The organism is Chitinophagales bacterium (genome assembly GCA_020635995.1).
Lineage (GTDB): Bacteria > Bacteroidota > Bacteroidia > Chitinophagales > UBA8649 > JAFMKE01.
Genome location: JACJYS010000003.1, coordinates 1 through 57671 on the forward strand (window position 1 = coordinate 1; position 57671 = coordinate 57671).

The window sequence follows — 57671 nt, forward strand, 5'->3', positions numbered from 1 at the left end:
TTATTGAAAATTTGGTTAGTAAGTACAATTTAAACCAATTTCATATAGTGGGCAATTCTTTAGGCGGACATATTGGCTTGGTATATGCCATTAACAATATAAACAAAGTAGCTTCTATAACACTTACAGGTAGTTCCGGTCTTTTTGAAAACTCGCTGGGAGGTAGCTATCCAAATAGGAAAGATTATAATTTTGTAAAAAAGAAAACAGAAGAAACTTTTTATGATGCTAAAAATGCCAGTAAAGAATTAGTAGATGAAGTATTTGAAACGGTTAATAATAGAGAAAAAGCACTAAGAACTATTTCCTTGGCTCGGTCGGCAGTTAGGCATAATTTAAGAAGTGAATTATATAAAATAACCTGCCCTGTAAATTTAATTTGGGGCAAAGAAGATACAATAACGCCTCTGTTTGTGGCAGAAGAATTTAAAAAATTACTACCCAATGCTCAATTAAATATAATAAATCAATGCGGACACGCCCCTATGATGGAGCAACCCGAACAGTTTAATAATTATTTGGAGCAGTTTTTGAATACATTAAATAAAAAGGAGCAAAAGTGTTAGCTAAATTTGCCATAGAAGAAAGTATTCCTTATCTAAAACTAACCGATGAAATAGGTTTTGCTTTAGACTTAATGGAAGAATACAAACAAGAACATCTACCTGTAGTAAAAGGTAAAAAATTAATAGGTGTGGTATCTGAGCAGCAACTTTTAGATGCTACGGAAGAAAAAACACTTGCCGATTTTAAATTCCCATTTACAAAAATAGCGGTAAATGAAAATGCTCATCTTTTTGATGCCATGAAAGCAGGCTACGAATGCAATAGCAGTGTGCTTCCGGTAGTAGATGACAATGAAAATTATAAGGGATTAATTTCGCCTAAAAGTTTATTGATAAAGCTGTCAGAATTTAACTTTGCCAGCGAAATAGGCGGTATTTTTGTCATAGAACTTAATGCCAATGACTATTCTTTAGCAGAAATAGCTCGTTTGGTAGAGTCTAATAATGCATCTATATTATCAATAGCAACTGCAAAATTAGCCGACATAAACAAAATACAAGTTACGGTAAAAGTAAACACATTAGATCTTACCTATATTATAGCCACTTTAGAGAGATACGAATACAACATAACGTATATATTTCAGCACACGGAGCAATTAGACCACTTAAAAGAACGCTATAATGAGCTAATGAACTACATGGATATGTAATTTTGTAGTGAAATAGTTTTTCGGCATACTTATTGCTAAAAATGTAGTACAATATTTATTAACCATTAAAAACAAAATTTAAACTATGGGATTATTTCAATTTGTAAAAAACGCTGGTGCTAAATTATTCAAAAAAGAAGAAAAAGTTTCTGAAGAAGATAAAACAAAAGCACTTTTAAACCACATTAGAGGTTTTAATTTAAGAACCGAAGGCGTAACTGCCTCATTAAGTGGTGCTACGGTAACGCTTAGTGGCACTGTAGATACACTACAAGAAAAAAATAGAATTATAATGGCTGCCGGAAACATAGACGGTGTTGAAGCAGTACAAGATAATATTACTATAGAAGAAAAAGTAGAAGTAAAAGAAGACGAGCAACAATTTTATACCGTAAAATCTGGCGACTACTTGTCTAAAATAGCTAAGCAAGTTTATGGCGATGCTAACAAATACAATATTATTTTTGAAGCTAACAGACCTATGCTTTCTGATCCGGATAAAATTTACCCTGGTCAAAACTTAGTGATACCAAGATTAAGCTAAAATATAATAATAGCTAAATGTAAAAAGTCCTTTCAAAAAAATGAAAGGACTTTTTTTATCTTATATCCAAAAACCTGTTTAGTAGTTGCTTACCAAATACTCTATATAGTGTGGCAATTGTGTGCCTAAATAATAAGGTAAGTTTAATAACTTAAATGCTTTTTTTTGATTAGGTGTACTATGGTCTTCTATTGAAAAAACTCCACCATATATTCTAATAGCGTAATGGTGGTTGCTCCTTTCAACAAATTCATGTAGCGATTTAAGCGAACCGGTTGCTCCGGATTTAATTTCAATAGGAATAATTTTGTCTTTGTATTGAATAACCAAATCCACTTCGGCTTGCGATTGTGCTTTTTCTCTTACCCAAAAATTAGGTTTGGGATTGTTTATTGTGTTTAAAGATATAATTTCTTGGGCTATTATGTGAGGTATAATTGCTCCTTTGTATGCTTTGCTTAAATCATTTAAGGATAATAATTCTGTTTGTATTTTTAGGTCATAGTTTACCAGTCCGGTATCTAAAAATTGTAATCTTGGCGATTTTTTTATATCCGGCTTTATGGGTACTTCTATATCTGTGGTAGGATATATTAATTGAATAATATTAGCAGCATCTAAGTTTCTAAATGCTTCGCCAACTTCTCTAGATTTATAATTTGAATTTCCAAAATGTTGAAATTTTACTCTTTGATCAATATATAGAGAAGAAACATTCATTATGTGTTTTATTACATTTCGTTCTGTTTGGTTATTGGTATATTTTTCTATATCATTTTTGTAGCTGGCCCAAATACTTTCATAAATTTTTGGCAGATCAGAAATGCTTTCATTTTCAATATAGCTTTTTACAATTTCGGGCATGCCTCCAATTATGGCATAGGTGTTAAATAAGTTAAGTAACGTTTTGTGTGCAAATTCTTTTATGGGCAACTGATGAAGTGCTTCATAAGCCTGTTTTTGGTTAAGGGCTAATAAAAATTCCGAAAAATTTAGTGGATGCAAATAGAGATACTCAACTCTGCCAACAGGAAAACTTTTTATTGTTTTAATTGAAAACTCAAGCAAAGAGCCTGCTGCAATTATATGAATTTGAGGAATTTCTTCGTAAAAATAGCGAAGTTGTTGAATGGCTTTAGGCGATTCTTGTATTTCATCTATAAATAGTAGCGTATCTTCAGTATTATTATTGGTAATGTTATATTCAAAAAACAAAGCATCTTTTATTGTCTGTACACTATCATAATCATTAAAAAAACGGACATCACTTGCTTTTTCAAGGTTTAGTAAAATAGCATGCCTAAACGTTTTAGAAAAATGCTTAACAAGCGTAGTTTTACCTACTTGTCTTGCTCCTCTTAAAATAAGCGGTTTTCTGTTGTTAGAAGATTTCCATTCCTTTAATTTATTGCTGATATGTCTTTCAATTTTCAAAATAATATTTCTTTCTACTCAGCAAAGATATAAAAAATGTAACAAAATAAGGAGTGTTTTTTAAATTATTTGTAACAAAATAAGGGGTGTTTTTTAATTTTATTGTAACATAATAAACTATGTTTTCATATTTTTTTGTAACAAAATAAGCCCTAACAAAGAATTGTTTATTGTAATAATTCAAAAAATAGTTTAGCCTATTTTGTGTTAACAATTGGTATTACCTCCTTTAAAAAGAAAAGTCCTTGCAAAATTTGCAAGGACTTTAAACTTAATTATAATAAAAACAACTTACTCTTCCATATCAACTGACTCAGAGATATTCAACTCTTGAAATTCTCCTTCCTCAGTTACTATAAGTGAATTGAATTTTCTTAATCCTGTTCCCGCAGGTATTTTTTGACCTACAATAACATTCTCTTTTAAACCGTCTAAGTAATCAACTTTAGCTGCTATAGAAGCTGTACTTAATACTTTTGTTGTTTCTTGGAACGATGCCGCAGAAATCCAGCTATAAGTACTTAATGATGAACGTGTAATACCTTGTAATATAGGTGTAGCCGTTGCCGGAATTACATCTCTATATTCAATTGCCTTTTTATCATCTCTTTTTAAAGCTGAGTTTTCTTCTCTTACTTGTCTTAAGCTTACTATTTGTCCTTTCTTCATTTTTGTAGAATCTCCGGCATCTTCAATGAATTTTTTATCGTAAATTCTATCATTTTCAGCTAAAAATTCTATTTTTTCTACTTTCTCGCCTTCTAACAAATCAGTATCTCCTTGCTCTAAAATTTCCACTTTGCTCATCATTTGACGAACAATTACTTCAATATGCTTATCGTTAATCTTTATACCTTGCATACGGTAAACTTCTTGCACCTCATTAACAAGATATTCTTGAACGGCAGTAGGTCCTTTAATATTTAATATATCTAAAGGCGTAATTGCTCCGTCAGATAAAGGCATTCCGGCTTTCACAAAGTCATTTTCTTGAACTAAGATGTGCTTAGAAAGTTTAATTAAATATTTCTTTCTTACACCTTCTTTAGATTCAACTACTACTTCTTGATTACCTCTTTTTATACCTCCAAAAGAAACAACACCGTCTATTTCTGAAACTACAGCAGGATTTGAAGGATTTCTTGCTTCAAATAACTCGGTTACTCTTGGTAAACCACCCGTAATATCTTTCAAGTTTCCTTGTTTACGTGGTATTTTAGCTATAATCTGTCCTTTCTTAATTTCCTGTCCGTTTTGAACTGAAATGTGTGCTCCCACAGGCAAGTTATAAACCATAGGTTCTTCTTTGCCTTTGCCAACTATCTGCAATGCAGGTATTTTTTTCTTATTCTTAGATTGAATAATTACCATTTCGGTATAACCTGTTTGCTCATCCATTTCTTCTTTAGCAGTTACATTGTTTAAAATATCAACATACTCTACTTTTCCCGAAACGGTAGAAATAATTACATTGTTAAATGGATCCCATTGGCATACTAACTGCCCTTTTTCTACTTCTTGTCCATCTTTAACAGATAAAATAGCACCATAAGGAACATGGCTTGTACTTAAAATTTTGTTATTATCTTTTCTTAAGAAATTAATTTCAGAAGTACGACCTATAACTATTTCTTGCTTTTCGCCATCGTCATTTACATGCTCTATTGTTCTAACGCCATCAAAAGAAACAATGGCATTATATTTTGCATTTACTTGCGATTCTGTAGCTGACGTAGCAGCAATACCACCCACGTGGAAAGTACGAAGTGTTAACTGTGTACCCGGCTCTCCAATTGATTGAGCTGCAATAATTCCTACTGCATCTCCAGCTTCGGCAGTTCTATTGGTAGCTAAATTTCTACCATAGCATTTAACACAAACTCCTTTTTTAGATTCACAAGTTAATACAGAACGAATTTCTACGCTTTCTATACCTGCATTACTTACTGCTTGAGCTAAATCGGCAGTAAGTTGCTCACCCGATCTAACAATAATTTCGTCAGTTTCAGGATGATACACATCATGTAAGCTGTATCTACCCACTATTCTTTCGTGCAATGGCTCTACAACTTCATCATTATCTTTTAAATCAAAAGTTTCTATACCTCTTAATGTACCGCAGTCTTCTTCAGAAATAACTACATCTTGAGCTACGTCAACTAATCTTCTTGTTAAATAACCTGCATCGGCAGTTTTTAAAGCCGTATCCGCCAAACCTTTTCTGGCACCGTGAGTAGAAATAAAGTACTCTAATACTGAAAGTCCTTCTTTAAAGTTGGCTAAAATTGGGTTTTCAATTACATCTCCACCTTCTTCTGCTCCAGATTTTCTCGGTTTTGCCATTAATCCTCTTAAACCACCCAACTGCTTAATTTGCTGCTTAGAACCCCTTGCTCCACTATCTAACATCATATAAATAGAGTTAAAGCCTTGCTTATCTTCTGCTAATTGATCCATTAACGCTGAGGTTAATCTATTGTCAGCTCTTGTCCAACGGTCAATAACCTGATTGTAACGCTCACGGTCTGTAATTAAACCGTTTTCGTATTTTTCAGTTATCTCATCTACTTGCTTTTGAGCTTGCTCTAAGAAACCTTCTTTTTCGTAAGGAATAATTACGTCTCCAATATTAAATGACAAACCACCTTTGAAAGCCGATACGAATCCTATTTCTTTAATATTATCTAAGAACTCTACAGTTGTTGGTACGTCTGTTAAATCTATAATTTCTCCAATTACGTTTTTCAAAGCACGCTTAGTCAACAACATATTAATGAAACCTACTTTTTCCGGTACTTTTTCATTAAATAAAATACGACCTACTGTAGTTTCTATTAATTTATTTACAATTTTATCGTGTTCTCTAACATTAGCTTTTACTTTAACCCAAGCATGCAAATCTACTTTACCTTCGTTGTAAGCTATTATTGCTTCTTCGGCAGAATAGAAAGCTAAACCTTCTCCTTTAACTTTTTCAGTTTCTGTAGAACGTTTTACATTAGTTAAATAGTAAAGACCCAAAACCATGTCTTGCGAAGGCAAGGTAATAGGCGTTCCATTTTGAGGGTTCAAAATATTATGCGAAGAAAGCATTAACATTTGAGCTTCTAAAATAGATGCGTTACTTAAAGGTACGTGAACCGCCATTTGGTCACCGTCAAAATCCGCGTTGAATGCTGTACACACTAACGGGTGCAATCTAATAGCTTTACCTTCTATTAATTTAGGTAAAAATGCTTGAATAGACAAACGGTGAAGTGTAGGAGCTCTGTTTAATAATACAGGGTGTCCTTTTAGTATGTTTTCTAAGATATCCCAAATAACTGCATCTTTTTTATCTACCAATTTTTTAGCAGATTTTACAGTTTTCACAATACCTCTTTCTATTAGTTTTCTAATAACAAACGGCTTAAATAACTCTGCCGCCATATCTTTAGGAATACCACACTCATGTAATTTTAAGTTGGGTCCTACCACAATAACCGAACGACCGGAATAGTCAACACGCTTACCTAATAAGTTTTGACGGAAACGACCTTGTTTTCCTTTTAAAACATCACTTAAAGATTTTAAAGCTCTTCCACCTTCTGCTTTTACAGCATTAGATTTTCTTGAGTTATCAAATAATGAATCTACTGATTCTTGAAGCATTCTTTTTTCGTTACGTAAGATTACTTCAGGAGCTTTAATTTCTATTAATCTTTTTAAACGGTTGTTTCTTATTATTACTCTTCTGTATAAATCGTTTAAGTCTGAACTGGCAAAACGACCACCGTCTAAAGGCACTAATGGACGCAATTCTGGTGGAATAACCGGCAAATAGTCTATACACATCCATTCCGGACGGTTTTCCATATTTTCATTTCCTTGACGTATAGCTTCTACTACTTTTAGTCTTTTTAAAGCTTCTGCTTTACGCTGACGAGAAGTTTCATTAGCCGCTTGAGTTCTTAATTCGTAAGATAATTCTTCTAAATCAATTCTTTCAAGTAATGCTTTTACAGCATCGCCACCCATTAAAGCTATAAACTTGTTAGGGTCGTCATTTGTTAAATGAGCATTATCTTTATAATCTTCATGATTTATAATAGCTAAATACTCTTCTTCTGTAATTAAATCTAATTTTTCAAGTCTTAAGGTTTCTTCTTCCTCTTTTTCATTTATTATAGTAACTCCGTCAGCTGTTTTACCTGGCTGTATTACGCAGTATCTTTCATAATAAACTATTGATTCTAATGTTTTAGATGAAACACCTAATAAATAACCTATTTTATTAGGTAAAGATTTAAAGTACCAAATATGAACAACAGGAACCACTAATTTAATGTGTCCCATTCTTTCACGTCTTACTTTTTTCTCTGTTACTTCTACACCGCATCTATCACAAACTATACCTTTGTATCTAATACGTTTGTATTTTCCACAGTAACATTCGTAGTCTTTAGTTGGCCCAAAAATTCTTTCGCAAAACAAACCGTCCATTTCCGGCTTGTAAGTACGGTAGTTTATGGTTTCTGGCTTTTTAACTTCGCCAAAAGAACGTTCTAAAATTGAATCTGGAGATGATAAACAAATGGTTATTTGTTTAAAATCATTATTTGTAAGTCTATCTTTTCTTACAGTCATTTTTTAACCTCCGAAGTTATTAAGTTATTTAATTAATCAAATTTCAAATCTAATGCTAAACCTCTCAACTCATGTATCAATACATTGAAAGATTCAGGAATGTTTGGTTCTGGTATGTTTTCGCCTTTTACAATAGCTTCATAAGCTTTAGCTCTACCTACTATATCGTCAGATTTTACGGTTAGTAATTCTCTTAAAATATTAGATGCACCAAAAGCTTCTAATGCCCATACCTCCATTTCTCCAAAACGCTGACCACCAAACTGTGCTTTACCACCTAAAGGCTGCTGCGTAATTAATGAGTAAGGACCAGTAGAACGAGCGTGCATTTTATCTTCAATCATGTGGCTTAATTTAAGCATATAAATTACACCCACTGTTGTTTTTTGGTCAAAACGCTCGCCTGTTTCTCCATCGTATAGGTAAGTTTGTCCTAACTCCGGCAAGTTTGCTTTTTCTACTTCTGCTTGTATTTCGGCAACTGAAGCACCATCAAAAATTGGAGTAGCATATTTTAAACCTAATTTTTCTCCTGCCCAACCTAATACAGTTTCATATATCTGTCCTAAGTTCATACGAGAAGGTACACCTAATGGATTCAAAACTATATCTACTGGCGTTCCGTCTTCTAAGAAAGGCATATCTTCTTCCCGTACTATACGTGCTACTATCCCTTTATTACCATGACGTCCTGCCATTTTATCTCCTACTTTCAATTTACGCTTTTGAGCTACATACACTTTAGCTAATTTTAATACGCCTGTAGGCAATTCATCTCCTATAGTTAAATTAAATTTCTCTCTACGCAATCTACCGGCATCTTCATTAATCTTTATATCAAAATTGTGTAACAATTTCTTGATTAATTCATTAGTTTCATCACTATTTGTCCAACCACTTGGGTTTACCATTTTGAAGTCTATTTCATTAATATTCTTCATAGTAAACTTAGTGCTCTTAGATATTACATCTTCATTATAATGATTAATAACTCCTGCTGATGCTTTACCGCCTATTAATTTGTATAATTTTTCAACTAATACAGCTCTTAAATCGCTTTCTCTTTTTGCAAATTCAGCTTCTAATTTGTCTATTACTACTTTTTCTTTAGCTTTTGTAGTTTTATCTTTAGTAGCTTTGGCAAATAAGTTAGTGTGCATTACTGTACCTTTAGTGGCAGGAGTAGCTTTTAATGAAGCATCTTTTACATCGCCTGCTTTATCACCAAATATGGCACGTAATAATTTTTCCTCCGGAGTAGGATCTGTTTCTCCTTTTGGAGTAATTTTTCCTATTATTATATCTCCTTCTTTTATGGTAGCACCTGTTCTTATTATACCATTTTCATCTAAATCTTTAGTAGCTTCTTCACTAACGTTAGGAATATCTGAAGTTAATTCTTCTTCTCCTAATTTAGTATCTCTAACTTCTAATTCATATTCTGAAATATGAATGGAAGTAAATACGTCATCTTTAACTACTCTTTCAGATATAACGATAGCATCCTCAAAGTTGTAACCTTTCCATGGCATAAACGCCACTTTTAAGTTTCTTCCTAAAGCTAACTCGCCATTATCCGTAGCAAAACCTTCGCAAAGTATTTGTCCTTTTGTAACTCTATCACCTTTTCTTACTAAAGGTTTTAGGTTAATACAAGTACCTTGGTTTGTTCTAATGAATTTTTGTAGTTTGTACGATTTTTTATCGTCATCAAAACTAACTAAACGTTCATTTTCAGAACGGTCGTATCTAACTATAATTTCTGTAGCATCTACATATTCTACCACACCTTCGCCTTCTGCATTTACTAAGTTCATTGAGTCAGCAGCCACTTTGCCTTCTATCCCTGTTCCCACTATTGGAGATTCAGGACGCATTAAAGGCACAGCCTGACGTTGCATGTTTGACCCCATCAAGGCACGGTTAGCATCATCATGCTCTAAGAAAGGAATTAAAGATGCAGAAACTCCAACTATTTGGTTAGGAGCTACATCCATATATTCCACTTCGTCTGGTGTTAAAATAGGGAAATCACCTTGGTGTCTTGATTTGATTCTATCTGAAACAAATTTTCCGTTTTCAGTAATTTCGGCATTTGCCTGTGCTATTCTCTTATTGTCTTCTTCAGAAGCTGTTAAGTAAATATGGTCTTTTAAATCTACTTTACCACCGTGTACTTTATGATAAGGTGTTTCTATAAAACCCATATATGATATTTTGGCGTGTACTGCCAAAGTAGAAATCAAACCAATGTTTGGTCCTTCCGGTGTTTCAATAGTACATAAACGACCATAGTGAGAATAGTGTACGTCTCTAACCTCAAATCCTGCACGTTCTCTTGATAAACCTCCGGGACCTAATGCCGATATTCTTCTTTTATTAGTAATTTCGGCTAAAGGATTCGTTTGATCTAAAAATTGAGATAATTGGCTGGTACCAAAAAATGAGTTAATTACAGAAGATAATGTTCTTGCATTTATCAAATCTGTAGGTGTAAATACCTCATTATCACGCACGTTCATTCTTTCTCTAATAGTACGTGCCATTCTTGCTAAACCAACGCCAAACTGAGCATAAAGCTGCTCTCCTACTGTTCTTACACGTCTGTTTGCTAAGTGGTCTATATCATCAACCTCAGCTTTTTGGTTACTTAAATTAACCAAATATTTAACTATTGAAATAATATCGTCTTTAGTTAAAACTTTTATTTCAACAGGAATATCTAAGCTTAGTTTTCTGTTTATTTTATATCGCCCTACATCTCCTAAATCATATCTTCTGTCTGAGAAGAATAATTTATCAATAATACCTCTTGCAGTTTCATTATCTGGTGGATCTGTACCTCTTAACTGACGATAAATGTGAGCCAATGCTTCCGGCTCTGAGTTTGAAGTATCTTTTTGAAGTGTATTGTAAATAATAGCAAAATCGGCAGAAGTTTCCTCTTTTTGCAAGATTACGCTTTCTACTTCATTAGATAAAATTAATTCTAACTCATCTTCGTTAATTACAATATCTCTTTCAAGTACTATTTCATTTCTTTCAATAGAAACCACCTCTCCCGTATCTTCGTCCACAAAATCTTCTATCCAAGTTTTTAATACACGAGCGGCTAATTTTCTACCTAATATATCTTTATGATTTTTCTTTTTAGTTAAATCTACTTCATCAGCTAAATCAAAAATCTTAAGTATGTCTTTATCTGTATCGTAACCTATAGCTCTTAAAAGCATAGTTACAGGAAATTTCTTTTTTCTGTCAATATACGCATACATTACGTTATTGATGTCTGTAGCAAACTCCATCCAAGCACCTTTAAACGGAATTACTCTTGCAGAGTATATTCTTGTACCATTTGGATGATAGTTTTGAGCAAAAAATACGCCTGGAGAACGGTGTAACTGCGACACAATTACTCTTTCTGCACCATTTACTATAAAAGTACCTTTAGGTGTCATATAAGGGATATTCCCTAAGAAAACATCTTGTACTATGGTTTGGAAATCAATATGTTCTTCATCATTACAAGACAATCTTAATTTTGCCTTTAATGGAACACTGTATGTCAATCCTCTTTCTTGACACTCTTCAATTGAGTAGCGTGGTGGATCAACAAAATAATCTAAAAATTCAAGCTCAAATATATTTCTTGCATCAGAAATTGGAAAGTTTTCTTGAAAAACTTTAAACAATCCTTCGTTTGCTCTGTTTTCAGGTGTTGTTTCTAATTGTAAAAATTCTTGAAAAGAAGCTACCTGTATATCTAATAAATTTGGAGACTTTACATTCAAATTAACTGTTCCGAAATTTATTCTCTTAGGTAGTGTAGTTGATTTGCCAGCCATTAAATTTTTTGTTTATGTTTAAAATAGGTTAAGGCTTGTCCGAAAATCGGACAAGCCTATAATATGTGTAGAATTAAGAATTACTTAATTTCTACGTCTGCACCAACTTCCTCAAGTTTAGCTTTTACAGAATCAGCTTCTTCTTGAGAAACTTTTTCTTTAATAGCTTTAGGTGCACCATCTACTAATTCTTTAGCTTCTTTTAAGCCTAATCCTGTGATTTCTTTTACCACTTTTACTACGTTTAATTTTTGACCACCTGCAGCGTTCAAAATTACATCAAACTCAGTTTGAGCAGCAGCACCGGCATCTCCGCCAGCAGCAGGACCAGCAGCAACAGCTACAGCTGCAGCAGCAGGCTCAATTCCGTACTGATCTTTTAATACGTCAGCTAATTCTTTTACTTCTTTAACAGTTAAGTTTACTAACTGCTCTGCTAATTCGCTAATATTTGCCATTTTAATAGTTTTTTTTAAAATTTTTGTTTAATAATTTTTGTTACTCTTTTTCTGATAGTGTTTGTAAAATTCCATGAATTTTAGTTCCACCTGAACTTAAAGCTGAAATTAGGTTTACAGCCGGAGCTTGTAATAAACCAATAACATCGCCAATAAGTTCTTCTTTTGATTTAAGACTTGCTAATTCGTTTACGTATTGGTCGCCAATATAAAAACTGCCTTCTATGAAAGCACCTTTTAATACCGGTCTCTCACTATCTTCTCTAAATTTCTTAATAACCTTTGCAGATGCACTGGCTTCTTCAGAATACATTAAAGAAGTAGGTCCTTTTAATAAAGGAATTAACTGGTCAAAATCATTTTCGCTTGCTTCTAAAGCCTTTTTAAGCAATGTATTTTTTACAACCTTAATTTTTACACCTTTTTCAAAGCATAAGCCTCTAAGTGCATTAACTTTTGCAACGTTTAAAGTTGAAGAGTCTGCTAAATAGAAACTATTTAAGCCTGCAATTTGCTCGGTCAGACTTTGAAGCTCATTGTTTTTTTCTTCTCTTGTCATAATTAAATACCACTTATAGATTTAGAATCAATCGGAATACCCGGACTCATTGTACTTGCCATCGTTATGCTTTTGAAATAAGTTCCTTTTGCAGTTGATGGCTTCATTTTTGATAGAGTAACTATCAATTCTTTGGCGTTGTCTTTAATTTGTTCACCGCTAAAAGACACACGACCGATGGAAGCATGTATGATACCAAACTTGTCTATTTTAAATGCTATTTTACCGCCTTTTACTTCGGTTATAGCTTTAGTCAAGTCTGTCGTAACTGTACCTGATTTAGGGTTTGGCATTAAGTTTCTTGGACCTAACACTCTACCTAAACGAGCAATTTTAGGCATAACGCTTGGTGTAGCTATTACTACGTCCACATCTGTCCAGCCTTGCTCTATTTTTGTAATAAATTCATCTAAACCAACATAATCGGCTCCTGCTGCTTTTGCCTCATCTTCTAAATCTGGTGTGCAAAATACTAATACTGATTTTGACTTTCCAGTTCCATGAGGTAAAGATGCTGTTCCTCTTATTGCTTGGTCAGCTTTTTTAGGATCTACTCCTAATTTCACATGTAAATCTACAGAAGCATCAAATTTGGTAGTGTTCACTTCTTTTACCAATTGAGATGCATCATCTAAACTGTAGATTTTGCCTTTCTCTAACTTTTCAGCTAAAGCTTTTCTTTTCTTTGTTAACTTTGTCATATTTCAATTTTATGAGGTACTAATGCATTTTATATGCTCCCTCTGTTAAAAATCTTTTTAATTATGCCCACGGAGCTTTACCTGTTACAGTAAATCCCATACTACGAGCTGTTCCTGCTACCATTTTCATAGCAGATTCTATTGTAAATGCATTCAAATCGGGCATTTTTATTTCTGCTATTTCTTTCACTTGATCCCAAGTTACTTTTGCTACTTTATTTCTATTAGGTTCTGCTGAGCCTTTTTTAGCTTTAGCAGCTTCCATTAATAAAATTGGAGCCGGAGGCGTTTTAATGATAAATGAAAAAGATTTATCCTTGAAAACTGTGATTTCAACAGGTAAAACTTGTCCGGGTTTATCTTGAGTTCTTGCATTAAATGCTTTACAAAACTCCATAATATTAACACCTTTAGCACCTAAAGCAGGTCCTACCGGAGGAGCAGGATTTGCCTGTCCACCTTTCACTTGCAACTTAATAAAGCCTTCTATTTCTTTTGCCATTTTTTATGAAACTTTTTCTACTTGTAAGTAATTCACCTCTACCGGTGTTTTTCTTCCAAATATTTTAACAATAACTTTTAATTTTTTCTTTTCGTCATAAATTTCTTCTATAGTTCCTGTAAAATCATTGAAAGGTCCATCAATTATTTTTACAGTTTCATTTACTAAATAAGGCTCAGTTATGGTTTCGTCTGTTTCGTCCATAGCATCTACCTTACCTAATAATTTATATACCTCTGACTGACGAATTGGGTCAGGGTTTTTTCCTCCTAAGAAATTTATTACATTTGTAGTAGTAACAATGTGTTGAATTATTTCTCCACTAAATTTGCTAGCTACTGCTTCTATATAAATATATCCGGGAAACAAGTTTCTTTCTTTTATAACTTTTTTCCCTTTATTTATTTTATATACTTTTTCTGTAGGAACTAAAATTTGGGTAACAACAGTATCGTATCCCATTCTAGCTAAGTCTAAGTCAAGATATTCTTTTATCTTGCGTTCCTTACCACTTACTACTCTAAGCACATACCATTTTTTTCCCTCTTGCATTTTTTCCTTGTTTGTATTTGCACTCATTTTAATGTCCTAAGGCTTTGTAAATCAAATCCGTTACATTTTTTGATGCCAAATCCATTGCTAAAACAAGAAGTCCTATTATAGCCGATGCTACAAAAACTATAACACCACTATTTTGCAACTCGCCCCAACTTGGCCAAGTTACTTTGTGAACTAATTCTTGGTATGCACCTTCTATATATGATTTTAAACTTTCCATATTAGCTTTTAATCTTTGCACGGGCGGTAGGATTCGAACCCACGACCAATGGTTTTGGAGACCACTACTCTACCAGCTGAGCTACACCCGTATAAATAAGTTTGAGTGTGGGTTTGGGTGTGAGTGTGTGTGGCAAGTGTGATTTTTTTGAAAGAACATATCTTTCTATAAACCGAACCTTTTACACATCTCTACCTTACACTTATACTACACTTTACTTATTCATTATTTCATAATGACACAAAGCAGATCCCGAAAACGGGACCTGCACTTGCATCTTTTATCTTCTTTTTACAGAGTATTACTCTATAATTTCAGTAACTTGACCAGCACCTACTGTTCTACCACCTTCACGGATAGCAAAACGTAAACCTTTGTCCATAGCTACTGGGTAAATTAACTCTACAGTTAATGTTACGTTATCGCCTGGCATTACCATTTCAATGTTTTCCGGTAATGTTACTTCTCCAGTTACGTCTGTTGTTCTCATGTAGAACTGAGGACGATATTTGTTAAAGAATGGAGTATGACGTCCACCTTCTTCTTTACTCAACACGTAAACTTCACATTTGAATTTTGTGTGAGGAGTTATAGAGCCTGGTTTAACGATTACCATTCCTCTCTTAACATCGTTTTTCTCAATACCTCTTAATAATAAACCTACGTTTTCGCCTGCTTCACCTCTATCTAATATTTTACGGAACATTTCAACACCCGTAACAGTAGAAGTTAATTTTTCAGCACCTAAACCTACTATTTCTACAGGATCTCCAGAGTTTATAACACCTCTTTCAATTTTTCCTGTTGCAACAGTTCCTCTACCTGTAATAGAGAAAATATCTTCTACCGGTAATAAGAAAGGTTTGTCTGTATCTCTTTCTGGAGTTGGAATCCAAGTATCTACAGCTTCCATTAATTTTTCTACAGCAGCAACACCGTCAGCTTCACCGTTCAATGCTTTTAAAGCAGAACCTTGAATAACTGGAGTGTTATCTCCGTCAAATTCGTAGAAACTTAATAAATCTCTGATTTCCATTTCACCTAATTCTAAGAATTCAGGGTCATCTACTAAATCTACTTTGTTCATGAATACTACTATTCTTGGAACACCTACCTGACGAGCCAATAAGATGTGCTCTCTTGTTTGAGGCATTGGTCCGTCTGTAGCAGCAACCACTAATATAGCTCCGTCCATTTGAGCAGCACCCGTTACCATGTTTTTAATATAGTCAGCGTGACCAGGACAGTCAACGTGAGCATAGTGTCTGTTGTCTGTTTGATACTCTACGTGAGCAGTATTAATAGTGATACCTCTTTCTTTTTCTTCAGGTGCACCATCAATTGAATCATAATCTTTTTTCTCAGCATAACCTTTGTTAGATAATACAGAAGTTATAGCTGCAGTCAATGTAGTTTTACCGTGGTCAACGTGTCCTATTGTACCAACGTTAACGTGCGGCTTTGATCTTACGAAATTTTCTTTAGCCATTTTTTTTGTTTTTTATTTTTATTTATAATTAAGTTATCTAAATCTTACAAATATTCTAATAGTATAAGCCTTCATAAAAACAAGCACACATTTTTTAAGAGCCAATGATGGGAATTGAACCCATGGCCTCTTCCTTACCAAGGAAGTGCTCTACCCCTGAGCTACATTGGCTTAAATGAGTAAAGCTAAACTAACAAGCCATTTTAAGCTTGATAATTTAAGTAATTATGAGCGGGAGACGAGACTCGAACCCGCGACCCTCAGCTTGGAAGGCTGATGCTCTACCAACTGAGCTACTCCCGCTTAAATATGTGTGAGTGTGGGTGTGGGTGCTGGGTGTGAGAGGATGTTGATGCAAGTTTAAATTTGGGTGTAATTTTATAATTAAAATTACAACACCAATATTTTAACGCACACATCCTTTTCTGAATTTGGCTTATATAAGTAAGTGGTTTAAATTAAACCGTTTCATACTCATAACCAAACTCACACTCAAACACACACTCCTTTATGTGGGGAGAGCAGGATTCGAACCTACGAAGCTTTCGCAACAGATTTACAGTCTGCCCCATTTGGCCACTCTGGAATCTCCCCTCTATATTTAAAAAGAGCCGATGGAGGGATTCGAACCCCCGACCAGCTGATTACAAATCAGCTGCTCTGGCCAACTGAGCTACATCGGCTTTTTAAACTTGAAGGATTGATTGCTTTTTACTTAAAAACAACCAACTTTACACTACTTTTTCAATGAACATTCCGAAACGCTACTGCGAAACGGAGTGCAAAAATAGAGATTATTTTTCAATCTTAAAAACTTATTGAGAACTTTTTTCTATTTTTTAACTGAAAAAGTTTTGAGGTGGCAAATATATGGCTTTAGCCGTAGATATTTTGCTTTTCTTTGTACTTTTTTATCTGTCTTCTCAGCGATTCTGCTGCTAAATCAACAGCGGCTTCAAATGTCTTAGCTGTTTCGGAAGCAAATAATGTTACTCCCGGTACATTCAATTTTATTTCTGTGGTTTTATCTTTAACTTTTTGATGGTTTTCCATTTTAAAATACACATCTGCATCTATTATTTTATCGTAAAATGTTTCAAGTTTACTTAATTTTTTAGCTGTGAAATCTTCTAACTGTTCTGAAATTGAAAATCCTGACGGGTTAAATTGAATGTTCATATATATCTGTTTTTTGTTTTATGATTTTGGATGGGCTTGTTTATACACTTCTTTTAGTCTATCTATACTATTGTGTGTATAAACTTGTGTGGCGGCTAAGCTACTGTGCCCTAATAATTCTTTTATAGCATTTAAGTCTGCTCCTTTATTTAATAAATGTGTGGCAAATGTGTGGCGTAGCACATGAGGACTTTTTACCTCTGATGACCAACATTGTTGCAACAATTTATTAATTACGTCATAAACGCTTTTAGGAGTCATTTGTTTTCCTTTAGTATTTACTAATAGTGTTTCAAATTTATTTTTTTCAAAATGTAAATTCCTTTCATGAATATAGTGTTTTATTTTTTCTAAAACAAATTCGTGCACGGGTATTTTACGTTCTTTTTTGCCTTTGCCTAATACTTTAATATTTTTTAAAGAAAAATCTATATCATTGTCTTTCAGGTTTATAAGCTCCATTCGTCTTATTCCGGTAGCATATAGCAATTCTATAATTAAATTATTTCTTAGTGCAAAAACATCTTCTGCCTGAGGTAAATTATCAAGCAATGTAAGCATCTCTTTTTGCTCTACAAAATGTGGCGTTCTACTTGGCTTTTTTACTATTGGTAGGTTTTGAGCCGGACTATGTGTTATTATATTCTGTTTTACTAAAAACTTATAATAAGATTTAATGGAAGATATTTTTCTATTAACAGTGGCAGGTTCTAACGCCCTATTGAGTTGTGTCATCCACCTTCTTATGTCTTTATTATGTATATCTGTATCGGCTGTTTTTATTTCTTCTAAATAACTTTGAAACTGCAACAAGTCATTCTTATAAGAAACTAAGGTGTGTTCTGAATATCGCTTTTCAAATTTTAGGTGTGACAAAAACTTATCAATGTTCATTAAGTTAAAGTTACGATAGTTTTTGCATTTTTAAAAATAAAAAAGGGAATTGATTTAACAATTCCCTATCTTTTTAAGAAAATTTAGTTTATTTTAATCTAAACCGTGTTCTCTTCTAATTTTTGCACTATAAGCTGCTTTGATACGTTGTTCTCTTTTTACAACAGACGGCTTAGTAAATTGCTGACGCTTTCTTAGTTCTTTAACTATTCCAGCTTTGTCATACTTTTTTTTGTACTTTCTAAGTGCTTTGTCTATTGAATCGCTATCTCTTGCATCTATAATTAGCATAAAACAATACCTCTCTTGTTTTTTTGTTTAAAAATGAGGTGCAAATGTAAAGTATTTTTTCTAATTATACAAACTCTACTTAATTTTTAATTACAATAAATTTTTTATCGTTTACTATTAAATAATAAACTCCAGAATCTAAATTAGAAATATCCAATTTACGAGAATTAGTATCTTTTTCTATATAGCTTATGGTGGTAGAAATATCTCTACCTATGGCATCTATTATTTTTAACATTACAATTTCAGCTTTATTATTTTCTACTGTAATGTAATTTTCGGCTGGATTTGGATATATATTGGTTAAATTAAAATCACTTGAAGTAATATTAATTGATTCAATTTGAGAATAAGAGTATTTTCCGTCAAAGTCTGTTTGTTTCATTCTATAATAAGAAATACCTGCATACGGATGATAATCGTGCTCTATATACTCTATTTTTTCTCGCGAGTTTCCTGCTCCTTTCACGGTTAGCACTGTTTCCCACACTATAGCATCTTTTGAGTGCTCAATGGTAAAATAATCATTGTTAATTTCTGTGGCTGTTGCCCATTTGCACAAAACAGTATTGTCATTTTCTAAAACTGCATTAAAAGATAGGAGTTCTATTGGCAATAAAAAAGTACAGTTGGCTACTCCGGAATCTAAAGCATAGGTGCTGTATGTAGAGGTATAATTTATACTATTTGAATCAGAGCTGGATTTTTGAACAGTATCTGCTAAACCATTACTGCCATAAGGACCGGCTACTACACTATCGGTAGAAATAGTCATATTAGGTACACTTGCTTCTGCCGCATCGGGGCAACCGTCATTATCGCTATCTCTGTCTAAATAATTGGGTATCCCATCTTTATCAGTATCTACATAGCAAGCTCCAAATATTAAATAAAAATCATCAAAATCTATTAAAGTACCACTTGTTAATCCATAAAAATAAATACGAACGGTATATGTGGTATTTAATGCCAATTGATAATCAGTAATGTCTTCATTTTCTCTGCCTACGTTGCTACCTGCTAAGCCATCGTTTGTTGCTTCATTAAGTGTTGCCAAATCTGTTGAAGTAACAAAATTATCAGTAGAAATGCTATATGTAACTGAAAAACCTACTTGATTTATTCTATTTAAAAATCCTACATAATCAATAAATGCTCCATAGGCATTACTGTCTGTAGTAAAGCTAAACTGAATATATTCTCCTATAGTTTTGGCATCTGCCAGCGAAGTGGAGGCTATATTATCTACGTGCATTGATTTAGGAGCGGTTTGCGTTATAGTTAAACCACTGCTTGTGATTTGCGAAATATCTGTAGCAGGCGTATTTACTATACGAACCATATTGAAATTATTGTCTGCTACTAAAAATGTATTGTTAGAATATTGCAACATTGTAACTGGTCCTTGAGATGTAGGTTGTACGCTATCTGGTAAATTAAAATGAGTAGTACAACCTTCTTCTGTGTCAAGTACTCCATCGTTGTCATCATCAAGATCACAAATATCAGTAATGCCGTCTCCGTCCGTATCAGTGTATGTAGAATAAATGGCTGTACACTTACATTCTTTAGAAAGACTTAAACTATCTCTACTACTTCCTAAATTTTGACCACCATTGGCAATTAATGGCACACCTACAGAATCTACCCCACCAATTAGCGTATCATTTTCTATATTACTTGCAGAAAAATTTCCTCCACTCTCTAACGCGTCAGGGCAGCCGTCATTATCGCTATCTGTGTCTAAGTAATCAGGTATTCCGTCACCGTCTGTATCAAGAGTAAAACACTCTTGACCAACTAAGGCTGCTTGACGAAATTGTAATTGTGTGTTTGAACCTCCACCATTAGCATACATTTCTGTAATTTGTATTTCCATTGCCCCCACACTATCATAGGTGTTAGTAAAGTTTAGTACTCCATTAAAATTGGTAGGAATATTAGTGAAAGTTTCAGTTCCTAAAATATTACCAGCAGTATCTTTAAGAATTAAATCAAAAGAATGAATACCGTCTGGAATAGCTGGGCCATAATCATTTATAATGTATATACCATTTACATTAAACAAAGGGGTTACGGTTTCTACACCTAATACTACTGGAGGATTTATTGCATACGTAACTCCTGTTGCACCAGTAATATACCAACCTGTTTGTGTGGCTAAATTACCATTAAATACTTGATCTGGCCCAGTTGAAGCGGCTGCTGTAGGATAGGTGCTTTGATTATTATAAGCAGTTGCTATATCATAATATTGCGTACCTATTAAGGTATCAATTTCATTACAATAAAAACCTTCATCAACATCTAAAATACCATCATTATCATTATCAAGATCATACAAGTCCGCTACACCATCACCATCCAAATCCGCACAAGCATCTTTAGTATTATCAATAGCAAAACCATAATTTAATGTTCCATTATAAGAATTTGTGTCTGTAGATGATTGCAAATCATCTGCAAAACCATTACCTCCGTATGGCCCTGCCACTGTATCAACATTTCCTATAACAATATTAACTTCTTTAGCATCATAGCACCCGTCACCATCACTGTCTAAATCTAAATGATTGGGAATACTATCGCCATCCATATCTTCTGAGCATAATGCCTTAGGATATAAACTAGCTGTATATGGCTGTGCTAAATTAAAAATTGCCTCAAAATATCCATTACTATAACTTGTGCCAGACGCACCTAACAATCTATAGTATTTATACTTACCGGTGTTTTGTGTTACACTAAAAACATCTATATCCGGAGTAGGATTGGCTAAATATGTTGCTCCTGTATTTAAGTCTGTCCAGTTTATGTCATCATTACTTCCTTGCAATACAATATTAGCATTATTAAAGGCTCCATAAGTAGTAGCATAATCAAAACTTATATCTGCTAATTCTACTGCTGTCGGAAATTCTACATGATATACTTCTACACCCGTTACTGCCTGAGCATTAGCAAAACGAGTGTTACTTACTGCTGTTTCAACACCGTCTATACTCATCTCTATGGTATATGCTGTACTAAACATATTCAAATCTGTACTTACGTTTATCAGGGATATTCTATTTCCCGATGTAAACTCAGCTTCCGTATAAAAACAACTCGGACTTTCTATTGCATCTACTATTCCATCATTATCATCGTCTATATCAATAGAATTAATAATTCCATCTCCGTCTAAATCATCACTAAGTCCATATTGAGCATATAACGGAGATGAAATTATATTCAAACCAACTAAAAAATATATTTTTCTCATAGATTATTTTTTTACATCAATACTTTGTTAAATAATTAAAATATTATTAATGTATTGATTATTATAAACTTTTGAGAAACAAAATTATTTAGGATTTTACAGGGGAAATTTGACTTACATCAAAAAATCATACCTTTTTATGTGAGAGCTCTTTTCTTACTCTACTTAAACTTTCTTGAGCAATACCCAAATAAGAAGCTATCATACCTAAAGGAACTCGTAATGATAAATCTGGGTATATTTTTATAAATTGAAGATACTTATCTTCCGCATTAAGACTTAATAGAAATAAAATTCGGGTGGTTAAATGTTCAATATGGTTTTGTAAAAGCCTATAATGAAACTTATTGAATGTTGGATATTTCTTATGCAATTTTAAAACTAACTCTTCATCAAAAGAAATAACTTTAGCTTCTTCAATACTCTCAATATAGTATTTAGACGGGTTTCCTAAAAATACGGCTTCCCTTTCTGCTATCCACCAATTTTCCGGAGCAAACTGAATAACATGCTTTTTCCCTTCTGTATCAATTGAATATTTAACCAATAAACCTTTCCCTACCCAAAATATATCTTTTAGATAGCCACCTTCTTTAAGTAAAAAAGACCCTTTAGGTATAATTTGATATTTACATCCATCTATAAATTCCTCTACAAAATCATAATCAACCCCATCAATTTTGCCTAAATATTCTGAAAATTCCTTAAACATGATTTATTTTAAAATTAATATTTAATATATATTTACAAGATGCAAATGTATAGTATTAGTTTCTTATCGTTACTATCTTTTTTGTAACTTTAATCACATTGCAAATGATTGATTATCAATTAATAATCAATTATACTAATAAATAAAAGGGGGTATATAAAATAAAGAATTAAACTAAACAAAATATGAATAAAGCTACTTTTTAATAGTACAATCCATTAATACAGTTGAAAAAAGGTATTAGTAAAAAGTACAGGTTTTAATCTCTTAACACTTGTCTTGATATAACCAACTTTTGTATTTCGCTGGTACCTTCGCCTATAACCATAAGGCGTGCATCTCTTAAATATTTTTCGGCAGGATAACCTTTTGTGTAGCCATTGCCTCCCATTATTTGCATGGCACGGTTTCCGTTTCTTACCGCTAATTCAGAAGCATAATATTTAGCAAAAGCTCCTTCTTTTGTAATATTTTCTCCTCGGTTTTTCATATCCGCAGCTTGCATACATAGTAGCTCCGCTGCTTCATTTTCTGTAGCCATATCTGCCAGCATAAAAGAAATAGCTTGAAAACTTGCTATAGGTTTGCCAAACTGCTCACGCTCTTTTGCATACGCTACAGAAGCATCATAAGCTCCTTTAGCCACACCTAAAGACAATGCCGCAATAGATATTCTACCTCCGTCCAAAACTTTCATGGCTTGCTTAAAGCCCTGCCCTTCTGCTCCTATTAAATTTTCTGCGGGAACTCTTACATTATTAAAATGTAACTCGGCAGTTTCGCTGGCACGCACACCCACTTTGTCGGTTATTTTAACAGCACTTAAACCTTCCATTCCTTTTTCTATAATAAAAGCAGAAATTCCGTTTGAGTCTAATAATTCTCCTGTTCTTACCAAAATAACATAAACATCGGCACTTAAAGCGTGAGTTATCCATGTTTTCATACCATTAATAACCCACTCATTACCTTCTTTTTTAGCTACGCATTTCATACGCATGGCATCACTTCCTGTATTAGGTTCTGTTAATCCCCATGCTCCTATATGCTCGCCCGAAGCCAACTTAGGTAAATATTTTTTCTTTTGAGCTTCATTGCCATGCTGCAAAATATGCCCGGTGCACAAACTATTGTGTGCCGCTACACTTAAGCCAAAACCACCACACACTCTACCTAACTCGGTAAGTGCTGTAACGTACTCTAAATAACTCATACCGCTGCCTCCATATTCAGTAGGCACCAAAACGCCCAATAATCCAAGTTCGCCTGCTTTTTTAAGCTTGTCAATAGGAAAATGCTCTGTGGCGTCCCATTCATTTCTGTATGGCAACACTTCTTTTTTAGCAAAGTCGCGTGTCATATCCTGAATCATTTTTTGGTTTTCGGTAAGGTTAAAATTCATACTGTTATTTTTTGAGAGTGCAAAAATACAAAAATTTGGTTTTTATACCGCTTAGGAATTTATAATAGTTTTATATCGGCTTCGTCTTATTGTAATAAACATATTTACGCAATGTAAATTAAAATATGCTATAATGCCGTTTTATGATTCCAAATTTATTATCCACCAAAAGGCAATAAAAAAAAGGCAAGTTACTCATATCGCACCGCTACAACCGCCTACCCTTGCTTCGATCAAGACCTGGGGGATTCAGCAGGAGCTGGTCGTATAAGACTTGCCCGAGTGCAAATATACAAAATACACTTGCCAAGTATCAAAATATTAAGCAAGTTTTTTTAGTCTTTATTTTTTTACCGTAATTTGTGGCTTCATATCAAAAACCTAATACTTTAACAATATGTCAGATATAGAGTTTAATAAAAATGAAGATAACATGCGACTAATGGTTGCAGATCTTCGCCATAAAAAAGAACAAGCATACTTAGGCGGTGGCAAAAAAAGCATAGAAAAACATAAAGCCAAAGGAAAATTAACTGCCAGAGAACGCATAGATTTATTGTTAGACGAGAATGCTCCACAGCTTGAAATAGGTACTTTAGCAGGCGATGATATGTATAAAGAATATGGTGGTTGCCCATCGGGAGGTGTAGTGGTAAAAATAGGATATGTGCACAGCAAACAATGCATAGTTGTAGCCAATGATGCCACAGTTAAAGCAGGTGCATGGTTTCCTATTACCGGAAAGAAAAACCTTAGAGCACAAGAAATAGCTATGGAAAACAAGCTACCTATTATTTATTTAGTAGATAGTGCCGGAGTTTTTTTACCTGTACAAGATGAAATTTTCCCCGACAAAGAACATTTTGGTCGTATTTTTAGAAATAATGCTAAAATGAGTAGCATGGGCATAACTCAAATAGCGGCTGTAATGGGAAGCTGTGTGGCTGGCGGAGCGTATTTGCCTATTATGAGTGATGAATCACTTATAGTAGATAAAACCGGTTCTATATTTTTAGCAGGAAGTTATTTAGTAAAAGCAGCTATTGGAGAAGATATAGACAACGAAACTTTAGGCGGTGCTACTACTCATACCGAAATTTCTGGTGTGTGCGATTATAAAATGAAAGACGATAAAGAATGCCTTAAAACCATAAGAGATATTATGGGAAAAATAGGTGATTATGAAAAAGCAGGGTTTAACAGAGAAAAGCCTGCCGAACCTAAAAAAAATCCGAAAGAAATATACGGTTACATAGCTGAAGAAAACGCTAAACCTTACGATACCTTAGAAATCATAGAAAGATTGGTTGACAATTCGGAATTTACGGAATACAAAAAAGGTTATGGCAAAACCATAGTGTGTGGCTACGCCCGAATAGACGGATGGAGTGTAGGTATAGTAGCCAACCAAAGAAGCATTATTAAAACTAAGAAAGGAGAAATGCAGTTTGGCGGTGTTATATACAGCGATAGTGCCGATAAAGCAGCCCGGTTTATAATGAACTGCAACCAAAAGAAAATTCCATTAGTTTTTATGCACGATGTTAGTGGTTTTATGGTAGGTTCTCGTTCTGAGCATGGGGGCATTATTAAAGACGGAGCTAAAATGGTAAATGCTATGGCAAATAGTGTAGTGCCTAAGTTTAGCATTGTTGTGGGCAATTCTTATGGAGCGGGCAACTATGCTATGTGTGGCAAAGCTTATGACCCACGCTTAATAGTAGGCTGGCCAAGTGCCAAAATAGCAGTAATGGGCGGAGCTCAAGCTGCCAAAGTTTTACTGCAAATACAAGTAGCTTCTTTAAAGAAAAAAGGCGAAGAAATAACTAAGGAAAAAGAAGAAGAGCTATTTAATAAAATTAAAAACAAGTACGATAGGACTACCAATCCTTATTATGCTGCCGCCCGATTATGGATAGATGATATTATAGACCCTTTAGAAACAAGAAAAGTAATAAGCATGGGTATAGAAGCCGCTAATCATGCTCCTATTGAAAAAGAATACAGCACAGGAGTTTTGCAAGTTTAGGTTATTTTTTTTGATTGGTATAAGTTTTTATTCATCTTTCTGAGAGCAACGGAGTGAAGCGAAGAATTCCTAATCGGTATTAGGTTGCTTCGTTCGTGCCTCACTCGCGAGGACGTGCTTATCTCGGTTCGTATTTGCAAACGGAGTGAAGCCTATCTGTGGCAAGCAGGCAATCTTATTTGGTTGGTTGCTGATTTGTTTGTTTGAAATTGGAATTATCATAGTTTTATGTATGGGATTCCTACTTTCACAGGAATGTATTTTTTTTGGGAAGAAAAATATCCTTTTAAGATCGGAAAAGGCAAAAATCACTTCCCCCTCTTGTCTTTCCGACCAACGGGAGGAATCTACCTTTTTTTTGAACGTTTGCCTACTTATGTAAGGTATATATTTCACTTCGTTCAATATGACAAGTAAGTGGGGACGAAACATATCTACACAAATATACAAGATAAATACAGAAATAAAAATCTATAATTGTATTTATCTACTAAAAAATAAGAGATAAGTACAGAAATAAAAATCTATAATTGTATTTATCTATGAAAAAATGAGAGATAAATACAATTATAAGCTACTTAATTATTTTAACCAAACCGCCTCCATTGTAGGAATGGTAAGCACCATTATACATAGCTTCTGCTCCTACAGGTCCCATTTTATATACTCCCGGAGAAACGGCACGCACTACATAATAGTACTTTTGAGGTTTATTACTATAAGTTCTGACATCATCAAATATCATTATCCTATCATCTCGTATATCTAACTGGTCGGGGTAAGAGGCATCTTTAATCCACTCTGTGCCCGGCACTTCTGTTATTCTTGAATTTTCTATTTCAAAACCCGCAGGAAGAATATCTGTCAGTACTACGTTTTCTACCGTAGTGTTATAATCAGCTTGTATGCTAATGCCTACTACTATTAAATCATTTTGCTTAAATGTATTGCCTGCTATAGTATTTCCATATCTATCATAAAATGTTTTACGCACTTTTAAATGCTCATCTTCTTCTTTAAAACTGCCATCTTTACTCACGCCCTCTGTTTCCCAAAAATAGTATATGTCGCCCGAGCCTTTAGCCACTATTTCAATTTTCTTATCTTTTAAATCATTTGAACCAAAAGTTAAAGTATTGTCATTAACACTTCCTATTAGTTTTCCATTAGCTCTCACTTCTGCTTCTACATTACTTTGGCTGGCTTTTTTAGCCACTTTACCCAAGGCTAAGAAACTAAACACTCTTTCTTGTGTGTTTAAATATCTATTTGTTTTTAGCTGGCTACTGATATGCTGAGCCATAGTTCCTATGTTTTTATTTTGAGGATCTGTTTCTAAAAGTACATTTAAAGCAATAGATTCATCTCTTAAAGGCGAAGAATATGAACCGCCAAATTCTTTAGCTGTTTGGTCAAAATCAAAAGTATTTGGCATTATGGCATTACCTTTAATTTTATCGCCAGAAAGTGAATATGCTGCGGCTAACATATATTTGCTATCGGCACTTAATAATTGAATGTTTGATTTATAATAATTCATCATGCTTATATCCGGTTTATTGGCTAAAGCTAATACGTATAAGCTATATGCTACTTCTTTAGGTGCTATTTTATATTCTCCACCGCCTACTTTTCTGTAGGTGTAAACTTCCTTCTTTTTCAGCCTGTTTTTTAAATAAGAAAGTATATTATCTTTAAAATTTACATCTACATTATAGCCTGCTTTTTCGGCTTCTATTAAAAAATGAGCAGCATAAGCAGTCGTCCACCAGCTTTCACATTCACAATTATCCCACGTATTTATTCCACCATTATATATTTGTCGCAGTTTTAGCTTATTCATAGCGGTAATAATATTTTGATTGATATTTTCTTTCAAATTTTCATTATACATAGACTTTATCATATCTCTATAATACAACTGTGGGAACACTGCCGAAATAGTTTGCTCGCTACAGCCATAAGGATATCGCACCAAATAATCTAAATCTTTAGCAAACTCTACCATAGGATTTTTACTTACCATCAATTTATAACTAACGGTTTGAGGCAAGTATTTTGAAGCATCTAAATTTAAAGTTACATTTTTACCACCTTGCACACTCCCCGAATTGGAAGACTGCACTAAAGGAACTGCCGGTCTTACCGACATATCTGTTTCTTCGGTAAATGTTTCGCCAAAAGCACTTGCTTTTATGGTTATTTTTCCATTGCCCAGCTCATTTTTAGCATATACTTTAAAATAGGCTACGCCCTCACTATTAGCATCTACATTTAAGGTGGCATTTTTATCTTCTACAATTCCTAAAACTCCGGAAGTAGAAATAGTAGCTTTTACATTTCCTCCTTTTTTAGTAGTATTGCTTAATGTAGAAGAAACATAAGCGGTATCACCAGGGCTTAAAAACCGTGGAATAGTTGAAGAAATTACTAAAGGATCGGCTACAATCATATTTTTTTCGGCAGAGCCAAAAGATTTGTCTTTATGTGCTACAGCCATTATCCTTAAACTTCCCGAAAACTGAGGAATATCTATTTCATATTCGGCATTGCCAAAACTATTGGTTTTAACTAATCCACTCCAATAACTTACTAATTTCACTCTGTCATTTTGGAAAGGATTAACTCTTTTACCCATATCTAATTCCATATCTCCACCTGTTAAGGAAGCTGCACTTATTTCTGGCAATAAATAAGGATAAATATCGTAAGTATTAACCTGCAAAGCTCTTTTTTGATAAAAATAATCGTACGGATTTGGAGTTTTAAAACCACCCACTTGCAATATCCCTTCATCTACTACCGCTATAGTTACGTATGCATTAGATGCTGTTTTTACTTTTATTTTTTGCTTGGTTTTAGACCTTGAACTTTCCACTGCTTCAATGGCTACATCTAATTTTCTTTCTTCTTGTTTTACACTTATAGACTGAAACCCATGGGCCACCGTTAATGGAAATTCTGTAGTCTGATGAGGTTTTATTAATGTGGCAGAAATATAAACGTTAGGCAAAAATTCTTCGGTAATATCTATTGTTAAACTTGCCGAACGTTTATCTGTATTTACATAATAATAATCTAAAACATCTTTGCCCTCTACGGTTACTAACATTTTGCCTTGAAAAGGTGTGTTAAACAATATTTTAGCTTTATCGCCCACTTCATAGGTTTCTTTATCTGTTTCCATAGTAACTTTTCCTTCGTTATCTACTTCAAAAGAAGATAAGTAGGTGTTGCCATATCCATAAGCATAAAAATACTGACTTACATATCTGTCTTTTTCTCCCGGCTTATAAATACGCACTTCGTACTCTCCGGAAACATTAGGTACAAACTTAAAATTTGTAGGGCCATTAATGGCAATTTCCTTATTAACTAATGTTTTTTCTATTTTGTTAGATTCATATCTAAAATAGCTACCCGTTTTATTTAGCACGGTTTGGTATTCATGCTTAATTACTTTTATATTAGCTTTACTATTTACCGATTTTCCATCTTTATTTACAGCAATTAAAGGCATTTTTATTTCAGAATTAGTAGCTAAATAATAATCAAAATAACCTATGCCATAAAAAATATCTTGTGTGTATATTTCTACTGAATTTTTTCTGTTGACAGGTCTTCCTGTTTCATCAAAAACGGTGGTAAAAATATCTGCTTGAAGTAAGCCCATGTTTTCAAATTCTTTATCTAACTTAAAAGTTTCTTTTGCTTGTCCGCTGGCATCTGTTTTCCCTTGTCGCAGTTCCGATTCAAAATATCTATTGGTATTTAAAATATAAAAATCATAATTAGCATAATCTTTAGCATAAAAGTATCGTGTTTTGTAGTTCAATTCTACTTCATAATTTCTATTGGCAGCTGGTGGACCAAATAAATTTTGAGCCGTAACTGAAAGCTCTATATTTTGGTCGTTTATGGTGTATTGTTCTTTATTGACTGTTGTGTTTACCTTAATTCTATCGGGCATAAATTCTTCTACCATCACATTTTTAGAAGCTAATAGCACATTATTAGAAGTATAAACAAAAATAGAATAAACACCTGTTAATGATTCTTTTAAAGTGCTAAAATTGGCATCTACAGAACCTTCTTCATTTAATGTTTTAGTAAAAGTTTTAAGTTTTTTGCCACTCGGGCTCACTATTTCTATTTTTAAAGGCAATTTTCCCGGAGATGCCCAAGTTTGGTTTCTTACCACTGTAGCAAAATTTACCGTTTCGCCAGGACGATAAATATTTCTTTCTAAATAAACAAAAGTTTGTAATCCATTAGGCAAATCTCTATAGCCGCCCACTTCAAATCTTGATGTATTTATTTCTGTATCATACAAATTAATGGCTGTAAAATCTCCATTTTTTTCGGCAGTAATTAAAGCCGGTTTAAAACCACTTATAGTTTTATTTTTGAAAGAAAGTGAAGCACTTCCATCGCTGGCGGTAACAGTTTCTGAAATTAATTGATTGTTTTTGCCATACATTTTAATTTTTATTCCGGCTAAACTCTCGGCAGTTTTTATGGAATTAGCAAAAACTTGTACTTTGTTCATTCCCTCTTTTACTATTAATCCTATATCGCTTAAAGAAAGATACTTGCTATCTCTTACCCAATAATCATCTAAAGACCTAATTTCTATATAATAAATACCGTTGTAGTCTTTTAAAATATCTTCAAAATTTAAAGTAAGAATAGATGAACTGCCTGCTTTTTTTAAATCGGTAGTTTTGATTTCTTTATCATACACTATATCTTTCTCTTGATAACCGTAACCGTAGTAATAATTGTCTGATGTTAATATATTGGACTCATATACTTTGTATATTTTTAATGAAACTTTAGGTACATTTATTATTCTAACCGCCACATTTTTAGCTCCGGCACTTGACAAATATTTGCCTTTATAGTTTTCAAATTCTATACTTGGTTCTAACTCTCCAAAAGCAACATCGCTACTATAATCAAGGTTTAATTTTCCGCCTACTACGCCTACCATTCCTTTTTTAAGAAGCAATTCGTAAGTGGTGGTAACATCAAAATCATTGCTGGTAATAACTAAAGATTTTTCTGTAGTGCTTACTTTAAAATTCACTTTGGGTTTTATTTCTATATATTTTTCCAGCCCTTCTGCTTTTACCGCCTGCGAAGTACTTACCGTTACAGTCCCTGTTTCGCCATTATGGTCGGTTTCTACATTAGATATTTCTATTTTGTATGGCGATTTCAGCATTACTTTATCAAATATTTCTACCTCAGTTTTATTGTTCCCTCCTACAGGTAGCAATCCTTTATTTAAAATAATATCAAAAATATAGTCTTCATCTTTTACACTTAGATTTTTAAATTTACATTTTACATAATAGGTTTCTCCCACACTCTGCAATTCAAAATCCATTTTCTCTCCGTCTTTCTCTATTTTAAGAGCATTAGCTATATCTTTTGCATCTACTTTATGGTTAAACTCCAGTTCTAACATGGCTTGGGTAGCATTACTTTCATCTAAAAACCAATATGCTTCTGATGAATTTAGATTTAATTTTGCGGTATAAAAATTAATTTCTTTAGCTGTTACACTACTAAATTTGTCATTAACATCTGTAATGCTATTGTTTAAAGTAGCTTTAAAATTTGTAGCTGGTGGCAAATATTCCGAGGGCGAAAAAGTAAGTTCATTAGTAGCTGTCCATTTAAACTGCCCTTTTATTTTTGGAGAAAAATCTACATAATTATCTTTATCTAACCATTGCTGTACAATGCTATCGGGAGCTACATTTTGGTCAAAGGTAAAAGTTAAACTTCCCAAAGTTGGTACTTCGCCTTCGGCATTAGTATAGCTTAAATTTATTTCCTGTTTATCTTTACAGGCGGCTAATAACACTATAAATAATAAAATAAGTTTTAAGGAGTTTTTCATAATAGATAGTCTTGAATTTGTTAAGTTTTAAATATCGTCTAAAAGAGATTACTAAAGTAACGGTTTTAACTAAGCTTTGTTACGCTGTTTTGCTATTATTTTTAATATTCCTTCTATTAAATGCTATTTTTCCTATAAATATTAATAAATCTTATGCTACTACAGTGGTAGATGCCAACGGAGAAATACTGTACAGTTTTTTAAGCAAAGACGATAAATGGAGAATGTACACGCAACTTAATGAAATTTCTGACGACTTAAAAAAAGCAATTATCTATAAAGAAGACAGACTTTTTTATTATCACTACGGGGTTAATCCTTTGGCTATTTCAAGGGCATTTTTTAACAATGTAATAAAAGGCAAAAGAACTTCCGGAGCTTCTACCATAACTATGCAAGTGGTAAGATTATTAGAACCCAAGCCAAGAACTTATGCCAATAAATTATTAGAAATGTTTAGAGCCATTCAATTAGAATGGAAATTGAGCAAAGCAGAAATACTACAATTGTATCTTAATTTAGTACCTTATGGTGGCAATATAGAAGGTGTAAAATCGGCAGCGGTACTATATTTTAATAAAATGCCTAATCATTTGAGTTTAGCAGAAATAACCGCTTTAAGTATTATTCCTAATAGACCTTCTTCGCTACAAATAGGCGTTCATAATGAACAAATAGAACAAGAACGCAACAAATGGCTGTTACGTTTTAAAAAAGATAATATTTTTAATAAAAACACTATAGATGATGCTTTAAGCGAACCATTTTTGGCTAAAAGAATAGCTTCTCCTAAAATAGCTCCCCACTTAGCATTTAGGCTAAAACAACAATACCCCGATAGTGCTGTAATACATACTACCATAGAAAAAGACAAACAAATAGCTACTGAAAAACTGGTAAAAACGTACAGCAATAAATTATTGCCGTTTAATATTTATAATACGGCTGTAATAGCAATAGACAATAGGAATATGCAAGTGGTGGCTTATGTGGGCTCTTCCGATTTTTATAGCAATATAGATGCAGGGCAAGTAGATGGAGTGCGGGCTGTACGCCAACCGGGTAGCACTTTAAAACCATTAATATATGCTATGGCTTTTAACCAAGGTACTTTAACTCCTAAAACCATTATGACCGATGTACCTATTAATTATAACGGTTATAGTCCCGTTAATTTTAATCAAGAATTTAATGGATATGTTACTGCCGAAAATGCTTTGTCAAAATCTTTAAATATTCCTGCCGTAAAAGCATTAAACATGGTGGGTGTAAATAATGTAGTAGAAAAACTAATTGCTTGTAATTTTAAAACCATAGAACAGCAAAAAGACCATTTGGGTTTATCGTTAGTTTTAGGCGGTTGTGGAGTAACATTAGAAGAAATGACTGCACTTTATGCATCATTTGCTAACAATGGAAAATATTCTTCGCCAAAATATATAGAACAAGCACAAGATGTGGCATCTATAAAAATTTTAAATGAAGATGTTGTTTTTATGATAGATGAAATACTTACTAAAGTAGAACGACCAGATTTGCCTAACTCGTGGCAGAGTACTAAAAATTTGCCCAAAATATCGTGGAAAACAGGTACTTCTTACGGGCGAAGAGATGCGTGGAGTATAGGTTATGACAATAATTATACTATTGGAGTGTGGGTAGGCAATTTTTCGGGGAAAGGCGTACCCGAACTTACCGGGGCACAAATGGCGAGCCCGCTATTATTTAATTTATTTAATACTTTAGAGAAAAAACCAAATAAAAATTGGCTTAAAGCTCCTGAAAATTTACAGTTTAGAATGGTCTGTCCAGAATCGGGATTACCGCCATCAGAGCATTGCGAACATACCATTATGGACTATTTTATACCGGGCATTTCAAGTAATATGACTTGCCGGCATTTGCAAAAAATATATGTTAGCGAAAATGATAGTTTTTCGTATTGCATGAATTGCCTGCCTACGGCAGGATATAAAGAGGAATGGTTTCCTAATCATCCGATAGAAATGTTGGCATATTTTGAGGAGCACCACATAAACTACACTAAAATTCCAAAACACAACCCGCAATGCACAGCTTTTAACAACTTTAATCCACCACAAATAGCTACACCAAGCAATGGTAATACTTATTATATTATAAAAGAAGAACCCGAAGCTTTAGTGTTAAGTGTTAATGTAGCCAGCGATGTAAAAAAAGTATATTGGTATATTAATAATCAATTTTTAAAAGAGGCAGACAAAACAGAAAAAGTACTGTATTTACCTACTCAAAGTGGGCGTTACAAAATTTCTTGCTCAGACGATAAAGCAAGGAACAGTGATATAGAAATAGATGTAAAAGTGGTGGAGTGAGGAGGATAAGGTAGAGTTTTAAATGAAACGTTATGCTGGTAAAGCAAAGCGAAAAACTCATCTAATATATTTAAAGTTTGTATTGTTATAGAAGGGATTCTTCGGTGTTCGTCCCTCACACCTCAGAAAGACGGATGAAAATTAACGCCACACGTCATGCTGATGGAGCGAAGCGGAAGAAGCATCTATAAATTATCACTATATTTGAGTAATGGAAAGAGGAGGTTGTGTTTATATTCTTACAAATAAAAGTAATAATGTACTTTACACTGGTGTTACAAGTAATTTACAATCAAGGATGTTTGAACACATAAATAAAGTATTTTTAAATAGTTTTACGGCTAAATATAACTGCTACAAATTGGTCTATTACAAACAGTTTTCATCAATTGATGAAGCTATTCAAAATGAAAAATATATTAAAGGAAAGAAAAGAGAATATAAAATTAATCTAATAACTGATAATAATCCAAATTGGAATAATTTATATGAAACAGAAGTTAAATTTTGGTAAGCTTTAAAAAGATTCTTCGTTTCATTTCATTCAGAAAGGCGAATGAAAATTAACACCACATAGCAAAGTGGAAGAAGTATCCAATATATTTAAAATTTTTATTATTACAGAAGGGATTCTTTGGTGTTCGGTTATCACATCTCAGAAAGACGGGTGCAAATTAGAACTATTAAATTATTCGTGGCACGACTTGAAGTCGTGCCACGAATGTATAAAATAATTATCTTTACCTATGCAACACAATAATTTATGGGAAAAGAAAAATCAACTAAAAAAACCACTGTTTCCTTAGTTTTAGGAAGTGGCGGAGCCAGAGGACTTGCACATATTGGCGTAATTAAATGGTTAGAAGCACATAATTTTGAAATAAAATCAATTTCGGGATGCTCTATCGGCTCACTTATAGGAGGTGTGTATGCTGCCGGCAAATTAGACAAACTTGAAGCGTGGATGGTTTCTCTTAAAAAATCAGATGTAACAGCCTTATTAGACATTTCTTGGGGACATGGTGGATTTTTTAAAGGCGAAAGGGTAATTAACACCATGATAGAATTTTTAGAAGATATTCAAATTGAAGAATTACCTATTCCTTATACGGCTATTGCTACGGATATAGCTACTGAAAAAGAAGTTTGGATTAACAGTGGTTCTCTTTTTGCCGCTATTAGAGCTTCCTGTTCTCTCCCACTTTTCTTTACTCCCATAAAAAGTGGTAATGCTATTTTAATAGATGGCGGTGTTTTAAATCCTGTGCCCATTGCTCCTACTTTTAATGATAATACAGACCTAACAATAGCTGTAAACCTTGGTGGAGCTATTATTGAAGAAGAATTAAGAGAAGAAAAGGAAGTAGAAACACAAAATAGTGATGCCGATATTCAAGAAAAATTGAAAAAGTTTTTAGAATCTTTTAATTCAAAAAATGAAAAACCTACAACAAAAATATGGACAATGACCGATGTAGCCAGCAAGGCTTTTGAAACTATGCAAAACAGCATTGCCAGAATGAAGTTAGCTTCTTATCCACCCGATTTAGAAATTGAAATAGCCAGAAATGCCTGTGGGACATTAGATTTTCACAGATCGGCAGAAATGATAGAACTGGGCTACCGAAAAGCACAGCAAGCCTATGATATACTTAATAAATAAACTACTTCATATTTATAATCAGTATTATTCATCTTCCATCAAATCATTTTTAGCAAAAGCCAACGGCAATAACTCTGAAGAGCTATTAACCTTATAAATTTTATTAGATTCCGCCTGCATAATAATAGGAATAGCAAAATTGAATTTGCTTTCTATTTCAAAAATATACTGCCTACATTCTCCACAAGGAGCTGCGGGTTTAAGTTGTTCCTTTTTTAAATTTTTAACCGCCACAGCCAGCATAATAGGTTTAATATTTGGAAACATAGTAGAGGCAGCACTTAAAACCGTTCTTTCGGCACAGATACACGCAGGAAATGCAGCATTTTCCTGATTGCCACCATTTATTATTTCACCATTTTGTAGTAATACCGCTGCACCTACTAAAAAATTAGAGTAAGGAGCATAAGCTTTTTCTTGCCCTTCTTTAGCTTTGGTTAATAATTTTCTTTCTATTTCTTCCAGTTCTAATGGATTGTCAAATACAATTACTTCTGTACTTATTTCAATTTTCCTCATTCAAAAAGAATTAATTTTTTAATAAAGATAAATAACTTTTTTAAAGTTTACCTTCACTTTACTAAAGTGTATATTTGCAACACAAAAACCAAACCAATGAAAAACATCTTATTATTTGGAGCAGGCAAATCGGCTTATTCCTTAATAAAGTACATTTTAGAGCATTTAGAAACAGAAAATTGGCACTTAACTATTGCCGATATGAATCCTCAATTTGTCAATAATCTTTTTCAGCACAATAGATTGAAAGTAGTAGAATTTGATCTAAGTAAAGAAGATTTACAAAAGGAACTTATCAATAAAGCAGATATTGTTATATCAATGTTGCCAGCTACTTTTCATGTGCAAATAGCCAAAACTTGTTTAACCTATGCTAAAAACTTAATAACTCCTTCTTATGTTTCGGAAGAAATGAAAGCTTTAAATACTGAGGCTAAAAATAAGGGACTAATATTTTTAAATGAAATGGGTTTAGACCCCGGCATAGACCACATGAGTGCTAAATATTTTATAGATAAAATTAAAGAACAAGGTGGCATTATTGAAGGTTTTGAATCTTTTACCGGAGGTTTAATAGCTCCGGAAAGTGATAATAATCCGTGGCATTATAAATTTACTTGGAATCCACGAAATGTGGTACTGGCTGGTCAAGGTGGAGCGGTTAAATTTTTACATAATGGAAAATATAAATACATTCCTTACCATAAACTTTTTGATAGAACAGAAATAATACATATAGATGAATATGGCGATTTTGAAGGATATGCCAATAGAGATTCTTTAAAATATATTGATTTGTACGGCTTGCAAGGTGTAAAAACTATGTATAGAGGTACTTTTAGACGTCCTCCATTTTGTAGGGCATGGCATATTTTGGTTCAAATAGGTGCTACAGACGATTCATACATTATAGAAGATAGTGAAAATATGACTTACCGAGAGTTTATAAATACCTTTTTAAAATATAGAGAGAAAGATTCTGTAGAAATTAAATTAGCTTACTATTTAAGCAAAGATGTGGACGGAGATGAAATGAGATTATTGGAGTGGTTGGGGCTGTTTGAAAACAAAAAAATAGGAATAGCCAATGCTACTCCGGCTCAAATTTTATTACATTTATTAGAGCAAAAATGGGCTTTAGAGGAAGGCGATAAAGATATGATAGTAATGTGGCACTTACTTACCTACAAGCTAAATGGACAAAAACATAGATTAGAATCTTCAATGGTAGTAGAAGGAGAAGATAAGCGACAAACAGCTATGGCAAAAACAGTGGGTTATCCTATAGGAATAGCAACAAAATTAATTTTGAATGATAAAATTAAGAAAAAAGGGGTGTTATTGCCTTTAGAAAAAGAGATATATAAACCTGTATTAAAAGAGCTGCAAGGCTATGGCGTTATCTTTAAAGAAAAAGAAGGAAGTGCGTAAACAGTAAACATATTGTATTAAAAAAGCCTAACAATCAATATGTTAGGCTTTTATTTTAGTGCCGAAGGGGGGAATTGAACCCCCGTCCGCCAACTGGCGGATATGAATCTTAAGATTGTGAACTTATTTTTTACTCTTTATTAAATTCCAGATAAATTCTCTACCCTTAGCTGATTTCAATTGTTTTTCCCTTTTTAAGGCTTCTTTTTTAGCATTGTAAATTTCGGTATAAACAATTTTCCAAGGTCTAAATCTTATGGTGTAACCTTTAATTGCTTTTTCATTATGTGAAAGAAAACGTTGTTCCAAATTTTGGGTATAGCCAATATAAATTTTATCAAAACTAACTGAATAAATAACGTAAACTATATACATTGTAATCAAAAAAAAGCCTAACACTAAGTTAGGCTTTTATTTTAGTACCGAAGGGGGGAATTGAACCCCCGACCTCAGGGTTATGAATCCTGCGCTCTAACCACCTGAGCTACCTCGGCAAAAAATTGGAGTGCAAAGATAAACTTTTATTTATCTTCTTTCAAAATTTATTTGAACACATATTCTTCTAAGTACAATAAAATTTATATTGAATCCACTTCAAACCTGAGTTCAGTTAATCTTTATGAAACAACACAATGTAGCCACTATCCTAAACAAACTTTTCTTTAAATTTTATCTTCACTTTTTCTTTAACCATTTCAAAATTTTGAGTGGCTCCCAATTCTCTGGCTAAGCTGGTTACTCCTTTATCTATAAAACCACATGGATTTATTTTTGAGAACCAAGCTAAATCTGTATTTATATTAAAAGCTAAACCATGCATGGTGATGTATCTACTGGCTTTTATACCTACGGCACATATTTTCCTTTCTTGTGGTTTCCCTACATCTAACCAAACTCCCGAAGCTCCTTCTGAACGCATACCTTCAAGTCCATACTCCGCTATAATTTCTATAATAATTTGCTCAATTGTCTCAACATACTCTCGCAATCCCATATTAAATTGCTCTAAATCTATAATAGGATAAACTACTAACTGCCCCGGCCCGTGAAAAGTAACATCTCCTCCCCTTTCTATTCGGAAAACATCTGCTCCTAAATTTTCATTTTTTAATAAAATATTATTTTCATCGGCACTTTTGCCTAACGTAAATACTGGCGTATGCTCTACAAAAATAATATGATTTTTAGGAGTTAAACCTTGCTTTTTTTGTTGTAAAGCATCTTGCATTAGCTCTTTTTGTTTGTCCCAAACTACTTTATACGGCTGTAATTCCTTAAAATCTATTATTTCAATTTCTTTCATTTGGGTATATCTACACAAGGTTTATAAGGTGTAAAAGGAATCCATGTGCTGTTAAAATAAAAATTGTTGAAATTCCAGTTATATTTTAAATTATCATGCTTTTTTTGCTTACCAAGTTTATTAAATCTTTTATGAAAATAATTATTAAAAGCAGTAGCTGACTGCATTTTTTGTAGCATCATATATGGCTCTACAAATTGATTATTATTACAATCGTAAATAACCATAACACCCTGCATTTTAGGATTAGAACCGGGTACGCTCTTAGTTACAATATAATTATCTAATAAAGTAGTTTCAAAAACAGTTCCTTTTCTTACAAACAAAACAAAATTTTCTTTTAATTCTATACTGTTATCTACTTGTAAATTGTTATTCAAAAAAATATTATCCCTTTTACCATTTAGTATGTCCTGCATATTGTTAGCATCTGTAAAATATACTGAAGAATAATTATATTTTTCTTTATCGCTGTACTCATCATATACCTTTTGGCTCTCCGCTAAAAACTTTTGTTGAATTTTATCTGCCAACTTTTCATTACCTCCATTCCTGTATATTTCAGCTTTTTTACTATTTATATTTAATAAAACTATTAAAGCCCCATCCTTCAATTTTTGAGTGTAATAATCTTTTAAATCGGCATCTTTATAGTTAATTTCTGTACGCTTAGAAATTTGCTCATTAAAAAATTTTAAAAAATCTTTAGACTCAACTTTATTGTATGGATTGTATATAAATTCATATAAATTATACGCTCTAAAATACTTATTTAGCAATATTTTATAATATTCCTCTGCTACACCTTCGCCATAAATTTTACTAAAACCTATACTATCATGATATAAATAAATGGGATTTTGATTATATCTTTTCAATTCATTGTTTTCATCATAATAAACAATGTTTTTTACCTTATAAATAATATATCCTTGCTGCAACCAAACTTCCACATTCTCATCGGTAAAATAATCTGTTTCAAGGCTTTTTAGGCTTTCTATACTTGGTATTAAAATGTTTGATATTCCAGTATCTTGAAAATAAAAACTCAGAGGTTTGTAATTTACATTAGCTATTTCTCTATAAACTTCTTTAATATTATTGCCAAGAACAATTTCATCATTTTCAGCAGTAAAACCATTAGCATACCACATTTTTACAGATGCAGTATTTTTAGCACCATTTAAGCCGGTATAACTAACCTGCTGCTGTGCTTTTGCAAAAGAAAAAATTAAAGCTGTAAAAAGGAGATTATAAATCCCAAACCGGATTGCGTTTGCCATTAATCATATTTTTTAATTTTAACCAAAACGCCAAAATAAAATAAATTATTATGGGTGACCCCATGGTTAAAAAACTTGCGTAAACAAAAAAGAAACGTATGTTTTTAGAAGGCATATTTAGTTTTCTGCCCACATAAGCACACACTCCAAATACCGTATTTTCAAAAACTGAACGAGCATCTTTCATACCTGCAAATTTAATAATTATTTTGCTTTTAACAGTTCATAGCCAATTCTACATTCCAAACATTTTTTAGCACTGCAATATGATTTATGTAATGTAAGCACCGCCTGGGTTTGAGATGCATTTTTTAAATTAAAATTTAAAGTTTTATACTTTGTAATTATTGAATTTTGTTCGGCATTTATATCTTGTAAAATATTGAGTGCCTTATCTACATATTTTTGTTCATTAATATATTTTCCGTAAAAAAACACAAAAGGAACTACCACATTTATAATTAATTTTTCTTTAAACGACTCACTTATATTTTTTGAAATTTTAGGACTTTCTTTTTCAAAAGTATAATGCTTTAGCCAAAATTCCGAAACTTGTATTTCAAATAATTCTTTTAGTTCTTTAATACTGTCAATTTCTAATATTTTTGAGAATAATCGGGGTTCTTTATACAATAATGCCGCTAATTGTGCTATTCTAACAGTGGGAAAATTAGGCGGACGCACTCCCGCATATTTCCACTGCGAAGCTTTGCAAAACTGCTTTAACTTAAACAGCTTTTTGGTGTATTCATACTCGTTTTGCAATTTTAAAGCATAAGCGTTTTTACTGTTTAGCATACCCGCCAAACCAAATAAAAACGACTCCAACTGCTGTTTGCTTAAATTTTGCTTTAGCAACTGCGTTAAAGTAAAAGACCGTGCCAGTAGTTCAAAAGCATCTTTATTAGCCGGAGCACCAAAATATTTAAACAAAGTAATTAAAAACGCATAATCTAAATCGCCATGTGCATATTCTAAATCTTTTTCAATGTCTGTAACTTTCCTTTCTAATCTTTCATACAGCAGCGACTCTAAAAAATTGGAAATAATAAAATCATCTATATCTTTTATCAAATTTTCGCAGGGAATAAAACTTGGCTTGCCTTCAAATAATTTTAAATACTGCTGTAAAGTTGATTGATATATTTTATGACCAATACTTATGGTTGGCACTGCTCGTCCATTCTGCAAAATAATGGGTTTAACATCTTCATTATAATACACCACATGAAGAATTACATTATTGTATGCTTTATTTTCTTTATGTTTATGTTCTTGCCAATTTTTATTGTACAAATGAATTTCAACGTTTCCTGCCCAAACGGTATCGCCTATTTTTATTTTGGCATTAATAAAATCCGGTCCTCCGTGTATGCTGTTTTGTGTTCCTTGTTTTAGTATTTCTATTTTTTCGCCAAAATTGGTTTCTAAATCTACTTTATCAAATAGACCAAATTTCCATACATACTGTACAAAATCTTCTGACACTTTAGGCAACATAAGACATAAATATAAGCATATTATATTATTTGAAGAAATAAAAAAAGTTTTTTCTTATCTCGTTCGTTATACCTCTACTGTCAGCAGACACGGTCTCCGCAGATAGATTTGCAGATTAAATTTTCTCGCAAAGACGCAAAGAACGCAAAAGGGTGTGGAATCTAATTTGGAAATGTTGGCTTAATGGACATTTTTTAGGATAGGAATCGCTGTAACAGTTATAATTATTAGCTTTGAGGGCAATCAAAGGTTATGAATAAAAAAAGTGCTTAAGCTGTGGTAAAGGATTTACCAAGAAAAATGGAAAAGTTAAAGGTGTTCAATTGTATAAATGCTCTTATTGTGGGAAACAATTTTTAGGAGGTAATAGGATTGACAATAAGATTCTTTGGGATGAATACTTATATGGAAAACAAACCTATTCTCAACTTGCTATTAGATATACATGTTCAGTAAAAACCATTCAAAGAAGATTGGATTCTATTTTAGTTGAATTAAAATCAAAAGTTCCAAGAGAAGTAGTTGTTCTTATGGATACAACCTATTGGGGAAGGAACTTTGGCGTTATGTTGTTTAAGGATAGTCTAACAAAAGAGAATTTATTGAAGTACTATGTCAGAACAGAAACAAATGCTTTATATATCAAGGGAATCAATGAATTAAAATCTTTGGGGTTTAAGATTAATGGTATTGTTTGTGATGGAAGAAAAGGTTTAATCCAATCATTTGATGTTCCTGTTCAAATGTGTCAATTTCATCAATCTGCAATTATACGAAGATATTTAACCAAGAACCCCAAACTTATAGCATCTAAAGAACTAATGGAAGTTGTCAATTTAATGAAGCAAACAGATAAAGAATCTTTTACAGGAGCTTTAGATTTATGGTTTAATAAATGGGAAGACTTTCTCAATGAAAGAACGATTAACCCCGTTACAAATAAATCCTTTTATACACATAAAAAATTACGAAGTGCATATAGAAGTTTAAAAAATAATTTACCTTGGTTATTTACTTGGTACGATTATATAGAACTTAATATTCCAAACACTACCAATGCTATTGATGGTCATTTTGCAGACTTAAAGAATAAACTAAGAAACCACAATGGATTATCTAAAAAAAGAAAAATTAAATTTATAGATGAGTTTTTAAAGGCATAAAGCTCTCCAAAAATAGCTATGGACTCCTAATTTTAGCAGTCCATAGTACCGATATTTTTATCGAGCATCTACATTATCCCTGACGAGTTGCTCTCCAGCAGAGCTCGCTTCCGTTTATATAGACAACACAAATTTGGAAAATTAAATTTGACAATCCTAAAAAACATAAAAAATAGAGCCTAAAAAATGTCCATTAGAACTTCACGTCTGAAAAATAGCCTAATTTTTGTCCATTATTCCGAAATGTTATATACACTATAAACATTCTCTATAGTACGTCATGTCTCTACCTATCGGCAGACACGGTGCGAAGGCAGGCATCTCAATGTCAGATAGCACAGTTTTATTGTAAAGGATTACCGCCTCCTACCTTCGGTAGGCAAGTTAGCGGCAATGACGTTTTTGGGGAAAGCTTTTTCTATCTCGTACGTCTTTACGATGAGTGTAGTGAAACTAAACGAAGAAGTAATCTCTTTAGACAGAGTTTAGCTTACACTCTCCTTTGTTCGCAAAGACGAACACACAGGAGTACGCCTTTGCGAGTTTACTGTACTAGTGCCACCACTTGGAGTGGTGGCACTAGTGATGATTTACTACAAATTAGCCAAACTCTCTTCTAAAAGTTTTATTTTAGCTAAAGCATCTGCTTGCTTTTGTTTTTCTATAGCTACTACTTTTTCTGGTGCGTTGTTTACAAATCTCTCGTTGTTGAGTTTTCCTTCTACCGATTTTAAAAAACCTTTTGTATAGTTTAATTCTTCTTGCAGTTCTTGTTTCTTAGCATCTAAATCTACTTCCTTATTCAAATCAATAAAAAACTGCTGCCCTTTTACTATAAAACTTTCTGCCCCATTTATTTTATCTGTAGTTTTTTCAAGCAGTTCTAAACCTGCCATTTCTATAAGTTTGTCCGCAAAATCAGCATAAATACTTTCGTTATCAGTAAGTACATAAGCTTTTACTTTATCGGCATTTTTAAGTTGATTTTTAAGCCTAATTTCTCTTATAGCTGTTAGAATTTCTTTAGCATATTCTCCTTTATCTATTATTGCTGTATCTACTTTTCCTACTGTAGGCCACTGCGTTAAGTTTATAGACGCTCCTGCTGCTCGTTTTTCCATATCTTGCCATATTTCTTCTGTAATAAATGGCATAAAAGGATGTAATAACTGCAATACTTTTTCAAAAAACGCTAAAGTTTTATTCAGTGTTTCTTTATCTTGTGTTTTGCCATATTCCGGTTTTACAAACTCTAAATAAGTACTAAAGAAATCTTGCCAAATAAAATTATATAAAGTAAATAACGCCTCAGAAATTCGGTAAGAATCTAATGAGCTATTTACATTTTCTATAGTTGCACTCAGTTTGTTTTCAAACCACTTTATAGTGTTAGCATTATTGCTTGGTTTGTCTTCCGCATTTTCTTGCCACATTTTTACTAAACCGTAAGCATTCCATATTTTAGTAGTAAACTTTTTGCCTTGTTCGCATAGTTTTTCATCAAACAGCAAATCATTTCCTGCCGAGCTAGCACTCATCATTCCAAAACGAACGCCATCGGCACTATATTCATCTAATAATTTTAGTGCATCGGGAGAATTTCCTAAAGATTTTGACATTTTACGTCTTTGACTATCCCTAACCATTCCTGTAAAATAAACATCTTTAAATGGCTTTTGTAGGTCTATTGGTCGTTTGCTACCATCGGCTAAAGGTATAGTAGGTGTAAATTCATAAGCACCAAAAATCATACGTGCTACCCAAAAGAATAAAATATCCCAGCCTGTTACCAAAACATTTGTAGGGTAATAATAATTAAAGTCTTTTCTATCGCCTTCAAAACCATCAAAAACGGAAATAGGCCACAGCATAGATGAAAACCATGTATCAAGCACATCATTATCTTGACGTAAATCTGCTATAGTTAAATCTTTATTATTGAATTTAGCCTTTGCTTTTTCTACCGCTTCTTCTTCATTGTGTGCTACCACAAAGTCTTCTCCGTAGTACCAAACCGGTATTTGATGCCCCCACCACAACTGTCGGGAAATAGGCCAATCTCTAATATTATCCAACCAATGTTTATACACTTTTTTAAAATGAGGTGGCACTATATTAATGTCATCATTCATTACGTGTTTTAATGGCTTTTTTATTATTTCGTCCATTTTAACAAACCACTGCAATGATAAACGTGGCTCTACTACGGTATCGCTGTTTCTTTCAGAAAAACCTACATTATTTACTATGTCTTCTGTTTTTTCAAGCAAATCATTTTTAGCTAAAAGCTCCGCCATTTTATCTCTAACTACAAATCTATCTTCGCCCACAAAAATTTGTCCAGCTTCACTAATTGTTCCATCTTCATTAAAAACGTCTATGGTTTCTAAATTGTGGCGTTGCCCTATTTCATAGTCATTAATATCGTGTGCAGGCGTAACTTTAAGCATTCCTGTACCAAATTCTATATCAATATAGCTGTCGCAAATAATGGGTACTTCTCTGTTAATTATAGGTACTATTACTTTTTTGCCATGCAAATGCTTATATCTTTCGTCATCGGGGTGCACACAAACGGCAGTATCGCCCATTATTGTTTCCGGACGAGTAGTGGCAACAGTAATATAATCTTCAGTCCCAACAATTTTATATTTTACGTAGTAAAGCTTAGAATTTACTTCTTTGCGTATTACCTCTTCATTGCTTAAAGTGGTTTGTGCCTTGGGGTCCCAATTTACAATTTGCCAATCTCTATAAATATATCCTTTTTCGTACCAAATATTAAATACTTTGTTTACCGCTCTATTTAAAGAAGGTTCCATGGTAAATCGTTCTCTATCCCAATCGCAAGAAGCTCCCATGCGTTTAAGTTGATTTACTATTATTCCACCGTATTTATCTTTCCACTCAAAACAATGCTCTAAAAATTCTTCTCTGGAAATATCGCTTTTTTTAATACCTTCTTCTCTTAATTTAGCCACTACTTTAGATTCTGTGGCAATGGCGGCATGGTCAGTACCGGGCACCCAGCAAGCGTTTTTGCCCAGCATACGTGCTCTACGAATTAAAATATCTTGAATAGTATTGTTGAGTATATGCCCCATGTGCAAAACTCCCGTAACATTTGGTGGAGGAATAACTATAGTGTATGGCTCACGCTGGTCTAGTTCAGATTTGAATATCTTATTATCTAACCAATATTGATACCATTTTTTTTCTACTTCTAAAGGATTGTATGTTTGTTTGCTCATTTTAATTTTTCAGATTTGCAAAGTTATTAAATAAGAATTTTTGGTTGAAATTATATCAAATAAAAAAGGCTCCACTTAGGAAGCCTTTTCTATTTATTTTTTATAAATACTACCTCAATACGGTAATTGTTCCACTAAATGTTTCTGTTCTATCGTCAAAATAGCTGACTTCTACTTGATAGACATAAGTACCTATTGGCACAGGCTGTCCTTTATAAGTTCCGTCCCATGCACTTCGTGGATTAGAACAGTCTAATGTATTAGGATCTGCCGGTCCATTAGTTTGCGTAGCATTAGCAAAAACCATTTCTCCCCAACGGTTAAATACTTTTACATCTAAGTTTTTAGCTCCAGCTACGTTCATTTCAAAATAATCATTTAAACAATCGGCATTAGGAGAAAAAGCATTAGGGAAAAATACAGGGAAATCTGTTCTAACGGTTACATCTAAAGTATCAAAAGTAGAACAACCTACTCCGTTTATAAATTCTATTACTTCCACTATAACTTGCGTTGTTTGTGTAATATTAGCACTTGGATTAGGACATAAAGTGTCATAATCGCAATTGTCATAATTAAAATCTATAGGACTCCAAATGTAATTTATAATGGTAGTAGAGTCTGTAGTGTTTGAAAGTACGGCATCAAAATCAACTTGCTCGCCATTAACTATTATTATTTCTTCATCTTCATTAATTACACTTGCTGTTGAACCAAATAAATTAACTTGAACAGAAGTGTTTGAAGAAATTTGGAACTGTGTACTTGCCACGCAACCTCTATTGTCTTCTACACTTACAAAATAAGAACCTGCACCTAAATTATTATAGAAACTGTCTGTTTGATAATTTCCGTTTAGCTCATAGCTGTACGGTGCATTACCTCCATCTACCACTATGCTTGCATAGCCATCTCTTCCGCTTATACAAGTTGAATTTCCCGGTTCTACACTAACCGTCATAGTATCCGGATTGGTTAAATAAACAGAATCTAAAAGTACGCATCCATTGTGATCGGTAATGGTAACTACATACCATCTATCTCCACTTAATTGATTAGCTACCATTCCGTATTGAAGCGGAGTAGTATTCCACTCATAAGAGTATGGCAATGTTCCACCATTTACGCCTACAGAAGCTATCCCTGTTTCTTCGCCAGGACAACCAGGCTGCGTAGGCGAAATATTGCTTACTAATTGTTGTGGTTGATTAATAGTATAAGAAGCAGTTTTTATACATCCATTAGCATCGGTAACGGTAATAGTGTATGTATCGGCAGTTAAATTACTTGCCGTTTCAGCATTTCCGCCACTTGGTGTCCAAGCTATGGTATATGGTGCTGTACCACCTGTAACACTTGTTATTATTTCTCCATTATTTCCTCCAAAGCACGTAACATGAGATATTCTTATTAATGTTATTGCTAAATCGGTGGTTGGTCCTGAAATAGTATCACGCACATAAGTGGTACAACCATTAGCATCAGTTACTGTTACACTTACTGCACCTGCTTCTACGTTAGAAACCGTTTGAGCGGTATCATTATTATGCCATAAATAAGTATAAGGTGCTGTGCCTCCTGTAACATTTACGGTAGCTTGCCCACTCTCATTGCCATAACACAACACATCTACTGTTGAAATAGAAGCAGAAAGTGCAACACTTGGCTCGGTAATGGTAAAAGTATCAGAAACAGAACAGCCTTTATTATCTGTTACTGTTAAATAATAATCTCCACCACTTAACCCGGAAATATCTTCATTGGCAGATGAGAAACCGGCATTAGAGCTTGTCCAAGAATAAGTATAAGTTGGCGTACCGCCTGTAACATTAACGCCTATACTTCCTTCGTTTTTGCCAAAGCAGTTTACATTATTTAATGACTCAAGGGCAATATTTAACTCAGCAGGTTCTTGTATTTGTACTGGAGTTACCGGATAATTTGTTGTACATAAACTATCGTCATAAAGTTTTATAAAATAATTTCCTGCACCTAATCCTCCAAATATATTAGATGTAGAAGTGTCATTATTTATCACATAATTTGCATTGCCATTAAAGCTGGTACCGTAAACAGCTATTTGCCCATCATTTGCTCCATTACAATTTGGTTCTGTTACAAATAATGAATCAAATCTTGGAGATTGCAATTGAGAAACTTCCAATAAATTATTCATATTAGAAGTACATCCATTAGAGTCCGTAGCCACGGCATAATAAAATCCTTCTAAAGTTTGATTTCCAAAGGAAATAGTATCTCCAGTTCCTGTAATAGGCAACCCAACACTTACAGAAGCATTGTAATATAATTGATAAGTAACAAATAAATCTGAACTATCTAATAATATTTCAGCACCTCCTGTACCTACACAATAACTTCCTCCTCCAATTAAATTATGTGATGGAGGACCTGAAGAAGACGTAACTGTAGCAAAACCTTGCATAGTATCTAAACAACCCGGAGGATTCAGATATTGAGCTATAACATAATAGTTGCCCAAATCAGTATGAGAGCCTAAAGTAATTGCTCCTCCAGAACCATTATTTGAAGCTACGGGATTCCAAACTCCTGCATTATCATAGTATAAAGTATATTGAGTTCCTATTTCTGAACCATCTACACCAATAAGTACACCTGTTGATGAATTAGAACAAACAACACCTCCACCCGTTACATTAAATAAAGTAGGTGTAGATACAATATTAATTGTAACATTTGTAGGTAAAATTATCTCACAACCAACAACTCTGTAGGCATGAACTTCGTATAATCCTGCTATGGTTTGATTGCCAAAAGAAATAGTTCCTCCTGTTCCTAACAGCGTTTGTCCAGTAGTAGTACCATTAGCATATAACTCATAAATAACACCCACTTCAGAAGCAATTACATTAATAGGCAATCCATTATCTCCAAAACAATAATCACCACCTCCTTGCACAACCGGTGCAGAACTAGGGTCAGCTGCAACATATACTGTATGATAAACCGGTATTGACCATCCGCAACATTCGTCTTCAACTTGATACTTTATTTGAAAAACTCCATAGCCTGGCAAACCAGGTCCACCAAAATAGTTTACACTCACATTTCCCGGATCTTCTACAGTTCCTGTATAAACAGGAGAAGGGTTAGGATTTATTACATTATATGGATTACTTACTTGCTGAATTGTCCATCTAAAAGATTTTGAACCACTAATACTATTAGGATTACTTGAAATAATAAATTGATTTCCATTGCAAATAGTATCTTCTACGACATTAATTTCGGGTAAATCTCTAACATCATCTATAAAAACAAAGTTATTATAAAGTGTAGCACCGTTTAAAAGGTCTTTTTTACCTACTGAAGTAAAATATACCGTAGCTTCATTGGCTGGATATGAATAATTTCCTGCGGATACATTATCAACTAACTGACCATCTGTCCCGAAATCTGCAAATGAACCAGAAGATTTAGTATAATAAACTTCGGAATTTGTACAACCTCTTGGGTATCGTGCAGTATTTACTGGCGTAACAGGCACGTATCCTCCTGATGCAGAAGAGTTTACAACTATTGGAGCTAAAGAACTAACTGTAGGAACAGTTCCTCCTCCTGCTGTAGCTATTGCTAATCTTACACCGCTATTGGCATCTCCACCATCTCCACCTTTTCCTCCGGCACTTCCTGCTCCACCATATCCACCTCTGTTAGAGTCTCCATCGCTACATCCATTTCCTTGTGCAGATTGTGCACGGCTAGATCCACCATTACCCCCTGTACCGCCAAACCCACCTTGCCCTAATGCTCCGGAATTAACCTCAGAATTTAAGACATTTCCTCCTGCACCTCCGTTAAAGATAAATATCCCATAAGAAGATCCTCCACCTTTTCCTCCTGCTGCGGCACCACCACCACCGCCTCCACCAGAGCCACCAGAACCACCACCTCCAGCGGCATCACAACCTCCGGTATCTCTACCAGCACCGCCACCGCCACCGCCACCGGAACCACCAGCTCCAGCAGTGCCGTTAGTACCATAAGATGGCATAAAATATCCAGAGACAAAAGTAGCAGCTACAGTAACACCATTAGCTCCCGAAGTACCTGGAGCTGTAGCATCGCCACCAGCCCCACCATAAGGTGTATCTCCATTATTGCCATCCGGTGGTCCGCCTATTCCTGCATTTCCTGCACTAACTCCACTTCCGGCTAAACCATTAAATCCATTAGAACTTGAATTTTCATCTCTTCCATTTCCTCCTCTGCCTCCTGCTCCTCCATTAGATGCAGAACCACTTATACTGGATGCATTAGCACCTCCACTTCCACCTCCGCCTCCATTTCCGCCAGAGCCACCACTATCTGTACCCGTTATATTACATCTACATTGTCCTGCTCCCCCTGTTGCTCCTGTTGCTCCTTGTGCTCCATTAGCTCCATCCCATGCTGAGTTGTACCCCGATTGATTAGGGTCTCCTTGTCCGTTAGTTGCATTCCCTGCATTAATTATACATCTTGTTATTTCATATCCGGACGAACCATTTATCCATATAGCATAATTTGATTTTCCAAATCCATTTGATGTTTGTCCTGATGCATCTACTGTATTTATAGTTAAATCTTGCAATAACCAATTATTTGTTCCATTGGATTTGAATCCAACTACATGAGCGATATCTCCATTTATAGTTTCTTGTCCAGAAAAATTAATTGTAGAAACTGAAGAAGTATTTTTTCTCCATAATCCACTAGAAATTTGCCATCCTCCTTCTAAAATAATATTATTTGGAATGTTTACAGGATTAGAAATATTATATACTCCTTCTAATAATCTAACATGATTTCTTGAAGGATCTCCGCTTGCTATAAGTAATGCTTGCAGCAATGACTGTATTGGTTCTAATTCTGTACCCGGAAATGCATCATTACCGGTAGGAGAAACATGAATATAGCCACAAGCTCCTTCTGAAACTACTACATCACAAGTTGATGTCATATTGCCACATGGTGTATTAATTGTCATTGTTACTACATAAACGCCTCCTAATCCACCTGTATTAAATGTTATATCTGTTGTAGTAGCATTAGGTGAAGCAATAACAATGCTAGGCAATGCAGGAGAAACACTCCAAGTATATGATGTAACATTTGCAAAACCAGCTGGGTCTGGTGGAACTGCTACCGAAAAAGTACCTGTTGCACCAGCAGAAACAGCCAAGCCACACAATGGAGAACTTACCGGAGGAGCTGGTGCTCCTGTTTCAAAATAAGTAACTCTTATACATTCAGATATAACTTCATTCATTCTTGGTCCAGTACTACTTGTACTTCCAGAGCCGTCTCTATTAGAAACTATTAATCTATAAACTTTTGAACCTGTAGTTTGAGGAGGTGTAAAATCTTTACAATTTTCTCCAGATATATCTGTCCATGTAGCTCCCACAGGACAACCCGGACCTCCTACACTATTATCATCTGCCACTTGCCATTGATAGTATGTGCCGTTAGTAACAGTTGGCGTAATATTTAAAGGTGTGCCAATACACTCTACTAAATCTTTACTTCCGGGAATAGTTACCGTTGGTGCACTCATTGTATATTTATATCTCACTTTTACTATCCAGTTTCCAAATTGAACAGCATTACTAATTCTTACTGGCACATCAATAACATTCCATGTATCTGCCGGAGCATCTCTCCAACTAATTGTTTTTGTTAGAAAAGCACGAAAATCATCTACATTTGTTCCACTTGAATTATATTGACATTCTAAAGCATCTGCACAGGTACCATTTCCATCTTCTCCTTCCCAAACTTCAACTTCAAATGAAAAACTCTCCATATTTGTAGTACCTGCTGTATAGGACTTATTCAACATTTGTACCGAACCTGTTGGCACCATATTCCATTCCGGTTGATTTTGGTCTAATACGGTTATTGGTAAGCCATAATCGCAATTTACACACGACCAAGGAGTGTAATTAACATCTAAATTATCTTTAGCTCTTAACTTTAATCTTATATCTTCAGCACCACTTACACTAACTAAACATGCTCCACCGTCAAAATCAGAATCACTCCATACTCCCATAAACTCAACATCTAAATCTATAGCTGCATCATTATAAATAGGACTACTGCACAAAGCAGGCAAAGGCGTTACCCAATCCCATTGATAAGCCAGCACTACGCCATAATAATCAGCATGACTACCATTTGATTCTACCATTGCATAGTGCACTTCTCCCGCTGGAGCGGATCTAAAACTATAAACACTTTGGTATGTTGATGTTGTAATTCTATTATCATCACTTTCTAATCCTAAAAAGCCACAAGAGCCCTCATAAGCCCATGCATCTCCACAGTCATCTTCAAAAAATTCTGCTACTCTAAAATCAAAAGAATTTGGTACTAATGTACCCGTATAGGTTCTGTCAAATATTTTATATCCTTTAGTGGCTGGAGATTCAAGTACCACAGACGAAGGCAATTGTGTGCCTGCTAATTGATTCATTCCATAGAATGAGTTATTATCTCCGTCCCATCTTAAATTAAATCCTGAAGGAGAATAATCATACCCCGGAGTGGCACTATTAGGAACTCTAACTTGTAAATTCTTAGCCACATATTCTTGCACTCCCGATTCATCACAGTTGGCGTTAGACCACACTTTATGCACCCAAACTCTCAGTCTTATCTGTCCATCATTATATACCTGTGCATTCAAAGAATTAAATGAAAAAATCAATGAAGCCAAAGAAAATATTAATACAATGTAATTTTTTTTCATATCGTTGGTTTATGGTTTTAGTCGTTTAGCTTAATTATATAAAATCTGTCTTCATGGAGTAAACAAGTAACTCTAACTATGTCAGCTCGTTCATTCTTATAAAAATACAAATCCATGTCAGCAAGTTTAACATTTTTATCATATCCGTATCTGTATAAAACATTATGCACTTCTACTCTATCTATTTTACTTTTAAAATTTAATAGATTAGTTTTTATATCCTTACTAAGTTCCGTGAAAAGTTTATATTGATTTACGGCATCATTTGAGAAATTCTTAAAATAAAAATCAAAAGTAGGTTGCTCCAAATCTGCTCCATACACTATTTCTTCACAAAGTTTATCTTGGAGAAAACAAGAGTTTAACTGATTTTCATATATCTTTACTGTACTTGGAGGCAATCTATATTCAGAATTTCTATCTATTGTTTGTGCATACTGCACCGCAATGAATAAAGAAAAAATTATTGCAAGGTAAATTTTGTTAATCATATTAAGTTGTTGGTTTTAAACCACCAAATTAACATTTTTTCAGAAAAGTATATAATTTTATTATAAATATTTTATGGTTTGTTGCAAAAAATCGTTTTTTAGCATGTGTACACACAAAATAGATGCATCATTTTTATATGTGATGCTATTTTTTCAATATAATACCAATTAGGAATTTATAGCGAAAAAGAAAACTTAACTTTAATTAATTTCCAATGTATAAGGCATTGCCATTTGCACTTTGCCTTGCATATTATTTATCCGCTGTAGCTCTTGATAATATGGATATAAAACGCCCATACTTTCTTTAATCTTATTGTTTTTAGCTTCTACTCCTAAATCTTCTAAAATAGCTTCTATTGGCGATTTTTGTTTTGGATATTCTTTAATTCTATAATCGCTTAATTCTGCTAAAGATGATGCATATTTTACGGCTTCATCTAAACCGCCTAATTCATCTGCTAAGCCTCTCTCTATAGCTTGTTCTCCTGTCCAAACCCTACCACTGGCTACTGCCAATACTTTTTCTATAGGCAAACCTCTACCCTCTGCCACTCTGCTTGTAAAAGTAGTATAAATATTATCTACATTTTTTTGCATTACTTCGGCTTCAAAAGGTGTAAATTCTTTAGTTACTCCATTAGAAACGGCATGGTCGTTTAAAGTCACTTCGTCAAAAGTAACTCCTAATTTATTATTAAGAAAATCTTGCAAATTAGGCACTAAACCAAACACACCTATAGAACCTGTTATGGTATTTTCTTCTACAAAAATTCTATTGGCATTGCACGAAATATAATACCCACCGGAAGCTGCCACATCGCCCATAGAAACCACTACGGGTTTATCTTGTTTTGCCAATGTTATTTCTCTCCACATAACCTCAGATGCTAAAGCACTTCCTCCCGGAGAATTTACTCGCAATACTATGGCATCAATATCCTCATCTTGTCTTAATTCTCTTATAATTTTTGAAAAACTTTCGCCACCAATACTACTTCCGTCTTCTCCCTTTCCGTCCACTATATCGCCCTCAGCATAAACTACCGCTATTTGGTTTGACGATTTATTAGTTTTAGCCGTAGAAATAGCATAAGCACTCATATCTACTACATTCAAATCATCTTCATCTTTTATGCCTGTTTTCTCTTTTAAATTAGTTAATATTTCGTCATAATATTTTGTTCCGTCTATTAAACCGTAGTGCAAACTGCTATCCGGGTCAAGACCTTGAAGATTATTAATTATAGCATCAACTTTTTCCGGAGTTAAATTTCTTGCTATTGCTATGTTATTTACAAAATCATGCTTTATGCCTCCCAATAAATATTCTAATTGCTCTCTGTTGGCATCGCTCATTTTTTCATTAATAAAAGGTTCTACAGCACTTTTAAAATCGCCTACTTTAAATACTTGTACTTTGGCGTTTAATTTTTCTTCTAATAGTTTTTTAAAGAAAGTCAATCTTGTACCTATTCCTCTTATTTCCATATATCCTTCCGGATTTACATATAGTTCATTGGCTACAGTAGATAAATAATATGTTTTTTGGTCTAACATTTCGCCATAAGCAACTATAAATTTTCCGCTTTCTTTAAAATCTAATAATTTTTTTCTTAAAGCATCTATGGTGGCATATCCTTCGGGTAGCATAGACATTTTAATATAAATACCTTTTATTCTATCGTCTGTTTTAGCAAATTCTATGGCTTCTAAAACGCTTTGTAATCCGGCACTTTCTTTTGGCATTTCTTGAGGACTGGTATAATTAAATGATGAAAAACCATCTTTTTCGCTCAATCCTTCCGATAAATCTAATTGAATAATGCTGTTGTCTTTTATATCTACTTGCACAGAGGAATCGGCTTTACTTCCAAAACTGGCTATCATAGCTCCTATAAAAATTACGGCTATTATTCCTGCTATTATTTGAAAAATAAATAAACCTACTATTGTAGCAAATACTTGTTTAAAAAAATTCATGTTATTTTTGTTTTTGGCAAAGCAAAAGTACAATAATATTTTATGAAAGCATATATTTTATTAGGAAGCAATATGGGAAACAGATTGGGATATATCCAATTTGCTAAATATTTTTTAAATAAAGATTTAGGAAGCATTACTAAAGAGAGCAAACTATACGAAACCAAAGCGTGGGGATATGAAAGCAAAAAGGATTATATAAACCAAATTGTGCTTTTAGAAACCAATTTACCGCCCAATGAATTAATGCAACAACTTTTATTAATAGAGCAAAAAGGTGGCAGAAAAAGATTTAAAAAAATGACTGATAGAACTTTAGATTTAGACATTCTATATTATAATGAAGAAATTATTAACACTAAAGATTTATCTATTCCCCACCCAAAAATACAAGAAAGAAGATTTGTACTACAAATACTAAATGAAATAGCTCCAAATTATCTTCATCCTATTTTACTCAAAAAAAACTCAGAATTATTAGATATTTGCCCCGATAAATTAGAAGGAAAAATATTTACAAAAAAATAGTGTATAATTTTATTGCCATAGAAGGTTGCATAGGTGCGGGAAAATCTACACTTACTACCATGTTGAGCCAACATTTTAACTGTACGCACCAATTTGAAAATTTTGAAGAAAACCCCTATTTAGAAAATTTTTATAAAAACCCTACCAATCATGCTTTCCCTTTAGAGCTATTTTTTATGGCAGAAAGGTACAAACAGCAAAAAAGCATGATAGAATCTATTAATTTATTTAACAGCAAATTAATTAGCGATTATGCTTTTTTTAAATCACTTGTGTTTGCCAATATTACTTTAAAAGAAGATGAATTGCAATTGTTTAAAATGCTTTACAATATTATTTATCCTCAATTAAAATACCCCGATATAGTTTTATACTTATATAAAAACATAGATAAACTGCAAGAAAACATTAAAAAAAGAGGTAGAAATTACGAAACGGCAATAACTAATCAATATTTAGAACAACTGAATAACGAATATCTTCATTATTTTAAGCAACAAAATAATTCTACCATAGTCATTTTAAACACCAATAAGCTTGATTTTAAAGCAAATAAAGAAGATTTTAAGCTTATCTTAGATATACTAAACAACCAATTCAACAAAAAACTTAACTATTTATAGCAAAAATTTAATTTTTACTTAACTTTACGCACAATAATTCAAACAATATTATATATTTTATGAGAATATCAAAGATTACATTTGTACTATTAACATTTTTATTTTTCACTTCGGTTTCGTCTTATGCACAAACTCAAGAAGAAATAGAACGATTATTAAACGGAGGTTCTTCTACAGAAGAAACTACTACCACTACTAAGGAGAAAAAAGAAAAAGCTCCTAAAGAAAAGAAAGAAAAAGAACCTAAGGTTAAAGAAGAAAAAACCAAAGAACCTAAGCAAAAAGAGGAAAAGGTTAAGGAAGAAAAAGTTAAAGAGCCTAAAGAGAAAAAAGAAAAAGAAGTAAAGGCAAAAGAAGAAAAAGCACCTAAACAAAAAACAACTTCTACAAAAAGTAGTAGTGCTTCTTCATCAAAATCTTCTTCTTCTTCAAGAACAAGACCTTCAGCTACTGCTGATAAGCCATTAAGAACATGGTCTATTGGTGTTTTTGGTGGATTAACTAATCCCGTTACAGATATTAGATACAAAGATTGGTTTGGTACTATAGACCCAAGAAATGAAAACCAATGGAATGCAGGATTAAGAGTTACTAAAATGTTTGATGCCGCTTTTGGTCTTCAATGGCAAGGTTCTTACAATGTTGTTCAAGGTGTTTTTGACAACAATGTACAATACAAAGAAGATAGAGAATATATGGTAAACAGAGGATTTACCGAAGGCGTTTACTTTAAAAGTAATGTTATTTCTACTTCATTACAAGTGTATTGGAACATTAGCAATACCGTTTTTGGTCCAAACAGATATTACAATGCAAAATTGAAAGGTAGAGAAATGAAACCAAGAAGATTTTCATTATACGCTTATTCAGGTATTGGAGCTACATGGTTTGACCCACATGTAATGATGTCGGCAGATAAAAGACCTATTGATTTGGCTGGTGTTGACATTGTTAACAAAAACCAAA

At 33.5% G+C, this 57671-nt stretch carries 39 protein-coding genes and 6 tRNA genes (1 of these 45 running past the window's edge); 12 read left to right on the top strand and 33 right to left on the bottom strand.

Translation table 11 applies throughout. From position 1 onward, the window contains the following. The 3 genes from H6578_05835 to lysM all read left to right on the top strand — a co-directional run. On the top strand, window positions 1–566 hold a 566-nt coding region (locus tag H6578_05835; protein ID MCB9226673.1), incomplete at its 5' end, for an alpha/beta hydrolase. After that, window positions 560–1219, top strand: a complete 660-nt coding sequence (locus H6578_05840) for a CBS domain-containing protein (protein ID MCB9226674.1) — start codon at window positions 560–562, stop codon at window positions 1217–1219. The genes H6578_05835 and H6578_05840, both read left to right, overlap by 7 nt. Window positions 1220–1304: 85 nt before the next feature. Further along, window positions 1305–1763: a peptidoglycan-binding protein LysM gene (gene lysM, locus H6578_05845; GenBank protein MCB9226675.1), complete on the top strand. Its 459-nt coding sequence runs from the start codon at window positions 1305–1307 to the stop codon at window positions 1761–1763. A 78-nt stretch (window positions 1764–1841) separates the two neighbouring features. Here the strand turns inward: lysM and H6578_05850 are convergent, their stop codons facing one another. The 21 genes from H6578_05850 to H6578_05950 form a co-directional block, all read right to left on the bottom strand. Further along, window positions 1842–3197 carry an ATP-binding protein gene (locus H6578_05850; protein ID MCB9226676.1) on the bottom strand — a complete coding sequence of 452 codons (1356 nt, stop codon included), beginning with the start codon at window positions 3195–3197 and terminating at the stop codon, window positions 1842–1844. A gap of 291 nt (window positions 3198–3488) precedes the next feature. Then, a complete protein-coding gene (gene rpoC / locus H6578_05855; GenBank protein ID MCB9226677.1) occupies window positions 3489–7823 on the bottom strand; it encodes a DNA-directed RNA polymerase subunit beta' in 4335 nt (1444 codons plus the stop codon). A gap of 32 nt (window positions 7824–7855) precedes the next feature. After that, on the bottom strand, window positions 7856–11668 hold the full coding sequence (gene rpoB / locus H6578_05860; GenBank protein MCB9226678.1) for a DNA-directed RNA polymerase subunit beta: 3813 nt from the start codon (window positions 11666–11668) through the stop codon (window positions 7856–7858). Window positions 11669–11748: 80 nt separating this feature from the next. Beyond that, window positions 11749–12126: a 50S ribosomal protein L7/L12 gene (gene rplL, locus H6578_05865; protein MCB9226679.1), complete on the bottom strand. Its 378-nt coding sequence runs from the start codon at window positions 12124–12126 to the stop codon at window positions 11749–11751. 40 nt (window positions 12127–12166) lie between these two features. Next, window positions 12167–12685, bottom strand: a complete 519-nt coding sequence (locus H6578_05870) for a 50S ribosomal protein L10 (protein ID MCB9226680.1) — start codon at window positions 12683–12685, stop codon at window positions 12167–12169. Between the two features lie 2 nt (window positions 12686–12687). Continuing rightward, entirely contained in the window at window positions 12688–13386 is a 699-nt protein-coding gene (locus H6578_05875) for a 50S ribosomal protein L1 (GenBank protein ID MCB9226681.1), read from the bottom strand. Window positions 13387–13447: 61 nt separating this feature from the next. Further along, window positions 13448–13888, bottom strand: coding sequence for a 50S ribosomal protein L11 (gene rplK, locus H6578_05880; GenBank protein ID MCB9226682.1), 441 nt, complete (start codon window positions 13886–13888; stop codon window positions 13448–13450). A gap of 3 nt (window positions 13889–13891) precedes the next feature. Beyond that, window positions 13892–14440 carry a transcription termination/antitermination factor NusG gene (gene nusG, locus H6578_05885; protein ID MCB9226683.1) on the bottom strand — a complete coding sequence of 183 codons (549 nt, stop codon included), beginning with the start codon at window positions 14438–14440 and terminating at the stop codon, window positions 13892–13894. A gap of 28 nt (window positions 14441–14468) precedes the next feature. Beyond that, the gene (secE, locus tag H6578_05890; GenBank protein MCB9226684.1) at window positions 14469–14666 is read right to left on the bottom strand and encodes a preprotein translocase subunit SecE; all 198 of its coding nucleotides are present in this window, start codon (window positions 14664–14666) and stop codon (window positions 14469–14471) included. A gap of 18 nt (window positions 14667–14684) precedes the next feature. Then, window positions 14685–14757 (bottom strand) — tRNA-Trp (locus H6578_05895). A gap of 210 nt (window positions 14758–14967) precedes the next feature. Next, window positions 14968–16155: an elongation factor Tu gene (tuf, locus tag H6578_05900; protein ID MCB9226685.1), complete on the bottom strand. Its 1188-nt coding sequence runs from the start codon at window positions 16153–16155 to the stop codon at window positions 14968–14970. A 99-nt stretch (window positions 16156–16254) separates the two neighbouring features. Then, a tRNA-Thr gene (locus H6578_05905) sits at window positions 16255–16326 on the bottom strand. Window positions 16327–16385: 59 nt separating this feature from the next. After that, window positions 16386–16458 (bottom strand) — tRNA-Gly (locus H6578_05910). Between the two features lie 210 nt (window positions 16459–16668). After that, window positions 16669–16749: transfer RNA gene (locus H6578_05915), tRNA-Tyr, on the bottom strand. Window positions 16750–16764: 15 nt separating this feature from the next. Then, window positions 16765–16838, bottom strand: a tRNA-Thr gene (locus H6578_05920). Window positions 16839–17031: 193 nt separating this feature from the next. Continuing rightward, a complete protein-coding gene (gene raiA, locus H6578_05925) occupies window positions 17032–17334 on the bottom strand; it encodes a ribosome-associated translation inhibitor RaiA (protein MCB9226686.1) in 303 nt (100 codons plus the stop codon). Window positions 17335–17352: 18 nt separating this feature from the next. Further along, complete coding sequence (locus H6578_05930; protein MCB9226687.1) at window positions 17353–18210, bottom strand: tyrosine-type recombinase/integrase; 858 nt, start codon at window positions 18208–18210, stop codon at window positions 17353–17355. 111 nt (window positions 18211–18321) lie between these two features. Then, complete coding sequence (locus H6578_05935) at window positions 18322–18519, bottom strand: 30S ribosomal protein S21 (protein MCB9226688.1); 198 nt, start codon at window positions 18517–18519, stop codon at window positions 18322–18324. Window positions 18520–18598: 79 nt separating this feature from the next. Then, a complete protein-coding gene (locus H6578_05940; protein ID MCB9226689.1) occupies window positions 18599–21784 on the bottom strand; it encodes a T9SS type A sorting domain-containing protein in 3186 nt (1061 codons plus the stop codon). Between the two features lie 127 nt (window positions 21785–21911). Next, window positions 21912–22496 carry a Crp/Fnr family transcriptional regulator gene (locus tag H6578_05945; protein MCB9226690.1) on the bottom strand — a complete coding sequence of 195 codons (585 nt, stop codon included), beginning with the start codon at window positions 22494–22496 and terminating at the stop codon, window positions 21912–21914. Window positions 22497–22755: 259 nt separating this feature from the next. Continuing rightward, the gene (locus H6578_05950; GenBank protein MCB9226691.1) at window positions 22756–23898 is read right to left on the bottom strand and encodes an acyl-CoA dehydrogenase family protein; all 1143 of its coding nucleotides are present in this window, start codon (window positions 23896–23898) and stop codon (window positions 22756–22758) included. Window positions 23899–24295: 397 nt separating this feature from the next. Between H6578_05950 and H6578_05955 the strand changes: the two genes are divergently transcribed. Continuing rightward, complete coding sequence (locus tag H6578_05955) at window positions 24296–25927, top strand: acyl-CoA carboxylase subunit beta (GenBank protein ID MCB9226692.1); 1632 nt, start codon at window positions 24296–24298, stop codon at window positions 25925–25927. 574 nt (window positions 25928–26501) lie between these two features. On the opposite strand, the gene H6578_05960 is transcribed toward H6578_05955, so the two are convergent. Then, the gene (locus H6578_05960; protein ID MCB9226693.1) at window positions 26502–31838 is read right to left on the bottom strand and encodes an alpha-2-macroglobulin family protein; all 5337 of its coding nucleotides are present in this window, start codon (window positions 31836–31838) and stop codon (window positions 26502–26504) included. A 104-nt stretch (window positions 31839–31942) separates the two neighbouring features. Here H6578_05960 and pbpC point away from each other — a divergent pair, with 104 nt between their 5' ends. From pbpC to H6578_05975, 3 genes are all read left to right on the top strand, one after another. Beyond that, window positions 31943–34192, top strand: a complete 2250-nt coding sequence (pbpC, locus tag H6578_05965) for a penicillin-binding protein 1C (GenBank protein MCB9226694.1) — start codon at window positions 31943–31945, stop codon at window positions 34190–34192. 211 nt (window positions 34193–34403) lie between these two features. Next, on the top strand, window positions 34404–34706 hold the full coding sequence (locus H6578_05970; protein ID MCB9226695.1) for a GIY-YIG nuclease family protein: 303 nt from the start codon (window positions 34404–34406) through the stop codon (window positions 34704–34706). A 249-nt stretch (window positions 34707–34955) separates the two neighbouring features. Next, window positions 34956–35855, top strand: coding sequence for a patatin-like phospholipase family protein (locus H6578_05975; GenBank protein ID MCB9226696.1), 900 nt, complete (start codon window positions 34956–34958; stop codon window positions 35853–35855). 24 nt (window positions 35856–35879) lie between these two features. Here H6578_05975 and H6578_05980 read toward each other — a convergent pair whose 3' ends face one another. Then, a complete protein-coding gene (locus H6578_05980; GenBank protein ID MCB9226697.1) occupies window positions 35880–36374 on the bottom strand; it encodes a cytidine deaminase in 495 nt (164 codons plus the stop codon). Window positions 36375–36470: 96 nt separating this feature from the next. Between H6578_05980 and H6578_05985 the strand changes: the two genes are divergently transcribed. Further along, the gene (locus H6578_05985; protein ID MCB9226698.1) at window positions 36471–37805 is read left to right on the top strand and encodes a saccharopine dehydrogenase NADP-binding domain-containing protein; all 1335 of its coding nucleotides are present in this window, start codon (window positions 36471–36473) and stop codon (window positions 37803–37805) included. A gap of 123 nt (window positions 37806–37928) precedes the next feature. On the opposite strand, the gene H6578_05990 is transcribed toward H6578_05985, so the two are convergent. The 6 genes from H6578_05990 to H6578_06015 form a co-directional block, all read right to left on the bottom strand. Beyond that, window positions 37929–38180, bottom strand: coding sequence for a GIY-YIG nuclease family protein (locus H6578_05990; protein ID MCB9226699.1), 252 nt, complete (start codon window positions 38178–38180; stop codon window positions 37929–37931). A gap of 45 nt (window positions 38181–38225) precedes the next feature. After that, window positions 38226–38299 (bottom strand) — tRNA-Met (locus tag H6578_05995). A gap of 152 nt (window positions 38300–38451) precedes the next feature. Then, window positions 38452–39108 (bottom strand): lipoyl(octanoyl) transferase LipB, encoded by a 657-nt coding sequence (gene lipB / locus H6578_06000; GenBank protein MCB9226700.1) that lies wholly within the window; start codon window positions 39106–39108, stop codon window positions 38452–38454. Continuing rightward, window positions 39105–40391 carry a hypothetical protein gene (locus H6578_06005; protein MCB9226701.1) on the bottom strand — a complete coding sequence of 429 codons (1287 nt, stop codon included), beginning with the start codon at window positions 40389–40391 and terminating at the stop codon, window positions 39105–39107. The genes lipB and H6578_06005 overlap by 4 nt, the downstream gene beginning before the upstream one ends. Further along, entirely contained in the window at window positions 40360–40578 is a 219-nt protein-coding gene (locus H6578_06010; GenBank protein ID MCB9226702.1) for a PspC domain-containing protein, read from the bottom strand. The genes H6578_06005 and H6578_06010 overlap by 32 nt, the downstream gene beginning before the upstream one ends. A 17-nt stretch (window positions 40579–40595) precedes the next feature. Next, complete coding sequence (locus tag H6578_06015) at window positions 40596–41891, bottom strand: DUF2851 family protein (GenBank protein ID MCB9226703.1); 1296 nt, start codon at window positions 41889–41891, stop codon at window positions 40596–40598. Window positions 41892–42262: 371 nt separating this feature from the next. Here H6578_06015 and H6578_06020 point away from each other — a divergent pair, with 371 nt between their 5' ends. Beyond that, window positions 42263–43054: a hypothetical protein gene (locus H6578_06020; GenBank protein ID MCB9226704.1), complete on the top strand. Its 792-nt coding sequence runs from the start codon at window positions 42263–42265 to the stop codon at window positions 43052–43054. A 593-nt stretch (window positions 43055–43647) separates the two neighbouring features. On the opposite strand, the gene H6578_06025 is transcribed toward H6578_06020, so the two are convergent. The 4 genes from H6578_06025 to sppA form a co-directional block, all read right to left on the bottom strand. Then, the gene (locus tag H6578_06025; protein MCB9226705.1) at window positions 43648–46311 is read right to left on the bottom strand and encodes a valine--tRNA ligase; all 2664 of its coding nucleotides are present in this window, start codon (window positions 46309–46311) and stop codon (window positions 43648–43650) included. Window positions 46312–46414: 103 nt separating this feature from the next. Further along, window positions 46415–53080: a gliding motility-associated C-terminal domain-containing protein gene (locus H6578_06030; protein MCB9226706.1), complete on the bottom strand. Its 6666-nt coding sequence runs from the start codon at window positions 53078–53080 to the stop codon at window positions 46415–46417. Between the two features lie 17 nt (window positions 53081–53097). Then, window positions 53098–53571, bottom strand: coding sequence for a hypothetical protein (locus H6578_06035; protein MCB9226707.1), 474 nt, complete (start codon window positions 53569–53571; stop codon window positions 53098–53100). A 201-nt stretch (window positions 53572–53772) separates the two neighbouring features. Next, a complete protein-coding gene (sppA, locus tag H6578_06040; protein MCB9226708.1) occupies window positions 53773–55554 on the bottom strand; it encodes a signal peptide peptidase SppA in 1782 nt (593 codons plus the stop codon). A 42-nt stretch (window positions 55555–55596) separates the two neighbouring features. Between sppA and folK the strand changes: the two genes are divergently transcribed. The 3 genes in view from folK to H6578_06055 are tightly spaced (at most 59 nt apart) and all read left to right on the top strand, a layout consistent with a single transcriptional unit that may run on beyond the window. Further along, window positions 55597–56082 (top strand): 2-amino-4-hydroxy-6-hydroxymethyldihydropteridine diphosphokinase, encoded by a 486-nt coding sequence (gene folK / locus H6578_06045; protein ID MCB9226709.1) that lies wholly within the window; start codon window positions 55597–55599, stop codon window positions 56080–56082. Beyond that, window positions 56082–56705 carry a deoxynucleoside kinase gene (locus H6578_06050; GenBank protein ID MCB9226710.1) on the top strand — a complete coding sequence of 208 codons (624 nt, stop codon included), beginning with the start codon at window positions 56082–56084 and terminating at the stop codon, window positions 56703–56705. Before folK ends, H6578_06050 begins: the two co-directional genes overlap by 1 nt. A gap of 59 nt (window positions 56706–56764) precedes the next feature. Next, window positions 56765–57671 carry the 5' end (the start) of an OmpA family protein gene (locus H6578_06055; GenBank protein MCB9226711.1) on the top strand. Its footprint extends 938 nt past the window's final position, so the window shows 907 of its 1845 coding nt (coding positions 1–907); it begins with the start codon at window positions 56765–56767; its stop codon lies beyond the right edge, outside the window.

What these genes read in the sequence shown, in the direction of transcription:
- lysM (MCB9226675.1), top strand. Translation starts at nt 1,305, where the DNA reads ATGGGATTATTTCAATTTGTAAAAAACGCTGGTGCTAAATTATTCAAA.
- rpoC (MCB9226677.1), bottom strand. Translation starts at nt 7,823, where the DNA reads ATGACTGTAAGAAAAGATAGACTTACAAATAATGATTTTAAACAAATA.
- rpoB (MCB9226678.1), bottom strand. Translation starts at nt 11,668, where the DNA reads ATGGCTGGCAAATCAACTACACTACCTAAGAGAATAAATTTCGGAACA.
- rplL (MCB9226679.1), bottom strand. Translation starts at nt 12,126, where the DNA reads ATGGCAAATATTAGCGAATTAGCAGAGCAGTTAGTAAACTTAACTGTT.
- H6578_05870 (MCB9226680.1), bottom strand. Translation starts at nt 12,685, where the DNA reads ATGACAAGAGAAGAAAAAAACAATGAGCTTCAAAGTCTGACCGAGCAA.
- H6578_05875 (MCB9226681.1), bottom strand. Translation starts at nt 13,386, where the DNA reads ATGACAAAGTTAACAAAGAAAAGAAAAGCTTTAGCTGAAAAGTTAGAG.
- rplK (MCB9226682.1), bottom strand. Translation starts at nt 13,888, where the DNA reads ATGGCAAAAGAAATAGAAGGCTTTATTAAGTTGCAAGTGAAAGGTGGA.
- nusG (MCB9226683.1), bottom strand. Translation starts at nt 14,440, where the DNA reads ATGCAAGAGGGAAAAAAATGGTATGTGCTTAGAGTAGTAAGTGGTAAG.
- secE (MCB9226684.1), bottom strand. Translation starts at nt 14,666, where the DNA reads ATGGAAAGTTTAAAATCATATATAGAAGGTGCATACCAAGAATTAGTT.
- tuf (MCB9226685.1), bottom strand. Translation starts at nt 16,155, where the DNA reads ATGGCTAAAGAAAATTTCGTAAGATCAAAGCCGCACGTTAACGTTGGT.
- raiA (MCB9226686.1), bottom strand. Translation starts at nt 17,334, where the DNA reads ATGAACATTCAATTTAACCCGTCAGGATTTTCAATTTCAGAACAGTTA.
- H6578_05935 (MCB9226688.1), bottom strand. Translation starts at nt 18,519, where the DNA reads ATGCTAATTATAGATGCAAGAGATAGCGATTCAATAGACAAAGCACTT.
- H6578_05940 (MCB9226689.1), bottom strand. Translation starts at nt 21,784, where the DNA reads ATGAGAAAAATATATTTTTTAGTTGGTTTGAATATAATTTCATCTCCG.
- H6578_05945 (MCB9226690.1), bottom strand. Translation starts at nt 22,496, where the DNA reads ATGTTTAAGGAATTTTCAGAATATTTAGGCAAAATTGATGGGGTTGAT.
- H6578_05950 (MCB9226691.1), bottom strand. Translation starts at nt 23,898, where the DNA reads ATGAATTTTAACCTTACCGAAAACCAAAAAATGATTCAGGATATGACA.
- H6578_05955 (MCB9226692.1), top strand. Translation starts at nt 24,296, where the DNA reads ATGTCAGATATAGAGTTTAATAAAAATGAAGATAACATGCGACTAATG.
- H6578_05960 (MCB9226693.1), bottom strand. Translation starts at nt 31,838, where the DNA reads ATGAAAAACTCCTTAAAACTTATTTTATTATTTATAGTGTTATTAGCC.
- H6578_05970 (MCB9226695.1), top strand. Translation starts at nt 34,404, where the DNA reads ATGGAAAGAGGAGGTTGTGTTTATATTCTTACAAATAAAAGTAATAAT.
- H6578_05975 (MCB9226696.1), top strand. Translation starts at nt 34,956, where the DNA reads ATGGGAAAAGAAAAATCAACTAAAAAAACCACTGTTTCCTTAGTTTTA.
- H6578_05980 (MCB9226697.1), bottom strand. Translation starts at nt 36,374, where the DNA reads ATGAGGAAAATTGAAATAAGTACAGAAGTAATTGTATTTGACAATCCA.
- H6578_05985 (MCB9226698.1), top strand. Translation starts at nt 36,471, where the DNA reads ATGAAAAACATCTTATTATTTGGAGCAGGCAAATCGGCTTATTCCTTA.
- H6578_05990 (MCB9226699.1), bottom strand. Translation starts at nt 38,180, where the DNA reads ATGTATATAGTTTACGTTATTTATTCAGTTAGTTTTGATAAAATTTAT.
- lipB (MCB9226700.1), bottom strand. Translation starts at nt 39,108, where the DNA reads ATGAAAGAAATTGAAATAATAGATTTTAAGGAATTACAGCCGTATAAA.
- H6578_06005 (MCB9226701.1), bottom strand. Translation starts at nt 40,391, where the DNA reads ATGGCAAACGCAATCCGGTTTGGGATTTATAATCTCCTTTTTACAGCT.
- H6578_06010 (MCB9226702.1), bottom strand. Translation starts at nt 40,578, where the DNA reads ATGAAAGATGCTCGTTCAGTTTTTGAAAATACGGTATTTGGAGTGTGT.
- H6578_06015 (MCB9226703.1), bottom strand. Translation starts at nt 41,891, where the DNA reads ATGTTGCCTAAAGTGTCAGAAGATTTTGTACAGTATGTATGGAAATTT.
- H6578_06030 (MCB9226706.1), bottom strand. Translation starts at nt 53,080, where the DNA reads ATGAAAAAAAATTACATTGTATTAATATTTTCTTTGGCTTCATTGATT.
- H6578_06035 (MCB9226707.1), bottom strand. Translation starts at nt 53,571, where the DNA reads ATGATTAACAAAATTTACCTTGCAATAATTTTTTCTTTATTCATTGCG.
- sppA (MCB9226708.1), bottom strand. Translation starts at nt 55,554, where the DNA reads ATGAATTTTTTTAAACAAGTATTTGCTACAATAGTAGGTTTATTTATT.
- folK (MCB9226709.1), top strand. Translation starts at nt 55,597, where the DNA reads ATGAAAGCATATATTTTATTAGGAAGCAATATGGGAAACAGATTGGGA.